Genomic DNA, 57,378 nt, shown 5'->3' on the forward strand with positions numbered 1-57,378 from the left:
CGCCATGGCCGTGCGGGATCACCGCCGGCTCGTGCGCGACCTGAACGAAGAAGAGGCGATCATCGTCGAAAGCGCCGTCGCGCGCTCGCGCCTCAAGGGTTCCCACAATCTCGATAATGCAATTCTCGCCGCTCAGATTGCTCTTGCCGTGGGCGCGACATTAGACGGCATCGTCGCTGGTATCGCAGCCTTCCGGCCCTTACCCCATCGGCTTGAAGAGCACCGGTTTGGCGGCATAACCGTCGTCAACGACTCGATCTCGACGACGCCGGAAGCCACCAAGGCCGCGCTGGCAGCCTATCCCGGGCGGCGCATCGCGCTCATCGCTGGCGGGCACGAGCGCGAACAGGATTACGGCGAACTCGCAACCCTTCTGCCTCAGCGCGGTGTGACGACGCTAGTCACCCTGCCGGTAACCGGCGCGCGCCTGGCCTCGGCTGCGCGCGACGCTGCACCGGGCATCGATGTGGCGGAAGTGCCCGACTTGGAATCGGCCATTGTGAGCCTCGCCAGTGACCGCTCGCGCTTTGACACCGTGATCCTTTCTCCCGGCGCTCCCTCTTACAACCAGTTCAAGAATTTCGAAGAGCGCGGCGCCCGATTCGTCGAATTGTGCCGCATCCATTTCGAGGACACGACACCATGAACGGGGCGGTGTATCTGGCGATCGCAATCGTCGGCGAAGTCATCGCTACCTCATTCCTCCGCGCGTCGGCCGGATTCACCCAGTTGGCGCCGTCGATCGTCGTGGTTATTGGCTACTGCATCACCTTCTATTTCTTCTCGCTGGCGCTGCAGACCATACCGGTTGGGATCGGCTATGCGATCTGGTCGGGCGTCGGGATCATTCTCGTCTCCATCATCGCGTTTTTCGCCTATGGCCAATCGCTCGATCTGCCCGCCCTGATCGGCATCGGCCTCATCCTTGCGGGCGTGCTGGTAATCAATCTGTTCAGCCATTCGAGCACGCACTAGACGCTAGAAGGCAGTTACCAGTGCGAGGGGCGGGACACCTGCCTCGATCAGGGCCGTGCGGATGCGATTGAGCAACTCGTTATCTGGCACCCGCCGTCGCAATTGCGTGATGATCCCGGCATTACGGAAAGCCGGAACGTCGAGCACGCGCGGCAATTCGCGAACCACCTGCGCCTCGTTTTCCATGCCCTCTGCTGCAATGATCGCAAGGATCGGGCCGAGTTCTCGGTCGGCGCGCGAATAGGTCTGGGCATAGAGCGCGGCCTTGGCAAAATCGCCTGTGCGCAGCGCCGCCAGCGTCGGAACGCCATAGTACCAATCCGGGATGATCGAATAGACATCGATCGCCCTTTGCGCCATCGGCACCGCCTGATCGAGATTGCCCATGAAGGCCAGATGCCGCGCATGGGCTGCTAGCGCGTCGATATTGGACGGGTTGATCTGCAGAGACGTTCCATAAGCAGTTTCGGCCAGTTCGTGCTCGCCGAGGGTTTCATGAAGCCGCGCCCGCTGCTCCCAGGCAAAGCTGCTTGTGGGATCGGTGCGGATCGCCTGGCTTAGAAGCGTCGCTGCATTGCCGTAGCGTTCAAGCTGCTCCGACGTTGAAATGCGCCCCACCGCTTGCGTCTCGGCTATGAGGCTCGCAACCGCCGCGAGCGCAATGGCTGTCTCCTGGTCGGCCTGAGGCAGCGCCGCGTAGCAATCCTTGGTCCGTTCTGCCGCGCCGATCGTCGAAGTCTCGCGATACATCGTAAAAAGCAGGCGACAGAGATAGAGATTTTCGCTGCCGGCAATACTGCCATTTGCCAGAAATCTTCGCGCCTTGATATGCAGCGGGCCACGCGGATTGCCGAGCACGTCCATGAGATCCGTCGAAAGCCGATCGATGCGGTTCGGATCTGCCAATTGATCCTGCCGCAGCGTCAACGACCGATTCCAGATCGCGCTATTGGACGAGAGATCGGTGAGGACCACGCTATATTGGACATTCTGAGGCTCTGCTGGATCGCGCCTGACGATGCCCGTCAGCACATAGCCATGACTGGCGGCCACTGTGTCTGGGATATCGCCCCGCCCTCCATAGCCAACGGTGAGAAAACTTAGCGGCCGCATGCGATCGACAAGCTCGAGCGCCAGCCCCGAAACGGCGGCGGCAATCGACGCGTCGCCCGTCAGGCTCTGGAATTCCATGATTGTCAGGTTAGGCTGGATGATCGCGTTGCTCGTAACGCCTACGGAAGCCGGCCGCGGCCCCCAGTTCGAAATTGAATAAGCAAGAATGCCGATGCCGATCGTGATGAACAGCAGCACGAACCACGAGACGGTAATCTGCCCTGGCGAGACCGATCCTGCTGCCGCAGGCGCTCCCGGAATCGCTCCCTCGCTTACGGCCTGTGTTTCGGCCTGAGCCTGCGCAACATCCAAGGCAATAAAGTTCGGCACATACCGGCCAACGGGCAGCTCGATTCGCACAGGGTCCGACCCGCCAGGCCCGCGATAATATTGATCGAGCAAACCACGCAGCCGGCGGGCCTGCACCCGAACGATCGGATCGCTTTGCGGATCGAAATCGGCTGGCCGGCCGAACACGTCCACGGCAATGGAATAAGCTTTGATCGATTGACTGTCGCCATCGAGCGTCTTGCGCACGATATAGTCGACGAAACGCATCAGCTGCGGCGATCTGGCCATTTCAGACCAAGTCGTTAGCCGGTCGAGTGCGGCTAGCACCGCATCCCTCTTTGGTGCGTCTCCTGACAATTTAACCCCCATCCAGAGGTTAAGTGATACCGCTTACATGTAAAACGCAAGCGCAGGTTACGTGAATTTTACGCGAGTTTGCCTAGCCGCGACCGCCCGATGCGGTCATTAGGCCGGTGTCGGTTCCGTGAACGCGACGCGTTGCCGGCGTCTAGGCCCTGCCGGCTCCTGTGTACATCCTTGAATATGAAGCACTCTTCAAGCCGCGGCGGCCTTGGAGAGTTTGCACGAGTGTCATTGCCCGATCGTTTTTGGGCAAGAGGTAAGCGTTGATAACCCCGTTGCACCCTGTCCCGTTTATCGGGCTCGTCGATGACGATCACCATTCCGCTTATCTGTTCGCAAGGACAATAGCGGCATTCGGCGTCGGCGATACACGACATCTGGGCGGCGAGATCGAGGCATGCGGAGAGCTGGCCCGTGTGCTCAATGACCCAAGGGCGAATTGGCCCGATCTACTGGTGGTCGATCTCAGGGCTCACAGTGGCGCGACGCTGGACTTCCTCCGTCGCCACGCGGCGACTTTATACGACAAGGGCGTAACGCCCGTCGTCATGGTGCCGCCCACGGATCGGGCGGAGCGAACCAGATATCTAGAAGACGGCGCCGCGGCCGTTTTCTTCCGCCAACCGGAACGCGACGCCTATCGGCGCGAACTGGCTGGCATCCTCGATTTCCGGGCGCGAAACGCGCGCCTGGACGCTGTTGGCATGTAGCTCCTGCGTCCACAGGTTACATGCCATGGCGGAAGGCGGCATTGCATGGCCCGGGTTCACTCGGGCTGCTGCATTCCCAAATGCTGCTTTCCGCCCTCTGGACAAGGCATCGATCTGCACCGTCGATGCCTGGTGCGCCGGCTCGGCTCCAAACGGCCGGCGCGGAGGCACGGCCGCGATACCTCCCGATCGCGGTCGTACGGGGGGAGAAGCATTTTACCGGGCAGCGCGACGTCCCTCAGCGCTCCGGTATCTTTCATGCTTCTCCCCGCGGCCTCGCGCCTTCGTCCATTGCGGTAAATTCGTCCCCACCAGCCCTGCGTCCGACGAGACGATGCGACACCGCCCGCAACGCTGCCAGCACCAGCACCGCTAGAATCGTCGTTCCGGCCGCCACCGTATAAAAGCCGAGCGCGCTCGCCACGCCCACCGCCCCCGCCAGCCACATGCCGGCGCCCGTCGTCAGCCCCTGAATCGTGCCGCCGCTGCGGAAAATGGCCCCCGCCCCCAGAAAGGCGATGCCTGCCGTAACCGCTTCCACCGCACGGATCGGATCGGATTGGCCATTGCCCACTTCGATCGTGTGAAAGATCTCGAAGGTCAGGATGGTGAAAAGCGCAGCCGCCACGGCGATGAGGATATGCGTGCGCAGCCCTGCTTCTGCCGTGCGGATCTGCCGCTCGAAACCGATAATGGCCCCGAGCACGGCAGCGATGGCCAGCCGGATGGCCATGATGTGCTCGGGAAGATAGGTCTCGGTCATGCCGAAACTATTGCCGGTATCCATTGCGTCCCCTGTCCGATTGCGACGTTTTGGTTACAATCGGAGAGGGACGGGTTGGTTCCGGGCTTTAGCCTTGATCGGCCACGCGAATTTGCAGTTTCACGTCGCTCGGCCGGGCTTCGACGGCCCGGTCGAAAGCGCGCTTGGCGTCCTCGAACGCGAAGGTCTCGGAGATCAGCGGCTTGAGATCGACCTTGCCCGAACCGATCAGCGCGATGGCCCGGTCGTATTGATGGGCATAGCGGAAGACGTTCTCGATCCGCAGCTCCTTGGTCGAGGCGGCCACGATATCGACCTTGATCGGCTCGACCGGCAGCCCCACCACGACGATGCATCCACCGGGGCGCGGCAAGTCCATGATCGTTTCCCAGGCCTTCGGGGCGCCCGAACACTCGAAAACGACATCGGCACCCCAGCCTTCCGTCACCTCGGCTACCTTCTCGGCCAGCGGCGTGTCACGGATATTAACCGGAATGATGCCTTGGTAGCGCGCTGCGATGTCGAGCTTGGGCTGGGCGAGGTCCGCCACGATAACACGCGCGCAGCCGCCTGCGAGCGCCGCCAGCGCCACCATCGTGCCGATGGGGCCGGCGCCAAGCACCACTGCCGTATCGCCCGGGGTAATGCGCGCTTTTGTCGCCGCCTGCATGCCGATGGCAAAGGGCTCCACCATGGCGCCTTCGGCAAAGCTCACATTGTCCGGCAGCTTGAACGTATAGTTGGCCGGATGCACGACTTCGGGCGTCAACACGCCATGGATGGGAGGTGTCGCCCAAAACCGTACGGCAGGATCGACATTGTACATGCCGAGGCGGCTGGCGCGCGAATTGGCGTCGGGAATGCCCGGCTCCATGCAGACGCGATCACCCACCTTGAGGTGGCTGACCCCCGCACCAACCTCGACCACCGTGCCTGAAGCCTCGTGACCCAAGACCATCGGCTCGTTGACGATGAACGGCCCGATCCGGCCGTGGGTGTAATAGTGGACATCCGACCCGCAGACGCCGACCGTGTGGATGGCAATGCGCACCATGCCTGGGCCCACCTCGAGCGGCATATCGATCTCACGCAGATTGAGTTCATGCTGCTTTTCCAGCACCAGCGCGCGAACCCTGGCCATGCTTACCTCCATCCCGGTTTTGCCGATCACTATCCTATCGGCGCACGGTCTTCCAGACATAGCAAAGCCCCGCATTGCACGTGGGCATTGCGGGGCTGGATGTAATCCTGGACGATAACACGCGGCGTCAGGTCGTCGGCGCCGGCATGGCCATGCTGTAGATGATGAAGATCACGACGAAGGCGACGACGACGCCGATGAGCGAGAACACCAGCACGCGCGAATTCATCTTGCGCGGACTAGCCTGGCGCGCTTCCGTTGTCGACTTCTTGGGATCGTAGGTTTGCATTCAGGGTGCCCTCTCGAAAAAGCTTCGATAAATCCAACGCCCGCCGCACAACGCGGTTCCGTCGCAGGGCTTGACGCAAGCGGCAACCCGGCCCAGCTTCGGCATGACCAGCCGAAAGACCGTATCGATGACCACCCCCGCCCTTCTTACCCGCATGATCATGGCCGGACAGGGTAAGGAGCCGGCGGACCTCGTCATTCGCAATATCGGCATGCTCGATGTCATCACCGGCGCAGTCACCGTTACCGATATCGCCATCGTCGGAGATCGCATCGTCGGCACGCATGCGAAATACGAAGGAAAGTCCGAGATCGATGGCAGCGGCCGCTTTGCCGTGCCTGGCTTCATAGATACGCATCTTCATATTGAATCGTCTTTGGTCACCCCGCTCGAATTCGATCGCTGCGTGCTGCCTCATGGCGTCACCACCGTGCTCTGCGATCCCCATGAAATCGCTAATGTGCTGGGCGCAGAAGGCATCCGCTATTTCCTAGAGAGCGCCGAGCGCACCATCATGGATGTGCGGGTCAACCTCTCCTCCTGCGTGCCGGCCACGCCCTTCGAGACGGCGGGTGCGCAACTCGAGATCGACGACCTCCTGCCCTTCCGCAGCCATCCCAAGGCGCTTGGCCTTGCCGAGATGATGAATTTTCCCGGCGTCCTCAACGCCGATCCAGGCATCCTCGCCAAGCTCGTCGCCTATCAAGATGGTCACATCGATGGCCACGCGCCGCTGCTCCTCGGCCAGGGTCTCAACGGCTATCTTGCGGCCGGCATCCGCACCGACCACGAGGCGACGACGGCAGGCGAAGCGCGCGAAAAGCTGGCCAAGGGCATGGCCATCCTCATCCGCGAAGGCTCGGTCTCCAAGGATCTCACGGCGCTGGCCGAAATTCTCGACGAAAACACCTCCGCTTTCGTCGCGCTCTGCACCGATGATCGTAATCCCCTCGACATCGCCGAGGAAGGCCACCTCGATAGCTCCATTCGCCGGCTGATTGCCATCGGCCGGCCGCTTCACCACGTCTATCGTGCGGCAAGCCATTCGGCCGCGCGGATCTTTGGGCTTCGGGATCGCGGGCTCTTGGGTCCCGGCTGGCGCGCCGATATCGCCATCGTCGATAGCCTTGAAGAGTGCCGCGTCTCCGACGTCATTGCTGCCGGCCGCCGCGTGAACACCGGACTCTTCGATACGCGCGGCACCGTGGAGCCGGTCGGTCTCAATTCCGTTAAAGCCAAGCCAGTCACCGCCGAAGCCTTCGTCACCGCGCCGAAGCCCGGGCAGAACCGTGTCCCGGTTATCGGCGTAAAGCCTGGTCTCATTCTGACCTTCCGTGAGGAAGCGACGCTCGCCACCACCGACAAGGGCCTGCAGCCCGATCTCGAAGCCGACGTCATCAAGGTCGCCGTCATCGAGCGCCATGGCAAGAACGGCAATATCGGCCGCTCCTTCGTCACCGGTTTTGGCCTCAGGCGCGGTGCCATCGCCTCTTCCGTCGGCCACGACAGCCACAATATCACGGTGGTCGGCGCAACCGACGAAGATATGGCCGTGGCGGTCAATCGGCTGATCGAACTAGGCGGCGGTTTCGTCACTGCCGATGGCGGTCGAGTGACCGCCGAGCTCGCCTTGCCCATCGCGGGGCTCATGAGTCTCAAGAGCTTCGAAGACGTGGCACACGACCTTCACGAACTTCGCGACGCAGCAAAAGACCTGGGTTGCGTCCTGCCGGAACCGTTCCTCCAGGTCGCCTTCCTCGCCTTGCCTGTCATCCCGCACCTCAAGATGACCGACCGCGGTCTCTTCGACGTCGATAAGTTCGATTTCGTGAGCTGAGCGATGAGCCTCTCTTCACTCTATCTCGCCTGGATCGAAGACCTGCCGCCCAGACTTAACGCCGTCAAGAAAACTCGCGGCCTTTCGCTGGAAATGGATGATGGGGTCATCCTCAAGACAGATCACTATGCTCCAAAAGCCGAAGGCCCACATCCCACCATACTGATGCGCTTGCCCTATGGTCGCCGCGGCTTTGGAGCCGTCTGCGAAGCCTATGCCGAGCGCGGCTTTCATGTCGTCATTCAGGCGTGCCGCGGCACGGAGCGATCAGGCGGAGAATTCGATCCCTTCTCCAACGAGCGCGCCGATGGCCTCGCAACGCTGAGATGGATCGAAAAACAGCCCTGGTTCGACGGTCGCATCGGCCTTACCGGGCCAAGCTATCTCGGCTATGCCCAATGGGCGATCTCGGATGCCCTGCCCCCGATATCGGCCATGGCCACCAAGGTCACGACCTCCAACTTTCGCCCGGTTGTCTTTCCCTCTGGCGCCTTTCATCTCAATCTCTGGCTATCCTGGGTCCAGGTCATCGAAGGCCTCCGAACCCGGCCCCTGGCCACCGCGGCCCGCATGTTCTCCGGAGATATCGAGCGCCGCACAGAACGCGCAGCCAGCGTCCTGCCGCTCGTCGAAGCCGACAAAATCGCAGTCGGCCACAAGATCCCGTTCTGGCGCTATTGGTTTGAACACGCGATCGGCAGCGACGAGTTCTGGACCGAGATCGACCATAGCCATCGTCTTTCGGAATCCACCCCGCCGGTACACTTTATCTCCGGCTGGTACGATTTCATGCTCGACCCGCTGCTCGAAGATTATCAGCGGCTCGTCGCGCTTGGTCATACGCCCTATCTCACCATTGGCACCTGGTTTCACATTGCCGAGGAGCTGCAGCGGGATAATCTTCTCGAGACCATCATCTGGATGCGCGCCAAACTGCTTGGCGATCCCTCCGGACTCCGCCGCAATCCCGTGCGTATCCACATTTCCGGCATAAACGAGTGGCACGAATTCGATCGCTATCCGCCAGGGTCTTCTGACCCGATCACGCTTTCTATCGGCCCTGAACGCCGACTTTCAGAGTCGCCGGACAGCGACGGCGGTGACCGATATCGCTATGACCCGAACGATCCGACGCCGAACCTTGGCGGCGCCATCTTCGCCTTCACCGGGGCTGGCGCGGTCGATAACGCATCGCTCGAAACCCGCAACGACGTCCTGACCTATACCGGTCCGGTCCTTCTTCAGAAGCTGACGATCATCGGGCAGTGCCAAGTTAGGTTGGCAGCGCGCTCAAGCCTGCCCAACGTCGATTTCTTTGTCCGCCTATGCGATGTCGGCCCGGACGGCGTGTCGCGCAACATCTGCGACGGGTTTTTGCACGTCACCCCAGAGACCGCACCCGACGGCGACGGCCGCTTGGCCCTGACCCTCAAGCTCCACGCGACCGCGCATAGCTTCCTGCCCGGCCATCGCCTTCGGCTTCTAATCGCCTCGGGCGCCCATCCGCGTTACGCGCGCAATCCGGGCTCGGGGGAGCCGATCAACACGGCAGCGACCCTGGTCCCAAATGACATTGAAATCTTCCATGCCGGCACCGCGATCACGCTGCCCACCTACAAGATCTGACCTTTACTTCGCGTCCCGCGCCTTCACCTTCCGGCGCGCAGCGTGGAGGATCGGCTCGGTATACCCGCTTGGCTGGTCGACCCCCTTGAGCGCCAGGTCGAGCGCGGCCTGGAACGCCACTGACTGGTAGTTCTCCGCCATCGGCCGATAGATCGGATCGCCCTCGTTCTGCTCGTCGACCACCTTGGCCATGCGCTCGAAGACCGAAGTTACCTCGTCGCGGCTGACCAGGCCATGACGCAGCCAGTTGGCCACTGCCTGCGAGGAAATGCGGCACGTGGCGCGATCTTCCATCAGGCCGACATTGTTGATGTCCGGCACCTTGGAGCAACCGACCCCTTGCTGCACCCAGCGCACCACATAACCCAAAATGCCCTGGGCGTTGTTTTCGAGCTCGCGGGTGATTTCATCGCGACTCAAGGAATAGGGCACCTGCACCGGCATCGAGAACAAGTCCGACAGCGGCGGAACGGCCTGGTTGTGGCGGCGCGCCTGCGCCGCGAACACATCGACTTGGTGATAATGCAATGCATGGAGGGTCGCCGCAGTTGGCGATGGCACCCAGGCTGTGTTGGCGCCGGCATTGGGATGGCCGATCTTGGCGTCCATCATCGCCGCCATGTCGTCCGGCCGGGCCCACATTCCCTTGCCGATCTGTGCCTTCCCGGAAAAGCCGCAGGCAAGTCCGATCAGGACATTGCGGTCCTCATAGGAGCTGATCCAGCGCTCGGACTTGATCTCGTCCTTGCGCAAGACGGCGCCCGCTTCCATCGAGGTATGGATTTCATCGCCGGTGCGATCGAGGAACCCGGTATTGATAAAGAATACGCGGCTGCGCGCTTCATGGATAGCGGCCTTGAGGTTGGCCGATGTCCGGCGCTCCTCGTCCATGATGCCGATCTTGATCGTATTCGGCTTGAGGCCAAGGAAACCTTCTACCGACGCAAAGATCGCACAGGCAAAAGCCACCTCTTCCGGGCCATGCATCTTGGGCTTGACCACATAGATCGAGCCGGTGCGCGAATTGTTGCCCTCGTCGTGCATGGCGCAAAGCGCCGTCACAGCAGCATCCATCAGCCCTTCGCCGATCGGCTTGCCATCGAGCAGCACCGCATCGGTCGTCATCAGATGGCCGACATTGCGCACCAGCAGGAGCGAGCGCCCCTTAAGCACCAGCGGCTGCCCATTGGTGTCCTTATAAGTCCGGTCCGCCTTGAGCTTGCGGGTAATCGTCTGCCCGCCCTTCTCGAACGTGTCTTCGAGCGTCCCGGTCATGAGGCCGAGCCAGTTGCGGTAAACCCCGACCTTATCTTCGGCATCGACCGCCGCGACCGAATCCTCGCAATCCTGGATCGTCGTCAGCGCCGCCTCGACGACGACGTCGGAAAGCCCCGCCTTGTGCGCCGACCCGATCTGGCTCTTTGGGTCGATGATCAGAACGACATGCAGCCCATTGTGCCGGAGGACGATCTCGCCGTTTTCCTCGGTTCCGGCAAAGCCGACGAAGCTCGATGGGTCGCGTAGGCCAGTGCGGCCGGCGGCAGTATCGACTTGCAGGTGCCGCACGCCGTCGATGTTAACGAGATGGTACCCGATAACGTCCGAATGGCTGCCGGTTGCCAACGGAAATGCCTCATCGAGGAACTGCGCTGCACGCGCCACGACCGCCGCACCGCGAGCGGCATTATAGCCCTTCCCCGGCGCCAGATCGCCCTCGCGCCCAATGATATCGGTGCCATAAAGCGCATCATAAAGGCTTCCCCAGCGCGCATTCGCGGCATTGAGCGCATAGCGCGCATTCGACACCGGAACGACGAGCTGCGGCCCGCAAAGGCTCGAGATTTCCGGGTCGAGATCCGTCGTCTCGATCGTAAAATCCTGAGGCTCTGGAACGAGATAGCCGATATCCTTGAGGAAGAACTCATACCCCTGCGGATTGTTGGCAACCGGCCCATACTTGTGGTGCCAGTCGTCGATCTTGCTCTGCAAATCGTCGCGCTTGGCCAGCAGCCGCGCATTGGTCGGCGCATGAGTCGCCACCAGCCCGGCAAAGCCGCTCCAGAACTGGTCCGCAGTGATCGAAAGCCCGGGAAGCGCCTCTTTCTCGACGAAATCCACCAGCAAATGATGCACGGACAATCCGGATTTCGTCAGGTAGTCGCTCATGCCTGGAACCTCTCGATAACAGTTTGGCGACAGCTTTAGGCCATCGCAGGCGGTGTCACAACCCGCCTAAAGTTGACTTCGCCCTTGCGCCAGCAACATAGACCTCGGCGATCGCACGATCATCGCCAAGCGTCTGCAGCACGAAGAGTTCTTCCACGATCGTTTCGACCGACCCCATCCGCATACGCATGGTCGGCGTTGCCCGCGCGTCAAGCACCACCAGATCCGCCGCGCGTCCAGGCGCCACACTGCCAATCGTTTCTGCGAGGCCTAGCGCCTCGGCATTGCCGCGTGTCGCGAGGTGAAACGAAGCGAGCGGGTTAAAACTCTGCTTGCGCAGCTGCAGCACCTTGAACGCTTCGTCCATGGTTTTCAGCATGGAAAAGCTTGTCCCCGCGCCGATATCCGTCGCAAGCCCGATCCGCACCCCATGCTTGAGAAGCCGCTCGCGATCGAAAAGTCCGGAGCCGAGAAAGAGGTTCGAGGTCGGACAAAACACCGCCACCGAGCCGGTCTCCGCGATCACTGCCGTCTCACGGTGATTGAGATGGATCGAGTGCCCTAGAAGCGTCCTCGATCCCAAAAGTCCGTACTGCTCATAAATCCCCGCATAATCCGGCGCCTCGGGATAAAGCTCCATGGAATATGAGATTTCGGCGTCATTCTCGCTGAGATGGGTCTGCACATAGCAGTCCCCATGCTCGGCAACGAGCGCCCGTGCCATCTCCATTTGCTCAGGCGTCGATGTGATGGCAAACCGCGGGGAAATAGCATAAAGCCCCCTGCCCCGCCCATGCCAGCGCGCGATCAGCGCCTTGGTGTCGTCGTAGCCAGATTGCGCAGTATCCAGCAGCTCCTCCGGCGCATTCCGGTCCATCATCACCTTGCCGCCGATCATCAACATATTGCGCCGCTGCGCCTCGGCAAAAAAGGCATCAACCGAGCGCGGATGGCTCGAGCAATAAGCGACCGCCGTCGTCGTACCATGCCGGATCAGCGCGTCATAAAAATCGACCGCGACCGCATCGGCATGGCCCTGCTGGGCAAATTTCTGTTCCTCGATGAAGGTATAGGTGTTGAGCCAATCGAGAAGCGAGCCGGCATAGGACGCCATCATGTGGCTCTGCACATAATGAAGGTGCATGTCGATGAAGCCGGCCATGATCAGGTGCGGCCGGTGATCGATGATCGCCGCATCGCCCGTTTCCGCCCCGGCAAAAGCGCCTACCGCGACGATAGTCCCATTCTCGACGCTGATGGCACCGTCTTCGAGATAAAGGTAGCTGTCCTTATCGTCGATGCCGTCGGGCGCGCGATGAAAGCTGAGCACGCGCCCACGTAGGATAGTCCGGCTCACGAGCCTGAACCCTCGCGGAACCACTGAACGAGAATTGCCCGTTCCTTGGCGGTCATTTCGGTGACATTGCCCGGCGGCATCGCGTGCGCGTAGCCTGCCTGCATGGCGATGTCCTTGGCGTGGTTGGCAATGGCGATGTCATTGTCCAGAATGACATTCTTCGGGGCCTCATAAACCCCTGGCCAGACTGGCTCTGCCGTATGGCACATCGAGCACCGCGTCTGGACGGTCTGGCTCGCCAGCTTGAAATGTTCCGTCGCCATGAAGCGCTCGCCTGTCGCGCTGGCAACTGCTGGCGTATCGATCCCAGGCAACTTTGGCGCCGTCGACAGCCAGGCAATGGTGATAAAGAGAATGACCGCCACGGCCCAGGTCCAGTGCGGATTGCCCTTTCGCGCGTGGCGCGTGTTGAAATAGTGCCGAATGACAACGCCGACGAGGAAGATCAGCGAAGCAATTATCCAGTTCCACTGCGTGGCAAAAGCCAAAGGATAGTGGGACGAGAGCATGAAGAAGATGACAGGCAGCGTCAGGTAGTTGTTGTGAAGGCTCCGCTGCTTGGCGATCTTGCCGTACTTTGCATCGGGCACCTTTCCCGCCTTGAGATCGGCCACCACGATCTTCTGGTTCGGGATGATGATCATGGCAACGTTCGCCGCCATGATGGTCGCTGTAAACGCGCCCATATGCAGCATCGCCGCTCGGCCGGTGAAGAGCTGCGTATAGCCCCAGCTTGCGGCAACGAGGATCGCGAACAGCACCAGCATCAACCCAGTGGTCGATTGCCCTATCGGTGATTTGCAGAGAGCATCATAAAGCACCCAGCCGAGCACGATCGAACCGATCGATAAGAGGATTGCCCCCCAGCTCGGGATATCGAGCACATTGCGATCAACGAGATAGATGTCGGCGCCGACGTAATAGATGAGCGCCAGCAGCATGGCACCGCTCATCCAGGTCCAGTAGCTTTCCCATTTGAACCAGGTCAGGTGTTCCGGCAAAAACTCCGGCGCCACCAGGTATTTATTGATGTGATAAAATCCGCCGCCATGCACCTGCCATTCCTCGCCATGGGCCAGCGGTGGCAGGCTCGGCGTCTTGCGCAGGCCGAGGTCGAGCGCGATGAAATAGAACGAAGACCCAATCCAGGCTATGGCGGTGACGACGTGCAACCACCGCACGGCAAACATCAGCCACTCATAGAAAATTGCAAGATCGCCCATCTATCCCAATCTCCACTCTGCCCCCGCCTCTTGCGGGAGAGGAACAGGACTTTCGCGTCCAGCGAAATCCAGCGTGAGGTGTGCTCTCCTCCGCAGAAGAGCTTGTCGCCGAAACGCGGACCCCTCATCCGCCCATCGGGCAACTTCTCCCGCGAGGGGAGAAGGCAACCACCGCATATTCGGCGGCCGACAAAGAAAAGGCGAGCGTCAGCCCGCCCTTTCCAGTTTGCCTATCAGCCCGGCTTACGCCGGCTGTTCGACGCCTTCGACGTACCAGTCCATGCTCAAGAGCTCAGCGTCGGTCATGGTGACGCCAGCGGCAACGCGCTCGGTGCCAGTGTTGTCCTTGATCGGGCCGGTGAAGATGTGGAAGGAGCCATCGATCTGGCCATTCTTTACTTCGTCAGCAGCAGCGCGGACGTCTTCCGGCACCTTGGCGCCGTACGGGCCCATCTGCACCACGTCTTCCTTAAGGCCTTCCCAGGTATTGCCAGGCGCCCAGGTGCCGGCCAGAACGGCTTCGGCAGAGGCGAGGTAGTGCGGGCCCCAGTGGTCGATGATGGCGGTGAGCTGGGTGTCCGGAGCAAAGGCGCTCATATCTGCGCCCTGGCCGAAGCCACCGACGATACCGCGTTCGGCGGCAACCTGCAGGGCAGCCGGGCCGTCGGTGTGCTGAGCGACGATGTCGATGCCCTGATCGATCATGGCGCGGGCAGCGTCAGCTTCCTTGGCCGGATCGTTCCAGGTCGAGATGTAAACCGGCTTGATCGTGAACTCAGGATTGACCTTACGCGCAGCAAGTACGAAAGAGTTGATGCCCATGACCACTTCCGGGATCGGGAACGAGCCGATGTAGCCCGCCTTGCCGGTCTTGGACATGTGACCGGCAATCGTGCCGCAGACCGCACGGCCTTCATAGAAGCGCGCATTGTAAAGCCCGATATTGGGGCCGCTCATGTAGCCAGTTGCGTGCTCGAAAGCGATATCCGGGAACTGCGGAGCGACCTTGACCACGGAGTCGCCGAAGCCGAAGCTCGTTGCGAAAATCAGGTTGCAGCCCTGCTGGGCCAGTTCGCGCAGGACGCGTTCGCAGTCCGGGCCTTCCGGCACGTTTTCGACATAAACCGTCTCGACCTTATCGCCGAGCTGTTCTTCGACATAAAGGCGGCCCTGGTTATGGGCATAGTTATAGCCATTGTCGTTGATCGAACCGACATAGATGAAGCCGATCTTGATCTTTTCGAGCTGCGCGAAGGCGCGCGAGCCCAAGAGCGGCATGGCCAAGGCGGCACCACCGACCTTGACGAATGTACGACGCGAAAGTGTCATCTGATGTTTCTCCTGACTGACGTTCCTTGATTGAGACGATCGTTCCGGTGTCATCTCAATTGGCGGGCAAAAACGGCTTGCCGAGGCATGCCGGTGCATTGGTTGAGGCGTCGCGGCGGATCGAGATGAGGACCAGCACGACGACGGTTGCAAGATAGGGCAGAGCTGCCCAAAGCTCGGATGGCACGGCGCTCAGCGGGCCGCCCCCGGCCTTGGCATAAAGCTCCATAGTCATCACCAGCCCGAACAGATAAGCGCCGCCGAGCAGCCGGAAAGGCTTCCACGAGGCAAACACCACCAGCGCCACAGCGATCCAGCCGCGCCCCGCCGTCATACGCTCGGCCCATTGCGGGGTCAGCAAAAGCGGAAAACAGGCCCCGGCAAGGCCGGCCATGGCGCCGCCGAACATCACGGCGAGATAGCGAACGCCGATCACCGAATAGCCGATCGAGTGCGCCGATTGGTCATTCTCGCCAACAGCGCGCAAGATCAGCCCAGCGCGTGTCTTGTGGAGGAAGTACCAGATGGCGACGACCATGACGAAGGAGAAGTAGACCGGAAAGGAATAGCCGAAAATGACACGCAGGACCGGATGGGTGGCGAGATCTGCGGGAAAGAGCGGCTGCATCAGCGTCACAGGACGCGCCGAATAGGACGAACCAGCAAGCGCCGAAAAACCCGTGCCGAAGATGGTCAGCGCCAGGCCTGTCGCCGTCTGGTTAGCAGAAAGCGAGAGGGTCAGAAACCCGAAGATCAGCGAGGCCGCCGTGCCGGCAGCAGCGCCGCAGAGCAGCGCCAGATAGGGATTGCCGGTGTGGAACTGGACAACGAAGCCGGCGATGGCGCCGATCAGCATCATGCCTTCGACACCGAGATTGAGCACCCCTGCCCGCTCGACGACAAGTTCCCCAAGCGCTGCGATGAGGATTGGCGTCGATGCACCGACCACCGTGATCAGAATGGCGAGCGTCAGCTCCATTATGCGGCCCCCACCGATGGCTGCGGCGAAACGCGGCGCAACCGGTATTTGATCAGGATGTCCCCGGCCAAAAGGAAGAACAGCATCATCGCCTGGAAAATGCCGGTCGCCGCATTAGGCAAGCCAATCGTCGTCTGCGCCACTTCCCCGCCCACAAAGGTGATAGCGAGGACGACGCCGGCAACGATCACGCCCAGCGGGTTAAGACGACCGAGGAAGGCGACGATAATCGCCGTGAACCCATAATTGGTCGGAAAGCCCGGCACCATCCGTTGGAATGGTCCGGCGACCTCGAGCACTCCCGCAAGCCCGGCAAGGCCCCCGCTGACCAGCATGGCCAGCCAGATGGTCTTGTTCTCCGAGAAGCCCCCATAGCGTGCAGCATGTGGCGCAGCACCGACGACGCGCATGCGATAGCCGAAGACCGATCGGGTCATGATGAACCAGGCGACAATCCCGACAATCACCGCAATCGGCACGCCGAGATGCACGATAGTGCCCGGTATGATCGTGGGCAGCCGGGCCGCCTCCGAAAACAGTCGCGTCTGCGGAAAGCCCATGCCCATCGGGTCCTTCCAGGGCGCGCGGATAAGGTAATAGATGAGCTGCACCGAGGCATAGGTCAGCATGAGGCTTGTCAGGATTTCATTGACGTTGAGCCGTGTGCGCAGGAATGCCGGAATGGCAGCATAAGCCATGCCTCCGAGGATGCCCGCCAGGACCATCAGTGGTAGGATCCACCACCCAGTCATGCCGTAGGTAAGAAGGGCAATACCTGTGCCCGCGAGGCCGCCGATCACATATTGCCCTTCGGCGCCGATGTTCCAGACATTGGCGCGATAGGCAATGGAAAGGCCCGTACCGATGATGATCAATGGCGCGGCCTTGATGCCGAGATCCTGCCACTTGTAGCTATTGGTCAGCGGAGTCAGGAAAATCTCGCGAACCGCCCCGAGGCCATCATACCCGATCAGGGAGAAGATCACGGTCCCGAGCACCATGGTCAGCAGCACCGCGGCAAACGGGGTAATGTAGCTCATCAACCGCGACGGTTCGCGGCGCTTCTCAAGCCGGAATTGCATCTGCGCCCTCCGTCGTCCCATGGACGCCGCCCATCAGGAGGCCAATCTCTTCAATGCTGAAATCCTTGACCGGCCGCGCCTCGCTGAGCCGTCCCATATTGATCACCGCAAGCGTATCGCAGAGCGCCCGCAGTTCATCGAGGTCTTGGCTGATGACAACGATTGCCGATCCGGCCGCCGCAAGATCGACCAGCGCCTGATGGATGGCCGCCGCTGCACCCGCATCGACACCCCAGGTCGGCTGACTGACGACCAGCACCGAAGGCTTTTGCAGAATTTCGCGGCCCATGATGTATTTCTGCAGATTGCCACCCGAGAGTGAGCCGGCAGTTGACGCCGGCCCCAGTGCCTTGACGGCGAAGTCCGCAATGACCTTACCAGTGTAAGTCTTTGCCGCGCCTGAATTGATGAGACCCATCACGACCATGCCGAGACGATCGCGCGCCGTCAGCACGGAATTGTCGGCAAGGGAAAAATCGCCGACGGCAGCGTGACCATTGCGCTCTTCGGGCACCGCGCAAAGCCCCTGCTTGCGTCGCTCGGTGGTGTTCATCAGCCCGATGCCGTAGCCATCGATAGTGATCGCTTCGCGATCATCGCCGATGATCTCGCCCGAGAGCGCATCGAGCAGCGCGTTTTGCCCATTGCCGGCCACGCCAGCAATGCCGAGAATTTCGCCTGAGCGAACAGTGAAACTGACATTGTCGACGGGCACATCGAAATGCCCGGTCTTGCCGGTGCGCAGCCGATTGACCACCAGTTTGGGCGGGCCAAGGACCCTGCCCTCACCCTTGACGATATCGCGCAGACCCGTGCCGATCATCTTCTCGGCCATCGATCGGCTGGTTTCCTGCTTCGGATCGCACGTATCGACAAGCTTGCCGCCGCGCAGGATCGTCGCGGTATCGCACAAGGCTTTGATTTCATGGAGCTTATGCGAAATGTAGAGGATCGAGCAGCCTTCGGCCGCCAGCTTCCGAAGCACAGTGAAGAGCTGCTCCACTTCCTGCGGCGTCAGCACCGAGGTGGGCTCGTCCATGATCAATAGCTGCGGATTGAGCAGCAATGCGCGCACGATCTCGATGCGCTGCCGTTCGCCGACCGAAAGCGTTGCCACCGTTCGATGCGGATCGAGCAGGAGGCCATAGGTCTGCATGACTTCGCGGATACGGCTTTCGAGCTCACGCGATGGAATTTTCGCGTCCATCCCGAGCGCGATGTTTTCGAGCACCGTCAGCGCTTCGAACAACGAAAAGTGCTGAAACACCATACCGATGCCAAGCTTGCGCGCGGCTTTGGGATTGGGCACCACGACCGGCTCGCCGTTCCAGCGGATTTCGCCGGCATCGGGCTGCATGATGCCGTAGATCATCTTGACGAGGGTGGACTTGCCGGCGCCGTTTTCCCCCAGAAGCGCGTGGATCTCACCCGGCTTTACTGAGAAGGATACGTGATCGTTGGCCAAAACGCCGGGAAACTGCTTGGTGATGCCGGTGAGTTCGAGCCGATTGGGCATGTTAGAGTCCACTCGCCACCCTTTCTCGCGAAGGGGCGGACGCGCACCCGTCAGTAGCTTCCCGTTGCCTAATCTGGACCATAATTTCGGCCGCCGCCAGAGCCGCGATCACCGATGGCCGTTTATCCCCAAGCCCTTGTGCACCAATGGGTAACACCAATCTCTCCAATGCCGTTCTTTGGCCGCCCTGCTCCAGATACCAGCTCGCAAACTTCGCCCGCTTCGTTTTCGAGCCAACCATACCAACATAGGGGCTGTCGAGCCTTGCGAGCGCCTCATTGGCAATAAGAAAATCAAGAGCGTGATCGTGGGTGAGGATCACGTAGGCGCTACCGCGCGGCGCGGCGCGCACGACAGCCTCGGGCATCGCCACGCGGCGATGGGCGATGCCTGAGGGCAAGAGATCGAGTTCGTCCTGGCGCGTATCGATGACTTGCACCCGCACGGGCAAGAGCGAGAGGATTTGAGCAAGGACGCGCCCGACATGCCCGGCCCCGAACACATAGACCCGCGGCGTCGCGGCATCCTCAGCCATCGTCCGCGCTATTACATCGCGCCGGACTTTTGCATCGGCATAGCGCAACGCGACATTGACTCGCCCGCCGCAACACTGCCCGATTTCCGGCCCCAGCGGCACTTCCATCGCTGCCTCGGCGCGCCCCTCGGCAATCAACCGCCGCGCATGGTCGATGACCATATATTCAAGCGCACCACCGCCGATCGTGCCGTAAATGGCGCCGAGGGCGACAAGCATGAAGGTGCCCTGCTCGCGCGGAGAGGAACCACGGACCGAAGTCAGTTCGCAGGCAATGATGTCGGGATTGGCAGCGAGAAAGGATTCGAGGGCGGTGGAGGTCATTGCTTCTGCACCCCCACCCAACCTCCCCCTACAAGGGGGAGGAGTAGAACGGTGTTTGAGGCATCATCCCGCCATATGCACAGTTGCGTCCCTCCCCCTTCCAGGGGGAGGCGAGGTGGGGGTCCGGCAAACACGCTGCCCAATCTCACCCCCGCGCCTCCCGCTTCATCCGCTCGACGCCCATCAGCACCCGCTCCGGCGTCACCGGCATATTGAGCTGCGGCGCGATCTTGTAGTCCGCCACGCTCGCCACTGCCATGCCCAGCGCTTCCGGCACGCTCATCGCCAACATGAACGGCGGCTCACCCACCGCCTTGGATCGGCCGATCGTGGGCTCCTTGTTCACCGACCACTCTGCCAGCTTCACGTTAAAAATCGGCGGCACATCGCTCGCGAGGGGTATCTTATAGGTAGACGGTGCGTGCGTCCGAAGCTGCCCCTTGGCGTCCCAAACGAGCTCTTCCGTCGTCAGCCACCCCATGCCCTGCACGAAAGCGCCTTCGACCTGGCCCAGATCGATCGCCGGGTTCAGCGACTTGCCGACATCATGCAAAATATCGACCCGGTCGACGGTATATTCTCCGGTCAACGTATCAATCGTAACTTCGCTCGCCGAAGCGCCGTAAGCAAAATAATAGAACGGATGCCCGCGGCCAGTCGCCCGGTCCCAGTGAATCTTGGGCGTCTTGTAAAAGCCCGCCGCCGAAAGCTGCACGCGGTTCATGTAAGCCGACATCGCCAGTTCGGCGAAGGGCACGAATTTTGGGCCAGCCTGAATACCGCCCTGCACCCATTCGCACTCGGCTTCGCTCATCTCATGGAGCTTGGCCGCATGCGCGACCAGCCGCTCCTTGATCTGCCGGCAAGCATCGTAGGCTGCCGCACCATTGAGATCGGAGCCGGACGAAGCCGCAGTCGCCGAGGTGTTAGGCACCTTCCCCGTGGAGGTCGCCATGATCTTGACCGTGTCGAGGTTTACCCCGAACGCATCGGCCACCACCTGCGCGACCTTTATATAGAGCCCCTGCCCCATCTCGGTGCCGCCATGCGACAGATGGATCGAACCATCCTTATAAACGTGCACCAGCGCACCAGCCTGATTGTACCATGTCGCGGTGAAGGAGATGCCGAACTTCACCGGCGTCAGCGAAATGCCCTTTTTCAGGATCGTGCTGGTCTTGTTGAACGCGAGGATGGCCTGCCGCCGCGCCTGATAATCCGATGAAGCCTCAAGCTCCTCGACCACGCGGTGGATGATGTTGTCCTCCACCACCTGATGATAGGGCGTCACATTATCAGTATCGGTGCCATAAAAGTTGGCCTTGCGGATCTCCAGCGGATCCTTGCCCAGCGAATAGGCAATGTCTTCGATCCACCTTTCCGCCCCCACCATGCCCTGCGGCCCGCCAAAGCCGCGGAAGGCGGTGTTGGAGACGGTATTGGTATAAAGCGGCTCCGACCGCGCCCTCACCGCCGGATACCAATAGGCATTGTCGCAATGAAACAGTGCCCGGTCCGTTACCGGCCCCGACAGGTCTGACGAATAGCCGGCCCGCGCACCATAAACCGCATCCACCGCATGGATCTTGCCCGTCTCGTCATAGCCAACGTCATAATCGACCACGAAATCATGTCGCTTGCCGGTCGCGCTCATGTCGTCGTCGCGATCGGGTCGCAATTTGCAGGCGCGGTTCCATTTCTTTGCCGCCAGCGCCGCAACCACCGCAAAGAGATTCCCCTGCGTTTCCTTGCCACCGAAACCGCCACCCATGCGGCGAACATTGACCGTCACCGCATTGTGCCGGATGCCCAGCGCCTGCGCCACGATCAGCTGGATTTCGCTCGGATGCTGGGTGGAAGAAAACAGCGTGACGTCCTCGTCCTCGCCTGGAATGGCGAGCGCAATCTGACCCTCGAGATAAAAGTGATCCTGTCCGCCAATGGTGATCGCGCCCTTGGCCCGGCGCGGCGCGCCGGCGAGGCCAGTTTTCACATCGCCCCGCTCAAGCTTGAGCGGCGGCGTCACGAGCTTCCCACCAGCTGCCTGGGCCGAGCGCACATCGGTAAAAAACGGCAGTTCGTTATAATCGATCTTGACGAGATGCGCCGCCCGCCGTGCCTGATCGCGCGTCTCGGCAACCACCGCGAACATCGGCTGCCCCCAGAAATGCACGACGCCATCGGCAAAGACCGGCTCGTCATGCATATGCGCCGAGCTTATATCCAGCACGCCCGGCACATCGTCATTTGTAAGGACGCCGATGACACCCGGCGCCTTCAACACCGCAGAGAAGTCCATGCCCGCGATCTCGGCATGCGCCACGGTCGATAGCCCAAGGTAGGCGTGCATGGTGCCGACAGGCTCGACGATGTCGTCGATATATTCAGCGGTGCCAGTGACGTGCTTCGGTCCGCTATCGTGGCGCGTTGCCTTATGCAGCACGGATAGATTGATCGGCGCCTGATGCTTGTTCATCACGCCACCTCCCGCTTGAGCCGCTCGCCCTGCCCGGACGTTTCGAGGAAAAACCGCTTGAGCAAGTTTTGCGCCGTCAGCAACCTATATTCCGCCGAAGCGCGCATATCGCTGATCGGCTGATAATCATCGGCGAAAGCCAAAACGGCTGCCTCAACCGTTTCCATCGTCCACGTCTTACCGACAAGCGCCGCCTCCACCGCCTTGGCCCGCTTCGGCGTCGCCGCCATGCCGCCAAAGGCAATCCGAGCCATGCCGACAGTGCCGGCATCGTTGACGAATATGCGGAACGCGCCACATAGCGCCGAGATATCCTCCTCGCGCCGCTTGGAGATTTTATAGGTCGCAAACTTTTCGCCCGCCGGCAGCAGCGGCAGCGTCACGCTCTCGACGAACTCGCCCGGCTGCCGATCCTGCTTGCCATAGGCAAGAAAATAATCCTCCAGCTTGATCTCGCGCCGATGCTCGCCGCGCCGCAGATGCAGCTTCGCCCCGAGCGCAATGAAGGGCGGCGGTGTGTCCCCGATGGGCGAGCCATTGGCAATATTGCCGCCGATGGTGCCCATGTTGCGGATCTGCTCACCTGCGAAACGGTTCCAGAGTTCGCCCAGCTGCGGAAAATTCGCCTGAATGACCGGCAGCGCTTCAGAATAGGTGACGCCTGCATAAAAACGCACTTCGCTGGCGTTCTCGGCGATACGCTTCAATTCTTGCAGATGGCCGATGAATATCACCGGCCCGATATTGCGCATGAATTTCGTCACCCACAGCCCGACATCGGTCGAGCCGGCGACGATCCGCGCATTGGAATTAGCCTCGTAGACTTCAGCGAAATCATCAAGGCCCGCCGGAATGATGATCTGTCTGTCGCCCTCGCCGATCACCACGCGGCGCCCATCGTTGAGCGCCTTGATCTTGCCCTTGACGGCAATCCGTTCAGCCCAGAGCACATCGCCCTGCGGCTGGCCATAAGTGCCCATCGCCTCGCCGGCACGGATGATCGGCGCATATCCCGTGCAGCGGCAGAGATTACCCTGCAGCGCCTTCTCGATCGCCGAGCGCGACGGGCTGGGGTCGCGCATCCAGAGCCCATAAAGGCTCATGACGAAACCCGGCGTGCAGAACCCGCATTGCGAGCCGTGATGATCGACCATCGCCTGCTGCACAGGATGCAGCGTACCATTCTCGCCGCGCAGATGCTCGATGGTCACGACATGCGTGCCATGGAGACTTCCGACGAACCGGATGCACGCCGTCACGGCATCATAAATAATCTCGTCGCCTATCAGCCGGCCAACCAGCACGGTGCAGGCCCCGCAATCGCCCTCGGCACAGCCTTCCTTGGAGCCGCGCAGACGTCTCTCCAGCCGCAGCCAATCGAGCAGCGTCAGGTCTGGCGCCACATCGGTGAGCGAGACCTCCTCGCCATTGAGGAGAAACCGGATTGCGTTTGCAACTTCCACCATCGCTCAGCTCCCCCGATAGGTCGAATAGGCGAAGGGGCTGACGAGCAGCGGCACGTGATAGTGCTTGTCCTCGGAAATCGTAAAGCGGATCGGCACCACATCGAGGAACGGCGTTTCGACCTCGACCCCGATCCGCTCGAAATACTGCCCAACATGAAAGCGGATTTCGAACTCGCCTTGCTGGAACTGGTCGTCGGCAAGCAGCGGCTGGTCCACCCGGCCATCGGCATTGGTGTAGCTGTCGCCCAGGTGATGGGTGTGGTCGCCATGCACGAAGTGCAGTTCGAGCCGCATGCCGCGCGCCGGCTTGCCCGCCATCGTGTCGAGAACGTGAGTGGTAAGGCGTCCGCCGGCCATATGCTGCTCCTAAGCACGCCGTCCGAACGTGGGGCCGTTCCAGACCGGCATGCGTTATTCGTTTCCCCTAAGAGCACCATAGAACCGCGATTCTGCTCTTGATACTCTCAAATTGGGAGCACTATGCTGCCGATATGGCAACAGACGCAAACGAAAAGCCGCTGCAAGATCGCCCTCGCGAACACGCCCTTTCCGCTGGGCTCCTTGCCCGCGTCTTTCATCAGCCATCCCTCCTCTATTTCAACGCCGTCGCTACCCATCTCTCCATCCGCGAAGCCGCCCGCCGTCTAAACGTGGCCTCCTCCGCCGTCACCCGTCAGGTCGCCCAGCTGGAGGACGCCCTCGGCATCACGCTCTTCCTCCGCGACAAGCGCCGCATGCGCCTCTCCCCTGCCGGTGAAATCCTCTTCCGTCATTCGCGCCGCCTCGCCGCCCCGATGGAAGCCGCCGTCTCCGAGATCGAACTGTTGCGCGGCGTCAGGGCCGGCGTGGTCCGCATTGGCACCGTCGAAAGCGTTGGCCTCTCGTTCCTGCCGCGCCTGATCTCGGACTTTGGTCAGCGCTACCCGCGCCTCACAATCGATATTTCAATAGTATCCTCCAGCGAAGTCATCGAACGGCTCGCCGAAGAGCGCATCGACATCGGCTTCGGCTTCCTCGCCAAACCCCATCGCCAGGTCGACATCGCCTTCCGCCGCGACGTCCATATCGGCGCCGTCATGGTCCCGGACCATCCCCTCGCCGGCGCGCCAAAGCTCACCATGGAGCAGTGCCTCGATCACGCGCTCGCCGTCGCCAAACCCGAAATCTCCATCCGCGAGGTCATCGAGCCCTTCCTCCGCCGCTCCGGCATGCTGCCGCCCATGGTCGAGGCCAATTCCATCCGCATGCTGGTCGAGCTCGCGCTTGGCGGCCATTACGTTTCGATCATGACGCCCATCGGCGCGCAAAATGAAATCGCCGACGGTCGCCTTGTGTTCAATGCATTGAGCGGCGGCCTCCCGACCAACCGTTTCGGCATCCTCGTCCGCTCCGGCACTGCGCTTCATCTGGCGCCCGCGATCTTCTTCGACCACGCCAAGAGCTATTTTGAGGGCGTGCAGCTTCCCGGCGCAATTTGAAGCAAACCCCATGAGCTCTTCTCATGGTGCTGGCGCAATCACCCATCCTGCGCTTAGCTTGGACGAAATCGACCACGACTGAACGAGACCGCCGATGAACCGCTACCCCCGCGATATGCAAGGCTATGGCCGCAACATCCCCAATGCCAATTGGCCGGGAGGCGCCCATGTCGCGGTACAATTCGTGCTCAATTACGAAGAGGGCGGCGAAAACAACATCCTCCACGGCGACGCCGCCTCCGAAGCCTTTCTGGTCGACGTGCTCGGCGCCGCCCCCTGGCCCGGCCAGCGCCATGCCAATGTGGAGTCCATGTACGAATATGGCGCCCGGGCCGGCTTCTGGCGGCTCCATCGCCTTTTCACCGAGGCAAACCTGCCCGTCACCATCTACGGCGTCGCCACCGCCCTGATGCGCGCTCCCGAACAACTCGCCGCCATGCAGGAGGCCGGCTGGGAGATCGCTTCGCACGGCTACAAATGGGTGCAGCATAAGGACATGTCGCTCGACGAAGAGCGCAGTCAGATTGCAGAAGCCGTGCGCCTTCATACCCTTGCCACCGGTTCCCGCCCCCTTGGCTGGTACACGGGCCGCTCCTCGCTCAACACGGTCGATCTCGTCGCCGACTACGGTGGCTTTGCTTACATTTCCGACACGTACGACGATGACTTACCCTATTGGAGATTCATCCACGGGCACCCTCAGCTCATCATCCCCTATTCCCTCTCGACCAATGACATGCGCTTCGTCACCGGCCCCGGCTTCGACAACGGCGAAGAATATTTCCAGTTCTTGAAGGACAGTTTCGACTGCCTCTACGCTGAAGGCCAGGCCGGCTCGCCCAAGATGATGTCGCTGGGGCTGCATTGCCGCCTCGTCGGCCAGCCCGGGCGCTTCCAAGGCCTGAAAAAGTTCGTGGACTACATCAAGACATTCGACAAAGTGTGGGTCCCGACTCGTCTAGAGATCGCCCGGCACTGGGCCAAGGAGCATCCCTACACCGCGCCCGAAGTCGTGCCGAGCGAGCTGCCCAAAGACGAGTTCGTCTCGCGTTACGGATCGATCTTCGAGCATTCGCACTGGATCGCCGAACTCGCCTGGGAAAGCGAGCTCGCCCCCGCCAATGACACCGCCATCGGCCTTCACTTCGCCCTGCGCACCCAGTTCCGCATGGCAACGCCCGAGGAACGCCTCGCCGTCCTCCGCGCCCATCCGGACCTCGCCGGAAAGCTTGCCGCCGCCAAGCGCCTGACTGCCGACTCCACCGCCGAGCAAGCCTCAGCCGGCCTCGACGCCCTGACCGATGCCGAGCGCGAAAAATTCACTGCGCTCAACAATTCTTATACTCAAAAGTTCGGATTCCCCTTCATCATCGCCGTGCGCGACCACGATAAGGCGGGCATTCTCGCAAATTTCGAGAAGCGTCTCGCCAATTCGGCCGAAGAAGAATTCGCCACCGCCTGCGCACAGGTCGAGCGCATCGCACTTCTCCGGCTCAAGGCCGTGCTGCCCTAGGGTCATGACGGGTGGGGCCGACCGCCCTACCCATTCCACCCATCCGGATCGGCCTTAAAGACTGGCTCGTCACGAAGCATGCCCATCAACAATGTCAGGGCCGCCAGCCACGGCAGATGATGCTGCAGCCAGTTATGCGATCCAACAAAATGCGATGCACCAAGGTTACTCATGTCTTCAACCATGGGATCAAAAGTTGAAAAATCGGTAACCCTAACCGAACCTTAGCGGCATCTTTCGATTCTGCAGCTTCGAGGTCGTGCTCATCCTTCCCGAAGTACGCTGGTTTTGCATCTGCTGAAGCCATGCCTCGAATGATCACTGGGACCTGCGATGTCTCCGCCAGACCTTGGCTGTCGGCTCCATTCGCTTCAAAACAGCACCTCTATGCAGCCCGCCGATCCGCCTCGCCGATCGTGACCATGTCGGCGTGTCCAAAGCCCTTGGAATAGTCGAGCACGGAAATGACTTCTGGCCGGAGTTCGAACACGGCGACGCCGGAAATATCCATGTCCTTCATCGAGGCCGTATATTCGGGGTATTTCTTGGGAAGCTCGGTGAACAGCACGTCGCGTATCCGCGCCTTGTCCGAGACCGATATCGCCCGCGCAGCCATCGATAGCCCTGTGATGGCTGTGGGGTCGGCTGTGTCGCTATCGACCGTGAGCGACACGCGGTTGTCGCGCGCCAGGTTCTTGGCCTTTTGTGTCTCCTTCCCGGTCATGAAATAGAGCGTCAAACCGTCGCTGACATAACCCACCGTGGTCGCTTGTGGCCAACCATCGGGCCTCAGCGTCGCAAGGGTCAGAATGCGGTGCTTGTCGAGCAGGTCGAGGATTTTGGTACGGAGTGCGGCGTCCATTGGTTGTCTCCATCTCTGTGAGCCCCTGATTGTGGCGCTCCGCACAGGGCGCGTATTGACGAAAAGCAACTATCCGTACGGAAGGGCGGCGATAATGCCCGAACCCGAACGCGGAAACCGAAGATGGCTGATCGTTTGTCCCTGCTCTCGAAGGATGATTTGGACCTGCTCGATCGCTATTGGCGCGCGACCAATTACCTGTCGGTCGGGCAGATCTACCTGCTCGACAATCCGCTTCTTGCAGAGCCGCTTCGTGCCGAACACATCAAGCCACGCCTGCTTGGCCATTGGGGCACGACGCCGGGCCTCAACTTCATCTATACGCACCTCAATCGCCTCATCCGCCTGCGAGACCTCGACGTGTTGTTCGTCTGCGGGCCCGGCCATGGCGGGCCGGCGCTGCTCGCCAATAGCTGGCTCGAGGGCAGCTACAGCGAGATCTATCCCGACGTCAGCCGGGACAAAGAAGGCATGCTCCGTCTTTTCCGCCGCTTCTCCTTTCCAGGAGGTGTGCCAAGCCATGCCTCGCCCGACACGCCCGGTTCGATCCACGAAGGTGGCGAACTCGGCTATTCGTTGTTGCATGCCTATGGTGCGGCCTTCGACAATCCGGGCCTGATCGTCGCATGCATTGTCGGCGATGGAGAAGCCGAGACCGGGGCCCTGGCGGCGTCGTGGCAATCGAACAAGTTTTTGAACCCCGCTCGCGATGGCGCGGTGCTGCCGATCCTGCATCTCAATGGCTACAAGATTGCCGGACCGACCGTTCTCTCCCGCCTCGAACACGGCGAACTCAATAACTACTTTCGCGGGCTTGGGCATGAGCCGCTCTGGGTGGAAGGCAGCGAGCCCATGATCATGCACCAGGCCATGGCCAAAGCCCTCGACGATGCGGCGGACATGATCGCTGCCATCCAGGCGAGCGCACGATCCGGGTCTTCTTCAGATCGAGCGCGTTGGCCTATGCTGATCCTGCGCAGCCCAAAGGGCTGGACCGGCCCTAAACAGGTCGATGGAAAACGGGTGGAGGACTTTTGGCGCGCTCATCAAGTGCCGGTCGCCGAAGTTCGCACCAATCCAGAGCACCTTGCCGTGCTCGAAACATGGTTGCGCAGCTACGCTATAGAGGAGCTCTTCGACGAGAATGGCACACCATTGCCTGACCTGATGAGCATTACGCCCACAGGCAACAGCCGCATGGGCGCTAATCCGCGATCAAACGGCGGCGCACTGCGCAGGGAACTCAGGCTCCCGCCCCCCGCAACATATGCGCTCGATGTTCCGGGCCCCGGCGCAGTGTCGGCAGAGGCGACAAGGATCATGGGGCGGTTCCTGCGCGATGTTTTCAGTCTCAATCAGGCGTCCGCCAATTTCCGATTATTCGGTCCTGACGAAACTGCCTCCAACCGGCTCGATGCGGTCTTCGAGGTGACCGACAGGGTCTGGATGGAGCCGGTATTCGCCTACGGCGAGCACATAAGCCCGTCTGGCCGCGTCATGGAAGTGCTGAGCGAGCAGATGTGCCAGGGTTGGCTCGAAGGCTATCTGCTGACCGGCCGGAATGGCTTCTTTTCGTGCTATGAGGCCTTCATCCACATCGTCGACTCCATGTTCAACCAGCACGCCAAGTGGCTCAAGTCCGCGCGCGCGCTGCCGTGGCGGAAACCCATTGCGTCATTCAATTACCTCCTGACCTCCCATGTCTGGCGCCAGGATCACAATGGCTTTTCGCGTCAGGATCCGGGGTTCATCGATCTCGTCGTCAACAAGAAGGCCGATATCGTCCGCGTCTATTTTCCGCCAGACGCGAATTGCCTCCTTTGGGTCACCGACCACTGCCTGCGCACATATGATCGGATCAACGTCATCATTGCGGGCAAGCAACCCGCACCTCAATGGCTCACGTTGGCGGAAGCAACGGCGCATTGTGAGGCCGGCATTGGCATCTGGGATTGGGCGGGCACCGAACCCGCAGAAAGTGAGCCGGACGTCGTTCTCGCCGCAGCCGGAGACGTGCCGACGCTCGAAATCCTTGCCGCGGCCGATCTCCTGCGGCACGAGCTGCCGTTCTTGAAAATCCGCGTCGTCAACGTCGTCGATCTGATGGCTTGCAGCCTGCAGAAGTGCATCCCCACGGTTTGAGCGACCGTGATTTCGATAGCCTCTTCACGCGCAATAAGCCCGTCATCTTTGCTTATCACGGGAGGATTTGAACCGACAACATGGGAAGAAACGGCAGGATGACCAACGCGCCCGCCATGGAGAACATGTTTCCGAAATTCGAGCTCGTGCCCATCATCACATATTTCATGATGTTGGCGAACGTGCGCCGGCCCTCGCGCACCCCCTCGGCCAGAGGTCGTGCTTGAGGAGGATCATCGATGCCGCTTCCTTGGCGACGTCCACCGCGCTTTCGACTGAAAGCGCGACATCAGCTACGCGAAGGGACGGTGCATCGTTGATACCGTCACCGAGATAGCCGACGACATGACCTCTTCGGCGCAAGGCCGAGATGATGCGCGCCTTCTGCGGCGGCGTGACGCGACAGAAAAGGGTTGTTCCCGAAAGACGTGCGGAGAGTGCCTCGTCGCTAAGGCGATTGAGTTCCGGACCATTGATGACGCCGTCGATCGGGATACCGAGCGCTGCGCACACATGTCGCGTCACCCGCTCGTTATCTCCAGTGACGATCTTCACCGTCACGCCAAGATGGGAAAGCGCTTCCAGCGCCGAGCGCGCACTGTCTTTTGGCGGATCGAGAAAGGCGGCGAAGCCGGCAAAGGACAGCTCGTTCTCGTCAGAGATGCCGGCATGCGTCCGATCCGCCTCGACTTCGCGCCATGCGACACCCAGCAGCCGGAAACCTTCATCGCCAAGCTGCTCGATAGTCGCGCGCGCCATGGCCTGGGCCTTGTCATCGAGCGTGAGGGCTGCATCATTGCCGGCAACACGATAGGTCGAGGAATGGCCGAGCACGTCCTCCGGAGCGCCTTTGACGATCAGGAAGCGCCGGCCGTCCCGCTCGGCGAGGATCGAAACCCGCCGCCGCTCAAAATCGAAAGGTACTTCATCGATTTTGCGCCAGCCATCCCAATCCGTCGGCGTGGTGTCGAGGATGGCCGCATCGAGCGGGCTCTTCAGCCCGGTTTCGAACGCCGCATTTACGTAGGCCCAGCGCAGCACCTCGCGATTCTCGTTTCCAGCAATGTCGAGCTCGCGGACAAGCTTGATGCGAGCCTCCGTGAGTGTGCCGGTCTTGTCGCTGCATAGGACATCCATGCCGCCGAGATCATGAATGGCGGAAAGGCGCTTTACGATGACCTCGGCACGCGACATGCGCATGGCGCCGCGCGCCAAGGTGACCGAAATCACCATAGGCATAAGCTCCGGCGTCAGCCCCACTGCCAGCGCGAGAGCAAATAGGAAAGATTCGATCACCGGCCGATCAAAGAGTAGGTTGATTAAGACAACGAACAGCACCAGTGCGAGCGTAAGCCGGACGATCAGCGTGCCGAACTTGCGTACCCCCAAGTTGAAAGCCGTGGGCGGCGCTTCCTTGCGCAGTTCACCCGCAATCGCACCAAGGCGCGTCGACTTTCCGGTCGCAATCACCAGTGCTTTTGCAGCATCGCTGATGACCGAACTCCCCATGAAAACGGCATTTTCCGGCGTAGCGCCCTCTGCCGCTCCTCGCGCCAGCTCGCTGGCCGATTTTTCGACCGGATAGGGCTCGCCCGTGAGCAAGGCTTCGTTGACGAAAAGGTCGCGCTCTTCGGTCAGGCGGCAATCGGCCGGTACGAGAGCGCCCGCCGAGAGCAGGACGATATCGCCGATCACCATATCTGCGGCGGGTATCTCCCGCTCATTTCCATCTCGCAAGACGCTGACGCGGAGCGCCACGCGCTGACGCAAGGCTTCTGCTGCTGTAGCCGCACGATGCTCTTGGACAAAGTCGATCAGGATCGACAATACAACGATGGTGGTGATGATAAAAAAGCTGGCGCCCTCGCGGGTCAGCGCCGCGATCGATGCCGCAAACAGGAGCCTGAGCACCAGCGGATTGGAAAATCGTTTAAGAAGATCGACGATCAGCAGCTGGCGCCGCGGCTCCTCGATGAGGTTGGGTCCATTTGCGGCAAGTCGTCGCGGGCTTCCCTCGAGCTCAGCCCATGGACCGATGCCCCCAGAGCGGTGAACAGCTCGGCTAAGGATTTGTTGGTCGGCTCGTCAATGCCACCGATCGTCAGCTGCGTCGCCGCGCTTGTCCCTGTGCGCATCCGAATTTCAGCCAGGCGTGCACCCCTACCTGTGATGGCCAGAATCCCAAGGCCTCATCGCGCATCGCCAGAGGCACCCGCTTACTAACCGCGCTGGCCCGGTGCATCCGCGCCCCAGACCAGCCCTTCAATCCGGTTGTCCACTCCGACGAATGGAATGCGCGCGGTGACTGGCTTCAGCCTGCCGTCACCTTGGACGCCTCATAGGTGGTGCCCTTCATCGTATGGGTGATGGTTACCTTTTCATTGGCCTTCAGCTTTGAAAAATCGCACTTGGGCGCGAACTGATATGTGTGGCCATCCGACAGTTCCACGGTGCACTTGGTGGCATCCATCGTCTTGATGGTGCCGGTGGCGGTCATATCCGCCGCTATTGCGCCCGACATCGCGATAGCCGTGGCCAGGGCGGCCGTGCCAAATAATTTAAGCATCTAGTTTCTCCTTTAGGACAACGAAGGCGCAAGAAGCCTTCGCCCGCGGGAGTATCGAGCCACGAGCGGCCATTGCTTTGACGATCGTCAAAAGCGCTCGGCAGCCTCGATTGGGAGAAAAAGTCAGGTTGTGAGATGACGCTCGTCTACCATGGATCGGCACCGACGCTCAGTCTACTTCGGATTGGCACGCGGCCGCCGTTAGCCTGCCGCTGCGCTGTCGTGAGCGGATAGTCATTGGCAAGGTGGAGAAGCGCGGCGAGGCCGGCAGCCTCGCCCAATCAGGAGCTGTGCCTTAAAACTCGCTCCAGTCCTGCTCGAGCGCGGCGTTGCCATGGCTAAGGTAGGACTTGGTGGCGGTCTGAACCTTCGACTGAACCGCGCGACTGCCCATCTTTGGCGCTGAAGAGGCGCGTTGACGCGTCTGCACCGTCAGCCGCTGGTCGCCGCTCTCGATCTTGAAGACGTCGACGATCCGGTCGAGTTCGGCAGCCTCGCCCTCGGTTTGCTCGATGGCCGCATTGGTCTCTTCGACCAGCGCCGCATTGTGCTGTGTCATCTCGTCCATCTGCCGGACGGCGACGGCAACTTCCGCAAGAGCGGCAGACTGCTCCTTGTTGACCTGGGCGATAGTGTCGATCAGCTCCGCGCTTTCCTGCGCCCCGACTAGAATATCGAGCAGCGTTTCCGAAGCCTTACCGACCAGCCGGGAGCCCGACTGAACTTCGAGCGCGCTGGCTTCGATCAACGCCTTGATCTCGTTGGAGGCCTGCGCCGCCGATTGCGCCAGACGCCGGACTTCCACCGCTACAACGGCAAAACCCTTGCCCGCATCTCCGGCCCGCGCAGCCTCGACCGAAGCGTTAAGCGCCAGAAGGTTGGTCTGGAAGGCGATGTCGTCGATGAGCCCGATGATGCTGGAAATCTTTGCCGAACTCGCCTCGATGGCTGTCATCGCTTCGTTGGCCTGTTGCATCACGGTCCCGCCTTGTGTCGCGCTGCCCGACACCGACTGTGCCTTCTGGCTTGCCGCAGCAGCGCGGCTGGCATTCTCCACCACGGCGGTCGAGAGCTGCTCGATCGAAGCCGAAGTCTGCTCGATGGTTGCCGCCTGCCGCGTCGTGCGATCGGCCAGGTCGTTGACGCCAGACAAAATCTCCCCTGTCGCCGACTTGAGCGAGCGCGACGTCGCCTTGAGCTGCGTGACGATATGGTTGAGCTTTTCGGCAACCGCATTGGTGTCGTGTTTGATCTGCTCGAACTCGGGCTCGAAATCAGCCGTGATCCGCGCGGTCAAATCGCCCCCGGATACGTCCTTGAGCACTTCTCCGGTGAGCGCCACGGCGCGATCGATCTTGGCTTTGGCAGCATCTTCGGCCGCGCGAGCTTCGCTGGTCAGCTTCTCGAAATAGGCGGAGACGCCGATGTCGATATCGAGCAGCATGGATTTAAGCATGTCGCCCAGTGCGCCCGCCATGCGGTCCGCATCGGCCATGAGCTGTTCGGGCGTCGGCGCAATCTTGCGACCGAACCGTCCTGTCTTCGGAGTGAGCGCTTCCGCCATCAGGTCATGGACTACGCCGCGCACCAGCGTTTCGAAAATAATGCCGTAGCCGCCGATATGCCAGCGCGGCTCCAGCCCGATCTGGGCGTGACGCAATCCTATCCTTGTGCTGGCCTCGAAATAGTCTTCGTCAAACCTGCCCGCGGCGATGGCTGTCCAATGTCCCTGCTGCGCCGATTGGGCCCGCTCCATCTGCCGCTTGCCGTCGAAGAATTTGGCAACGGCAGGCACTTGGGAGATGTTGGCGTAGAACTTTTCCAATGCTTCCGGCAAATGCGCGAGAATGTGGCTCTCGATGCCGGCAAGACGCTCGAGTGCTGTTTCATCGATGCCGATGAAATCCAAGCGGGACTGAAGGGATGATTTCTGGTTGTGCATGTGTGCTGCCAAGGACGCCGTTGCTCAAAAATATGAACCGGCCACGACTCCCAGACCTTGACCTAGATCATTGGCCGCCAGCATGAACCAATTATGGTAAAGCTTCGCTTAAGTGCCGAAAATATAAAAACAATATCTCATCCAGGCTTTTTCCTCGACGGGTCAGGGACTTGGACGTACTGCCACCCTGACCACGGCGTTGAGGAACGCCAAAACTAGCGTCGTCGTTATGAGGAAAATCCTCGAATGGGGTCGCAAATGGCCAAGTTCAATGACAATTGGGTGGTTCAGCCGCACGGAGACTGGCTATCGCTCGGCGAGGGTATTTTGACCATCGCTGGAGAGATAAAAATGCCGCTGGGCAACTTTCCGCGACGCATGACTGCCGTCGCATTATCCGGCGATCGCGTAGCGGTTTGGAGCCCTATGCCGCTCGATGAGCCTCACATGGCCGAGCTTGAGGCGATGGGAAAGATAGCCTTGCTGATCGTCCTGGGCGTCGGCCATCGGCTTGACATCAGATCCTGGAAAAAACGCTATCCTGAAGCCAAAGTGGTGTGCCCCAGCGGAGCCAGGGAGGCCGTTGAAGAGGCAGTTCCGGTGGACGGCGTCGACGACGTCCTCGCGGACGATGCCGTGCACCTCAATTGCGCGCCAGGCGTGGCCACAAAGAAGCCGTTCTCTGGGTCAAGCGGCAGGAGGGAACGACGCTGATCGTCAACGATATTCTTGCCAATGTCCGGCACCCTCATGGCATCGGCGCGCACATCATGGCCAGACTATTGGGGTTCGGGGTCGATCATCCCCGCATGCCCCGCATCGGCAAACGTCTTTTCGTCAAGGACCAGGCAGCCCTGGCTTCAGCCTTTCGAGAATGGGCGAAAGTCCCCGATCTACGCCATATCGTCGTCAGCCACGGCGACGTCATTACCGATCCCGTTCCCACGCTCGAACGCGCTGCGGCCGAACTGTCTTCGTAGGCGAGCTGCGCTTCTGCGCGAAACCGCGAAACAAGCGTTGGACAGCTAACATCGCGTGAGGCGAGCTCGAGCCGGCGCACACCCAGCGAATAACAGGCATGGCCTCGTCCACCAATCCGCTCTAGTGTTTTGTGGAATCGTCCCGCATCTGACCCGAGACTATGGCAACGACCTACGCCTCCCCCATCGCCGGCCTTCCAAACCAGATGGCCCTTCACACCGGCCGCGCCACTTTCACCGAGGCCTACGCCCTGATCCCGCATGGTGTCATGCGCGACATCGTCACGTCATACCTGCCGCATTGGCGCGAGACCCGCCTCTGGGTGATCGCTCGTCCGATGTCAGGCTTTGCGGAGACATTTTCGCAGTACATCGTGGAAGTCCTTCCCGGCGGTGGTAGCGAGCACCCGGAACAAAATCCCCAAGCCGAAGGCGTACTCTTCGTCGTCGCTGGCCAGATCGACGTCGCGATCGAAGGCGAGACGCATACGCTTAAGGAGGGCGGTTATGCCTTCCTGTCGCCCGGCTGCAATTGGACGCTCGCCAATCATGGCGCAGCACCCGCTCGCTTCCATTGGGTCCGCAAGCGCTATGAAGCAGTCGATGGCGTCGACATTCCCGCGCCCTTCGTCACCAATGAGCAGAATGAACCCATCCGCTGGATGCCGGACACCAAGGACACCTGGGGCACGACGCGCTTCGTCGAACCCTCCGACCTGCGCCACGACATGCACGTCAATATCGTCACCCTCGAGCCTGGCGCGGTGATCCCCTTCGAAGAAACTCACGTCATGGAGCACGGCCTCTACGTATTGCAGGGCAAGGCAGTTTACCGGCTCAACCGGGATTGGGTCGAGGTCGAACCCGGCGACTTCATGTGGCTCCGCGCCTTCTGTCCGCAAGCCTGCTACGCAGGGCCCGAGCGCTTTCGGTATCTCCTCTATAAGGACGTCAACCGCCACGCTAAGCTGCCGTTCTGAACCATGACCGACATCATCTACATCGAGCCACTCACCGCGGAAACCTTTGCCCCCTTTGGTCAGGTCATCCAGATCGAAGGCGCGCATCATTACCCGATCAATGCCGGCAAAACCGAGCGCTTCCATGATCTAGCCCGCGTCGAACTCGGCGGCGTCCATCCGCGTCCGCTGATCTCGATCTTCCGCGGCCAGCCCTACGCCCTCCCGCTCAAGCTCACCCTTGTCGAGCGCCATCCGCTCGGCAGCCAGGCTTTCTATCCGCTCGCCGAAGCCCACTGGCTCGTCGTCGTCGCCGAGGACGCCAGCGGCACGCCGTCCAATATCCGCGTCTTTCTCCCGGGTCCGGGCCAAGGCGTGAACATCGCCATGAACACTTGGCACGGCGTGCTGACGGTGCTGGATAGGGAAACGGATTTTCTGGTCGTCGATCGGGGCGGAGACGGCAATAATCTCGAGGAATTCGTGCTCGACCCGCCGCTGCTGATTACCCATCGCGAACGGGGTGCTTAACCGCTTCTGGCGCTTCAACTCGCATGCGTCGCGCCGTTGGGTTAGTCTTGGTCAGGCAACAGGAGAATGCCCATGCTGACCCGGCTCCTCGCTCTGATCGTGATGCTGTGCGTCATTAGCCCTGCTGTCGGCGATGACCGCCTGATTTCAGGAGACGTCACCTATCGCGAACGCATGGCGCTGCCGACTGGCTCGACGCTCCATATAGGCCTCGTCACGCTGCCCAATGGCGAGGCGGTTGTCGGTGCGGGCGCATCCATTCCTTCTGGCGGCCAGGTGCCGATCCAATTCTCTCTGGCAATCCGCAGCGATCTCGCTGCGTCCGATCGATCTTTAGGGATTGTCGCCGAGATCCGCAAAGGCACCCAGGTGCTCTTTCGTAATGCAGCCGCGGTCCCGGTCGATCTGACACTCGACCAACCGGTCCATGTCGTCGTCACGCGCCAAGATATCGACCTTGCCGAGCCTGAGCCCATCGTCGACGAAGCACTGGTCGGCGTCATCTGGCATGTGACGAGCATTGGCGGCAGCCCGGTGTCGGGTGCGCGCCCCGTCACACTCTCAATCGCGCCCGACCTGCGCGCCGGAGGCCATGCAGGATGCAATGACTATTTCACGCAAGCAACGATCGAGGGCGCAAAAGTCCAGTTCGGGGTGACTGCTGCGACGCGAAAGGCCTGCACGCCCGAACTCATGACACAGGAAGGTCAGTTTTTCGCCGCGCTCGGCGCCGTCAACGGCTATGAGCGCACTGACGACAGCCTCCGCCTTCTCGATGCCGCTGGAGTGCCGCTCATCGGCCTTGTGCGCACCGGAGAATGACATTGGAAACCGCGGACTTCGTCTCGCGCCTCCTCGACGTCATCGAGCACGACATCGTGCCAATGACGGCACATGGCGTCGCGGAGGGCAACAAACTCTTCGGAGCGGCGATCCTCAGAAAATCGGACCTTTCCGTCATTGTCGCCGAAACCAACAACGAGACCGAAAATCCGCTCTGGCACGGGGAAATGCACGCCATAAAGCGCTTCTTCGAATTGTCCGCGGATAAGCGCCCGCCAATCAAGGACTGTATCTTCCTGACGTCCCACGAGCCCTGTTCGCTCTGCCTCTCGGGCATCACGTGGTCAGGCTTTGATAATTTCTATTATCTCTTCAGCTACGAGGACAGCCGCGACAGCTTCGGCATACCCTATGACATCCAAATCTTGCAGGAAATCTATGCCGTCCCCGACCCGGATAGGGGCGCCGTTGCACCCGGCAGGCCGCTCTACAATCGGAGCAATGCCTTTTTCACGAGCCATGGCCTTACAGAACTGGTGGCGGGTCTTGATCGAAGCCACAAGGAGACCCTCCTTGCCCGGCTAGCCGATCTGCGCGCTGCCTACGCCGATCTCTCGGCAGTCTATCAACGTAACAAGGGCAGGAAGGGCATCCCGCTCGCCTGAACCTTGCGCAGCGAACGCAGCGGACGACGGGTGGTTGGGCTTTGCGAATTAGCCTGTTGCACCTTCGGCATAGGCTGAACCCAGCGCCAAAGGTCAAGATTGGGGCGTTCGCCGACTGGCGCTCCTGCCTTATTCATTGGAAATCACCGTAGCAGCAACGGTGTCCGCAGGCATTTCTGCGAAGGATGCCGCAAGCGTGATAAAGCTGAGTGCCGCAACGAACAGGGCCGAGAGCATGAGCTGGGACTGGGCGGGTTTGGACAGGATAGGACGCATTTTCTTCTTAGTTTCCCTCAGGTTGGAATTCCCGAGGCCGCGATCGGGATTGCTCTAGCAACGTTGGAGACAGCAATATCGCTCCATCACTGAATGGCTCACGAATGCGTGATTTCACCTGCGTTCATATTCTGGCCGCGTCCGTGGCTGCCATGTGGCGCGAACCTTTTGCGCGTGGTGGCGTTGACCCGATGACCTGATATCAACGCAACATAGGACCCGTCATGTCCCAGAGCCTCTTTTCGGGCAGCAACGAGCTTCCGCGGCTAGCCCTGTTTACTGACTTTGACGGCACGCTAGTCGATATCGCCGAGACACCGGACGCTGTCGAAATCCCCAGCGATCTGACCGAGCAAATCGACCGCGCAACGCGCGAGTTCGAACATGCCTTCGCGGTGATCACCGGTCGCGAGATCGCTGATGTCGATCGTTTCCTCTCGCCGCTCCAGCTTCCCATCGCTGGTGCCCACGGCGCCCAGCGCCGGCGTGCCGATGGCTCGATGGAACAACTCGACCGAGAACTCATCGCCGGCGCCGAAGAGATTGCCCGCGCCATCGAGCCCCTGACCATGGCGCATCCGGAACTGCTGATCGAGCCCAAACCCGGCGCCGTCGCACTCCACTATCGTCAGGCCCCCGACCTTGCGAGCATCTGTCAGCAGGCCCTCGAAGAAATTTTGGCCGATCATCCCGAATATTCGCTGATCGAAGGCAAGATGGTCTATGAGGCCCGCCCGATCGGCTTTGATAAGGGCGCTGCCTTGCGCGCCTTCATGCAGGAAGAGCCGTTCCTTGGTCGCACGCCGATCTTCATTGGCGATGATCGGACCGACGAGGACGCCTTCCGTGCCGCCCAGGAACTCGGCGGCGTCGGCATCAAGCTCGGGCCTGGCGACACGGCTGCCCGCATGCGTATCGCTGACGTCGCCTCCGTCCATGCCCTGATCAGGGGACTTGGCGACATGTCACACCGCGACGAGCCGCTGCTCGCCGACACCGCACACTGATCCGTTCGGCTGGCGGAGATTGAGTAAGACACGGTCCGGGCGTCTCGCGCCCGGCCCAAATTCATTTCTAGTAAGGGGGCCGACCATGAGCCGTATAGTCATCGTTTCAAACCGCACACCGGGCAAGGGACCTGCAGCCGGCGGCTTGGCCGTAGCGCTTCGGAAAGTGTTGGCCAACCATGAGGGCTTTTGGTTCGGCTGGTCAGGAAAACTCTCCGAGACGCCGGAAAGCAAGGCGCGTTTTGAAGATATCGACGGGCTCAAAGTAGCCCAGATCGATCTCACCCATGAAGATCACCACGCCTATTATGCTGGGTTTTCAAATTCCATCCTCTGGCCCAGTTTTCACCTGCGTCTCGATCTCGCGACCATCGAAAGCTACTGGTACGAAGGCTATCGGCGGGTAAACCAGCAGTGCGCCAAAGCACTCAAGCCACTCCTCAAGCCCGATGACGTCGTTTGGGTCCACGACTACCATCTCATCCCGCTCGCCAGCGAATTACGCAAACTCGGCGCCAAGAACCGCATCGGGTTTTACCTCCATATCCCTTTCCCCACCGCCGATGCACTTTATGCCATTCCTCACCACGCAGAGCTGATGCGCGACCTGTCGCGCTACGACCTCATCGGCATGCAGGCCAATCGCGATGTCGCTGCCTTCACCGATTTTGCCGAGCATCAGGCGCCTTCGACCTTTGGGGGCAGAAGCGCCGAGGCGATCGATTTTTCCAAAACCGAAATCGCCGCCTTCCCCATCGGCTCCGATCCGGAAGCCTTCGCTCGCCTCGCAACGAGCCCTGCGGGCAAGAAGATGATTCACCGCATGCATCGCGCCCTAGGCGAACAGAGCCTCATCCTGGGCGTTGACCGGCTTGATTACTCCAAAGGCCTGCCGCAACGTGTCGAAGCTTATGAAAAGCTCCTCGCCAACAACCAGCGCTTCCGCCGCAACGTCCATATGGTGCAGGTCGCGCCGCCCTCGCGCGATACGATCAAGGAATATCAGGAAACCAGTGACACGCTCGACGCGATGGCCGGTCGGGTCATGGGTCGTTTTGCCGAACCCGATTGGGCGCCCCTCACCTATGTCAAGCGCGCCTATGGTCAGCCCAGCCTGGCCGGTCTTTATCGCCTCGCCCGCGTCGGCCTCGTCACGCCGCTGCGCGACGGCATGAATCTCGTCGCCCACGAATATGTCGGCGCGCAGGACCCGGAAAATCCCGGCGTACTGATCCTCTCACGCTTCGCCGGCGCAGCCGAAATCTTTCCCGAAGCGCTTCTGGTCAATCCCTTCGACACGGACGAGACCGCGGAAGCGCTTCGCATGGCGCTCGATATGCCGATCGAAGAACGCAAGGATCGTTGGCGCGCGCTCTGGTCCGCAGCCATCAAGCACAATGTCGACGACTGGGCCTTATCCTTCCTCAAGCGCCTGTCCCCTGGCATCGAGGATCAGGCGCAGATCGACAAGGACACGATCTACATGGCCTCGGTGGCCTGATCGCCAACCCTGTCGCCATGTCTGCAAGAGACAGCATAGGAAAAACAAAAAGGGCGGCCGCTGGGCCGCCCCTTGTCATTAGCCTTCGCCGCGGCGGGTGCGCGCCGCCGATTTCTTCGCCGCGGTCGTCCAGCGCGGCTTGGCCTTGAGCCCATCTGCCCTCGGCGGCTTCACCGAACGGACCGGCGCCAGCGGGTTGCGCGGGTCACGGGCCGGACCAGCACTGGCGTCGCGCGCAGCGCCAGCCTCGCGGGGACCGCCACCCTTGCCACGCTCGCCCCCTGGACGCGGCGTGTTGAACTTGCGCTGGCTGTTCGATTTCGGGTTGCGCGCAGTGCGCTGGCCACCCGGCGCGCCCGCCAGGTGGCGCGGCTGACGCGGTGCCGAAGCCGTCGCTTCTTCGACCATATTGAGGTCACCCGAAAGCGGCAGTGTCCGACGGATCAGCTTTTCGACATCGCGAAGCTTGGAGCGCTCGGTTCCATCGCAGAGCGTGATGGCAATGCCGGTCGCGCCATTGCGGCCCGTGCGGCCGATGCGGTGCACATAGTTTTCCGGATCATCCGGCAGGTCATAGTTGACCACATGGGTGATGCCGGGCACGTCAATGCCGCGCGCGGCGATGTCAGTCGCAACGAGAATGCGAACATTGCCGCTGGAAAAGCCCTTGAGCGCCGCCTGGCGGGCATTCTGGCTCTTATTGCCGTGGATAGCAGCAGCCTCGTGCCCGTCGATGGCGAGGTTCTTGGCCACGCGATCGGCTCCATGCTTGGTGCGGGCAAAAACGATGACCCGCTCCATGCCTTCCTTCTCATCCTCGAGAAGGCCATTGAGCACGCCACGCTTGGCCTTCGAGCCCGAGAGAATGACGCGCTGATCGATCTTGACGACGGTCGAGCCCTGGGGCGCCGCTTCGACGCGCACGGGTTCCTTGAGAAGTCCCTTGGCAAGATCTTCGATTTCCGGAGCCATCGTGGCCGAAAAAAGCATGGTCTGGCGACGGAGACCTATAGCCTTGGCGATCGCTTTCACCGGCGCAATAAAGCCCATGTCGAGCATACGGTCTGCTTCGTCGAGCACTAGCCAGCGCGTCTCGTTGAGACGGATCTTGTTGTCGTCGAGCAGGTCCTTGAGGCGTCCCGGCGTTGCCACGACAACGTCGACGCCTTTGGCGATCTTCTGCACCTGATGGTAGCGCGACACGCCGCCGAGAACGAGCACGGTGTCGAGCTTCATTTTCGAGCCGGCAAACTTGCGGATGTTCTCGTCAATCTGCACGGCGAGTTCGCGCGTCGGCGCCAGGATCAGCGCACGCGTCGTCATCGGCCGCGGACGGCCGGTCAGTTCGGAAATACCGGCAAGGATCGGCAGGCCAAACGCCGCCGTCTTGCCCGAGCCGGTCTGGGCTATGCCCAGCATATCCCGGCCTTCGAGCAATTTCGGAATGGACTGGGTCTGGATAGTCGTTGGTGTCTCAAAGCCGGCAACCTTGAGGCTGTCGAGCAGAGTCTGTGGTAGGCCGAGACTGGAAAAATCGGTCAAATCTGGATCTTTCGTGATGCGCAAAGCTGCGCGGGCATCACGCACAGCGCGACGCCATCAAAGTAAATGCAATCGGGCGATAGGGATTATCGCGCGGGTGCTGGCTCAAACCCGGAGCAATGTTGCTATCCGGGGTGACTTCGCCGCTCACCGCTTGAGTAAGAAGAGAAGCCCGTTAGCGGCATTCAATGCCGCAACGCTGCGCTCCATATGGGGGAAATAGTCTCAAAAGGCAAGTGTGGTAGGCGCAAGGGTGCATTGTGGGCAAGCTCGACCCAGCATGGTTCTCTCATCACGAAGAACGAGCCGGCTACCGGTTTTGGCGAGACCGAGCCATACGCTCGATAAAACACCTCGCCCTTTCTGGGGGAGGATGGGAGGGCTGATGTGAGCCACGAATTCGCGGCTTTAAATCCCCCCATACCAATCATACCCATTGTCCGGCCAATACCCGCCCTTCCCCATGCCGAACGGCGTAAGGTCATCCACCAGTTCGATCGTGTGAAGGTACTTCGGCTGCTTATACCCGAGCGCCCGCTCGATCCTAAGCCGCACCGGCGCACCATTGCTGACTGGCAACACCTGGTCATTGAGACCATAGGCAAGGATCGTCTGAGGGTGATACGCGTCCACCAGATCCGAGCTTTCATAATAGAAAATCTCGCCCGAAAGCGTCTTCTGGATGTTGTCGAAGCAATGGTAGACGCAGTAGCGCGCCTCGGGCTTCACCCCGGCCATATCGAGCACCGGGCCAAGCGCTGTCCCCGTCCATTTGGCGATGCAGCTCCATCCTTCGACGCAATCGTGCCGCGTGATCTGGCTGCGCGCCGGCATGTTGCGCAATTGGTCGAGCGTGAACGATACCTCGCGCTCGACCATGCCCTTGATGGTCAGTTTGTAGTTCGCAAAGTTCCCCTGCCGCAGGAACATGTATTCGGGCGTCGTCGGCTCGGTCGAACCGTTCGGTTTCATGCCTTGGCGGATTTCGCTCGCCGAATATTCCCGCGCCAGCGTCTGCTCGCCGATCAGCGCCCGCTGCGCCTTATAGGTCAGAACATTGGCCTGCTCGAGCGCCTGCCGCGCCGGATTGCCCCGCTGTCCGAGAAAGTCGAACTGGTCACAGCCCGATAGCGCCAGGCTCGAACCAAGTGCAGCCGATCCCACCAGCAGGCGGCGGCGATTGAGAATGAGATTGCTCATGGCTTATCGCCCTCCTCGCGCAGCGTACCGGGGCTGGTGCGATACCACCCGGTGATCATCGAGCGTAGTTCGTTGAGTGGCCCGGCGAGCAGTACCATCACGATATGGATGATGAAGAACAGCACCAGGAGCACCATGACGCCGAAATGGATTGTCCGCGCCGTCTGCCGCCCGCCAAAGAGGTCGAGCAGCCATGGCCAGGCCGCGTCCATGCCCGGACTCATGGTCAGGCCCGTGAGAATGATCAGCGGGAACAGAATAAAGAAAATTCCGAAATAGCTAAGCTTCTGCAGCGGCGAATAGTGGCGCGTGTGATGAAACCTGAACCGCGCATGGTCGGCGACGTCTTTCGGCAGGCCGGTAATGTCCTGCCCCCTTGGCAAGATATCGCGCCGCAAATGACCGTTAATGAAACTTGCGAGAAACCAGACGAAAAGCGCGCCGACAAACACCCAGCCGAAAAAGAAATGAACCACGCGCCCCGTCGCTAGATCACGAAAGGACGGGATTGTCACAGCGCCCGGGAAACCGACAAAGGAAGGCTGCTCGGCCGAACCACTCATGCCCAGCACGCCGGTCGTGTCGAAAGTCTTCCCGAACACAGTCGTCTGCCCGCGCGGGCCATCGGGTGTATTAACCGCACCGATCCTGAGCACCGCATTATCGAACTCGAAGCCCGACTGCTGCCCGATATAAAGCGCAGGATGCGCGTTAAAGATCTGGAGGCCCGAGAGCAGCAGAAAGAAAAGACAGATCGCCCAGACCCAGTGGGTCACGCGCGTCCAGATCGATTGGCGATAAACCAGCGGCCCTTTTGATGGGCGCGCTGCTCCCGGCTCTGTCATCCTGTCCCCCGCTTGCGGTTGCTCCGCTTCAAGTAACGGTAGCGCATCGGCAATTTGCTCGCCATCACGTCAACGTTATGCGTTTGGCTCGTAAACGCCATTCGCCAAAAGAGAAGTCTGCGTTACGTGCCCCTCGCAATTTCTTTGCGCCACTGTAACCTCACCGGGCCATGTGGCGAATGGAGCCTTGAATGCAGGCGGACGAAACGGAGACACGGCTGCGCACGCTAATGCTGGCTTCGCTTGATGGCGATGCTGCAGCCTATCGTCAGCTGCTCTCGGAATTGACACGTTACCTGCGGCCCTATTTTGCGCGGCGGCTTAGTCCCGCTCACGCTTCGCACGCGGAGGACCTCGTGCAGGATACTCTGCTCGCCGTACATACGCGGCGCATGACCTATGATCGCGCCCGCCCCTTTACGGCCTGGCTTCATGCCGTCGCGCACCACAAGTTCGTCGACCACGTTCGTCGCCACGCCATCCGACCCACAGTCCCGCTCGAAGACGACGCTCCGGTCTTTGCGGCTGACGACAGCGCCAACGCTGCCGATCGCCTCGATGTCGACGCGGTCTTGAGCGACGTCTCCCCGCGCACGGCCGACCTCATTCGCCAGACCCGGCTCGAAGGCGCGAGCATCGCCGAGGCCGCCGCGCGCCATGGCATGACCGAAACAGCCGCGAAAGTGTCTATCCATCGCGGCCTCAAGGCGCTGATGGCCCGATTTGCCGGAGGCGAGAAATGACCGACGATCTCATCGCTCGCCTGGCCGCTGATCTAGAACCCACCCCCCGCCATGCCGTCGAGCGCCGCATTCTTCTCTCCCTGCTGATGGGCATGCTGGTGACCGTCCTCTGGGCTTATCTCGTCTTTGACCTGATGCTTGGCCGCACCTTTGGTGGTGCCGATAGCGTCGCGATGTTCTGGACCAAATTTGGCTATACCCTTGCTCTTGGCCTTCTTGGATTGGCCGCCGCTCCGGTTCTCGTTCGTCCCGATGGCAGGATCATCTGGCCGCTGGTGGGTGCCGGCCTTCTCGCCCTTATGGCGCTTGGCTCCGGCACCATGATGTGGATGCGCGCCGACTGGCCCATGGACATGCTCATGGGCCGCACGGCCATGGTCTGCCCATGGCTGATCGTGCTGGCTGCCCTTCCCGTGCTCATTGCGCTGCTCGCCGCCATGCGCCGCCTTGCGCCGCGCTCGCCTGCCATGGCCGGCCTCGCGGCTGGCCTTGTCGCCGGTGGCTTTGGCGCCTGGGTCTATGCCTTCTACTGCGGCGAAACCGGCATGATGTTCATCGCCGTCTGGTATTCGCTGGGGATTGGGCTTACGGCGCTGCTAGGGGCCGCCTTGGGCCGGACACTGTTGCGCTGGTAGCCAAAGCTACCGTCATTCCCGCGGAAGCGGGAACCTCTGCTCAGGGCAATATAGCTGAGGTCCCCGCATCCGCGGGATGACACGGGGAGACAACCAGGGGTCCGAGCCGATCTTGATCCAGAGTAAAGGCGTATAGGACGCCTATTCGTCACGCGCGGCCCAGTTCATGCCGCGCCGCATGATCGTTGCCATATTGGCGTTCTCGAATTCCTTGGCCTGGTGCCCGAGCGTCATGTGGAACACCTTGCCCTTGCCATGCCGGCGCTTCCAGACGACGGGCATCACCACACCATTGATCCATGCAGCATGCTCGCCGGTAAAGGTCGTCGTCGCCAAAACCTCGTTCGAGGGATCGACATGCATGTAATACTGCTCTGACTTGTAAGGGAAACTGGTCGGAATTCCCGCCATGATCGGGTCTTCCGGCTTGGTCACGTCAACGGTGTAGTCGATGATATTGCCTGGATGCGCAACCCATTGGCCACCAACCATGAACTGATAGTCCACCGCCTCGCGGAACGCATCGCTCATCCCGCCATGATGGCCGGCAAGGCCGACGCCGTTCTGCACTGCCTTGGTGAGGTTTTCCACCTCGTCCTTGGCAATCTTGCTCATCGTGAAGATGGGGATGATCAGCGACAGGTCGTGGATCGAGGGATCGGCGAAAGCGCTGGTTTCGGTTGCCGTCCGCACCGAGTAACCATCCTCGTGCAGCCAGCGACGATAGATCGTCGCGCATTCTTCCGGATCGTGGCCTTCCCAGCCGCCATAAACGATCAACGCACTGCGCATCGGGTATTCCCCCTCAAATCAACGGGGCGGAGAATACCCGACTGAGCTGGTATTGAAAGCCCATTCGGCGCCTCGATTTTAAGCGGTGTTTTGACCATGCCGGCCTGAGGAAATTGAGCCCGGCAACCACTTTCCACTGTCACAATTAGCTGGTTAACTCTTGTCCATGCTTCGCCGGTCCAGCGCGGAAACGCGCCGGAAACCAGCGATCGAAGCAGGCTTTGCTCACCGCAAGAAGGACAACAGGGATGAAGAAACTTTTGTTGAGCGCTAGTGCGCTCACGCTCTGCGCCGGTTTTTCGACTGCCGCCCATGCCGAATTCACGCTGAACATCCTGCACATCAACGACTTCCATTCGCGCTTCGACCCGATCACCGGATCGGATTCGAACTGCGACGCAGACACTGACGCTGCCGGCGAATGCTTTGGTGGCATCGCCCGCCTCAAGACCATCATCGACGACACCCGCGCCAAGTATCAGGATGGTAACTCGCTCCTGCTCTCGGCCGGCGATAATTTCCAGGGCTCGCTCTACTACACGACCTATAAGTCCAAGGTCGTCTCGGACTTCTTCAATCAAATGGGCTTTGACGTCGTTGCCACCGGCAACCACGAATTTGACGACGGCCCGGAAGAGTTCCTCAAATTCATCGAAGCGGCCAAATTTCCAATCATCGGCGGCAATTTCGACGTTACCAAGGATGAGGGCCTGCGCGGCAAGATCGAGGGCTCGATCGTCGTCGAAGTCGGCGGCGAAAAGATCGGCATCATCGGCGCTACCACCGAAGACACTCCCGAAATTGCCTCGCCCGGCGATGTCGAGTTCCATGACGTCATCCAGTACGTGCGCGGCGCCTCGGAAGCGCTCGACGCCGCTGGCGTCAACAAGATCATTCTCCTCAGCCACATCGGTTACACCGAAGATCTCAACGTTGCCGCTTCGCTGCCGCTCGTCGATGTGATCGTCGGCGGCCATAGCCACACGCTCCTTTCCAACACCGACGAAGGCGCGGCCGGCCCCTATCCGACCATGGTCAAGAACCCTGAGGGCGTCGAAGTGCCGGTGGTTCAGGCCAATCAATATGGCAAATATCTCGGCGACATCGCGATCACCTGGGACGATAACGGCGTCGTCACCAAGGCCGAAGGCGAACCCTACCTGATCGACGCTTCCGTCAACGCCGATGAAGACTTCAAGGGCCAGCTGGCCGAACTTGCCGCGCCGATCGAGGAGGCAACAAGCCAGGTCATCGGTTCCACTACCGAAAAGCTCGAAGGCGCCCGCGAAGTCTGCCGCGTGCAGGAATGCTCCATGGGCAATCTCCTTGCCGATGCCATCCTCGACCGCGTCGCCGATCAGGGTGCCACCATCGCCTTCCAGAATGGCGGCGGCATCCGCGCTTCCATCGATGCCGGTGACATCACCGTCGGCGACGTGCTGACGGTCCTGCCGTTCTCCAACACTCTCGCTACTGTGCAGGTCAGCGGTGCCGACGTCGTTGAGGCCCTCGAAAACGGCGTCAGCGATGTCGAGAACGGCGCCGGTCGTTTCGCCCAGGTTGCCGGGCTGAAATACACCTACACGCTTTCCAAGCCTGCCGGCGAGCGCGTGAGCGAAGTGATGGTCAAGGGCGAAGGCGACACCTGGGTGCCGATCGATGAAGACGCCACCTACACCGTCGTCACCAACAACTATGTCCGCAGCGGCGGCGACGGCTTTGAAAGTTTCGCCTCGGGCGAAAATCCCTATGACTTCGGCCCGCCGCTCGAACAGGTCGTGGCCGACTACCTTGCCAAGCTCGGCGGCGAATACACGCCCTATACCGATGGCCGCATCACGATAAAATAAGCGAACCAAAAAGCACGAAGGGCGCCCCACCGGGCGCCCTATTCTTTTGGCTCAGGTCCGTCGCGCCAATTGGCCCCAGGCGAGAAGCACGATGATCGCGCCAATGATGGCGCCAATGAAATTCGCTCCGTCCCCTGGCCCATACCAGCCAATCTGTTGCCCGAGCCATGTCGCAACCACGGAGCCTACGATACCCAGCACCGTGGTGAGGATAAATCCTCGCGGCTTGTTCGGCCCCGGCGTCAGCCATTTCGCGATCATCCCTGCAAAAAATCCGACAATGATTGCCCAGACGATGTCCATCGATGCCCCCGTGGAAATGCTCGACGACTAGATCGGTAGCTCACCCCGATCTTGCAAGTGTGATCGCCCCGGTTCTTTTGTGATCAACGTTCTTGCAACCTCGCGACTCCCGTTTCGTTCATCCCGCCGTCTCAAGTGGGGGGCATAGACCCACAGAGGTGTTTGAAAATGAAACGTACTTTTATTGCTACTGCCTTCGCTTCTCTTCTCGCCACCAGTGCCCTTCCCGCCCTCGCCGAGGGTGATCTGAGCCTCGGCGCCGATGCCGGCAGCACCGTTTCGGTGAGCGCCGGCAATTCCGGCCTCGATGCCGGTGCCAATCTCGGCACAGACATCACCGCCAATAGCGACAGCACCAGCGCTGTGATCGGCAGCAACACCTCGATCGGCGCAGGCCTGCAGTCCGGCTCCAGCGCCAATGCTGCAGTGACGAGCAACACGAGTGTTGTGGCCAATCCCTCGACCACTGGCAGCGCGTCGGCTGGCGCCAATGCCAATGGCAACGCGGTGGTCAATGCTGGCGATAACGTCGCCGTCACCTCGACCAACAACGCAGCCGCAGGGATCGACCTGCGCGACCTCGATAGCTCGCGCGTCAGCATCGTGCTGGTCTCGAGCGTGAATGCCGATGTCCTGGGCCAGACCATCTCGCTCGAAAACAATGCGAGTCTTGCCGCAGCGGTGGACGACAACGCAGCCATCCGCGCCAAGCTCGACGCCGCTGGCTACGCGGCTTCCGACGTCGTGGCCCTCAAGGGCAACATGGACGGCACCCTTCTCGTCTTTGTCGACGATCAGGCTTGATCGGAACGAAAAATGAAAAGGCCCGGCTCTGCCGGGCCTTTTCATGGTGGAGGCAAGAACTCCCATAACCGCCGCCTGGTCGGGCATTGCGCTCAAACGACGCCCATCCGCCAATCGCAAACAGCCGCAGGTTGACGCCATCTACTATGGCGTTGAAAAAACGCCGGGAAATTCCCGGCGCATAAGCCTCAGACCTTATGTTCACTGCGGTCGCGATCCGTGACGGTCGCCAGATCCAGTACCTTCTGGATATTTGTCGCGTGGCGGAAGCTCGGCTCAAGGTTCTGGCCCGAACGGACAGCCTCGACGAACCGCATATAGTTGGTCGGCACCGGATCGACGGCAACTTCCGTCCAGGTGCCTGTTTCGATGTCGTCGCCGAGGCAGGTCAGCAGCTTCGACCAATCGTGCCGATGCTGGATTTCCACCGAACCTTTTTCGCCATAGATGCGAAGGCGCAGTTCGTTGAAGTGCCCCGTCGCCCAGCGTGTCGCGTGGATCACGCCCAGCGCGCCGTTTTCAAGCTGCGCCGTCATGGCGAAGCTGTCATTGGCGTCGAGATCATACTCACCGATCTTGTTGTTCTCGGCCTTCGAGAACGTTTCGAGACGGCAGAACACCTTGGAAAAATCGCTGCCCGCGCCATAGGCTGCGAAATCGAGGATATGAACGCCGATATCGCCAAGCACGCCATTGGAGCCGTGCTTTTTCGACAGGCGCCAGAGCCACTGGCTTTCCGTGCGCCAATCGCCCCACGCCTTCGAGACCAGCCAGCTCTGCAGGTAGCTCGCCTCGAAATGCTTGACGGTGCCCACCTGCCCCGACTGCACGATCTCGCGCGCTTTTTGCAGCTGCGCCACATTGCGATAGGTCAGGTTGACCATGTTGATGAGGCCGAGCCGCTCTGCGGTTTCGGTCATTTCCATGGCCTTGGCATAATCGGTCGCGAGCGGCTTTTCGCAGAACACGTGCTTGCCTGCATTCAGCGCCGCCATGGTGGTCGGATGGTGAATGCTGTCCGGCGTCACATTGGCAATGGCATCGAATTCGCCCCAGGCAAGCGCCGCATCGAGCGAACCGAAGCCACGCTCGATCCCATGCGTTTGGTTGAACGCCTCGACGCGTGCCGGATCGACGTCCACGCCACCTGCCAGGGTCACGCCCTCAATCGCTGCAAAATGCTTGGCATGCTGGTTTGCCATGCCGCCGGTACCCAGAATGAGGATACGCATTCTTCTGATTTCCTTGGCCGCCACAACGACCGTCTGATTGTTTCACTAGTCGAAGCTGCAAAGAGCCTCGATACCTGTCCCGTCGACATCGCCCGGCTTGTCCGGGCGATCCAGTGACACGCTAGTACCGTCCGCAGGTTGCCCGGACAAGCCGGGCAACCGACAGACGAACACGTCTCTACTTCTTCACTTCGCCCGCATGGTCGGCCGCGCTCAGCTTGGCGCCACGTTCCTCGATCTTTTCGATCGCTTCGCCGACCGGGGTATTCGGCGCCTTCATCAGGTGCGCGTGACGATCCCCGCTATAGGCCCAGTTGACCGCATTGCGCAGCACCTGGCCGACATTGGCGTCGTGATAGGTCGGGTAGGTTTCGTGGCCCGGACGGAAATAGAAGATATTGCCGGCGCCACGGCGATAGGTGAGGCCCGAACGGAACACTTCGCCGCCCTGGAACCAGGAGACGAAAACCGTCTCGAGCGGCTCCGGCACGGTGAAGGGCTCGCCATACATTTCTTCATATTCGAGCTCGAAGTAGGCCGGCAGGCCCTTGGCGATCGGATGGCCCGGATTGACGACCCAAAGACGTTCGCGTTCACCCGCTTCGCGCCAGTGCAGATTCGCCGGCGATCCCATCAGGCCCTTGAACACCTTGGAGTGGTGGCCCGAATGGAGGACGATCAGGCCCATACCCTGCCAGACATGCTCCATCACGCGCTTGACGACAGCATCATCGACCTTGTCATGCGCCGCATGCCCCCACCAGAGCAGCACGTCGGTCTCGGCAAGCACCGAATCGGTCAGGCCGTGTTCCGGCTCCTGCAGCGTCGTGGTCTTCACGCTCAGGTTGCCGTCCTGCTTCAGCAGCGAGGCAATCTGGTTGTGCATGCCGTTTGGATAGTTTTCTGCGACGACCTTGTTCTTCTGCTCGTGGACATTTTCGCCCCAGACCAGGGTACGGATCGGCATGGCTATTCTCCTAATTTCCCGGCGCAGCGGGGAGGCGCTGGCCATTGGGTCGGTTTCTTGACGTCGTTCCCGCGAAAGCGGGAATCTCCTTTCTCGGGGAGATTCCCGCTTTCGCGGCAGCGACAGATTGGACGGGAAAGATGACGATGCTGGGACCGTCACCCTCGATTTTGGATCAGCGGATCGGTTTGCCGGCCTCGTCGAAACGATGGATATTTTCCGGCTGTGGCGACACGCGCAGCTTGGTGCCGCTCTGGTAGTCCGAAGCGCCATCGAGACGCACGACTACCGGCTCCTCTTCGCCCATTTCGAGATAGACGTAGGAATCGGCACCAAGATTTTCGGTGTGGATGACAGTGCCCTCCCAGATTCCATCGGGCGACACGGTCATGTGTTCGCCGCGAATGCCAAGCGTGGTGCAATTCTGCGCCGCCGCCTTTTCTCCGGTCAGGAAGTTCATCTTGGGCGACCCGATAAAGCCGGCAACAAAGAGACTGTCCGGCCGCTCGTAAAGTTCCATCGGGGTGCCGACCTGCTCGACGAGACCATCACGCAGCACACAGATTCGGTCGGCCAGCGTCATTGCCTCCACCTGATCGTGCGTCACGTAGATCATGGTGACGTCGTTCATTTCTTCATGAAGCTTGGCGATCTCGATCCGGGTCGCGACGCGCAACGCGGCGTCGAGGTTAGACAGCGGCTCGTCGAACAAGAACACCTTCGGGTCACGCGTGATCGCGCGGCCGATGGCCACGCGCTGGCGCTGCCCGCCCGAGAGCTGCTTGGGCAGGCGGTCGAGATACTGCCGGATTTGCAGCATGTCCGCCGCCCGCTCGACGCGCTTGCGGATTTCGTCCTTCGAGTGTCCCTTTTCGAGCTTCAGGCCGAAGGCCATGTTCTCGTAAACCGTCATATGCGGATAAAGCGCATAGGACTGGAACACCATGGCGATGCCGCGCTTGGAAGGGGTCAGCGAATTGACCACCTTTCCGTCGAACAGCATTTCGCCCGAAGTGATGTCTTCAAGCCCCGAGATCAGGCGCAACAGGGTGGATTTACCGCAGCCCGAGGGCCCGACAAACACCATGAACTCACCCTTCTTTACATCGAGATTGACGCCCTTGATGACGTTCACAGCGCCGAAGGACTTCTTGATATTGCGAAGTTCGATAGATGCCATTTTTGGAACCCCTTAGCCTTTGACGCCGCCGGCGGTCAGACCACTGACAATTTTACGCTGGAAGATGAGCACCAGTGCAACGAGCGGCACGGTGACGATGACCGAGGCAGCCATGATGATGCCCCAGGGGATTTCATACTGCGATCCGCCTGAAAGCAGCGCAATGGCCACCGGCACGGTACGGGTCTGGTTCGAAACGGTGAAGGTCAGCGCGAAAAGGAACTCGTTCCAGGCCGCGATGAAGGCCAGAAGCCCCGTCGTCACCAGTGCCGGCCACATCAGTGGCATGAACACCTGCGTGATGATCACCCAAGGCGTCGCGCCATCGACGATCGCTGCTTCCTCGATCTCGACCGGCAGGTCACGCATGAAGGTGGTCAGCACCCAGACGGTGAATGGCAGCGTGAAGATCGTATAGGCAAAAATCAGGGCCCAGGGCGTATTGTAGATGCCGAGGAACCGGATCACTTCAAAGAGACCCGCCAGCACGGCGATCTGCGGGAACATCGACACCGCCAGGATCGTCATCAGCAGCAGGCTCCGCCCCCGGAACCGCACGCGGCTCAGAGCAAAGGATGCGGTGATCGCAAGAAACAGCGCGAGGATCACCGTCACCGAGGCGACGAAGACCGAGTTGAGGAGGTTGCGCGGGAATTCACCCTGCGTAAACACCTGCCGGAAGTTGTCGAGGCTGAACGAAGTCGGCCAATAGGTGACGCGGAAGAGATCCGTGCCGGATTTGAGGCTCGTCAGGATCGCGTAGTAGAACGGGAAAACCGACACCACGACGATAAACACGACAAGCGCGTAAAACAGCACCGTCTTGGTGAGTTTCCAGAGGTCGAAGGTCGCACCCATCAGCGGTCTCCCCCATCAAAATTGACCCGGCCCAGCCAGATGTAGAGCACCGTGAAGATCGCGATCATCAGGAACAGCAGCGTCGATTGCGTCGAGCCCTCGGCGAAGTTGTTGAACTGGAAGAGGTTTTCCTGCGCTAGAACCGACATGGTCTTGGTTGCCGAAGAATTCGGCGTCAGCACATAGATGAGGTCGAAGATGCGCAGCGCATCGAGTACGCGGAAGATGATCGCCACCATCAGCGCCGGCCGCACCAGCGGCAGCGTGATCCGGAAAAACTGCTTGATCGGATGCACGCCATCGATCGCGGCCGCTTCATAGATATCGCGCGGGATCATCTGCAGGCCGGCGAGAATGAGCAGCGCCATGAACGGCGTCGTCTTCCAGATATCGACGATCAGGACGGCAGTCATCGCCGTATCGGCCGATGCCGTCCAAGCGACTGGCGCCGCAAGCAGCCCCAACTTCATGCCGAGATCGTTGATGATGCCGAACTGATCGTTGAGCATCCAGCTCCACATGCGCGCGGACACGATGGTTGGAATGGCCCACGGGATGAGGATAGCCGCACGGACGATGCCGCGACCCTTGAATTCGGCGTTGAGCACCAGCGCCACGATCATGCCGAGCACGGTTTCCCAGAGCACCGACCAGAAGGCGAAGCGCACGGTATTCCACACCGCGTTCCACCAGTCGGGGTCCGCAAGCACGCCGCGATACCGCACCGTGCCGCTTTCGAGCACGGTCCAGCGCAGGTAATTGCCGAAGCCGATCCACTCGGCTCCATAAAGATTGTTCAGCGTTGCGTCAGTGAAGGAGAAGTAGATCGAGCGCAGCAGCGGCCAACCGGCCACGATCGCCAGCGCGACCAACATGGGGATCAGAAACAGCCGTGCGGCACGCACGCGTTGCTGCATCAGTTCCGATTTCGCCTTCGGCACATTGGCCGTTGCAACAGGCGCCATCGCATCGGTCGCCATGATCGTGTCCTCCCAGGAATTAAATGAAGTGCAAGCGGGCGGCGGGAATAATCCCGGCCGCCCGCTCGTTAGGACCGCCGGGAGGACTTACCAGGCGTCGCCCTTGAGATCGTTGAGGTCGGCCTCGAGCACTTCGAGGTTTTCTGCGGCCGTACCATTGCCCGAAAGGGTATCGTGTACTGCGCTCCAGAAGAGCGAGGACACTTCGTTATAGTTGGTCTTGGTCGGAGCCGACGGACGCGGCACGGCCTGTTCGAAGATAGCCTTCCAGTTCGCCATGAAGGGCGAAGCGGCGAGCACATCCTTGTCTTCATAGAGCGCCGGGATCGTCGGCAGGTTCGACTGGTTGATCGCGCGTTCTTTCTGCACTTCTTCCGAAGCGAGGAATTTGACGAGCTCGATCGCAGCGTCCTGATCCGGCGAGTACTTCGAAACGGCCATGTTCCAGCCGCCCAGCGTAGCCGCAGAGCGTGCGCCTTCGCCGTCACCGGCGGGGAGCGGCGCCACGTCGAACTTGCCCTTGACGGCAGAGTCATCGCCGTTGCTCAGGGCATAGGCATAGGGCCAGTTGCGCATGAACACGGCATTGCCGAGCTGCCACACGCCGCGGCTTTCTTCTTCCATATAGGCAAGGACGCCATCGGGCGCGATCGTGCCAACCCAGCCGGCAGCGCGATCAATCGCGGCGGCAGCCTGTTCGTTGTTGATCGAAATGGTGCCGTCAGCTTCGATGATCTGGCCACCGCCGTTCGAGACGACCCATTCAAGTGCGTCGCAGGTCAGGCCTTCATAGGCATTGCCCTGGAACACGAAGCCCCAGAGTTCGGAAGCACCGGCGCCACGCTCGGCATCCATGATTTCCTTGGCTGTGGCTTCAAGTTCGGTCCAGGTGGTCGGAACCGACTTGCCGTACTTTTCGAGCAGGTCCTTGCGGTAGTAGAGCGCCGGGGCGTCGGTGAAGGCCGGCATGGCGACGAGCTTGCCGTCGACCGTCTGGGATTCGATGATCGAGGGGAAGTGGTTGCCCACGACATCCTTCATCGCTTCGGTCAGGTCGGTGAAGTGTTCGGCCAGCTGCGGCGCCCAGATCACGTCGGTCTGGTAAACGTCGATGTCGGCATTGCCGGCAGCGAGCCACAGGCGATACTGGCCGAACTGGTCGGTGGTGGACGAGGGCATCGGCACCACGGTGACCTTGTTGCCGGTCTGCTGTTCGAACTTGTCGAGCTGGCTGCGCAGGAACGCCAGGCCATTGCCGGTATCGCCCGAAACGATCGAGAGATCGGCCGCCTGGGCAGCGCCCACCAGCGTCACGCTCGCCATCATTGCAACGAGCAGCTTGTTCAACGTCATTGGAAGTCCTCCCAAAAGATTTAGCCTGGGGAGACATGCCGTCACGCCCGGCGATAGCGCCAGGCCAGCCCTCTTCTCCCCCAAGCGCTCCGCCACAGCCATTAACTTGACGTGTTTTCAAAGCGCTTTGGATTAAAAGGAACCAGAGCGCCGAAAAACTGTCAAGCAGCCAATGCGCCGTATTTTTACCTTTTTTAATGCAGCATGAGTTTTCATATTATTTTTCAATCACTTATCGATTTTTCCAATCTGCCAGTGGTTAATTTCGATAACCCTGCCCTGATGTACGCACCTCAAACAATTTGAAGTTTGGGAGCCTCTTGCATCAAAAATTGAAATCGCTTTGAATATGGCTCGGAGGAGTTGGGTCGAGGCTCTGGTGAAAGAGCACGGCCTGCCCCAAAGGCGAGGCATATCAACGGCTCTATTGCATGAAAGCCGCACGCCAGACCTGCCGGGCCAAGAGCCGCTATGAGATTGAAAGACCTCGCCGAACATCTCGGCCTGTCGCAAACAACGGTTAGCCGCGCGCTCAACGGCTATCCTGAAGTCAAGGAAGCAACGCGCCTGCGCGTTGCCGAGGCGGCGTCCGAAATGGGCTATCGCCCCAATGCGAGTGCGTTGCGTCTCGCGACGGGTCGCGCCGGTGCCGTCGGCATGGTCCTGCGCGGGGCCGATGAACTCGGCCCCCATATGTCCGAGTTTCTCTCCGGCCTCGGCGGCCGCATGGCAACGCAGGATATCGACATCGTCGTCACCACTGTCGCGAGCCAACAGGAAGAATTGGCCGCCTATCGCCGCCTCGCCGCCAGCCAGCGGGTCGATGCCATGATCCTCCATTCCCCAACGCTCAACGACGAACGCGCGGAACTGCTGATGGATCTCAACATCCCCTTCGTGCTTCATGGACGCACCAATTCGACGCGCGCGGTCGCCTGGCTCGACATCGACAATACCGGCGGCCTCGAGCGTGCGACGAGCCATCTGCTCGACCTTGGCCACCGCCGTATCGCGCTTCTCAATGGCGTCAAGGGCCGCACCTTCGCCGAACACCGTGAACTCGGCTATATGGCCGCCCTCTCCGCCCGCGGCGTTTCCTTTGATCCGGCGCTCGTGGGCAATTCGGCCTTTACCGACGAAGTCGCCTTCCGCATGGCCCAATCCATGCTCGAACTGCGGCCCCGCCCCACGGCCTTCCTCGCCGGCTCGATGATGACCGCCCTCGGCGTCTTCCGCGCCATCCGCCAAGCCGGACTAGAACTCGGCACCGACGTCTCCATGATCGCCCACGACGACGTCTTTCCCTATCTCAACGCCGACAACATGTA

At 60.8% G+C, this 57,378-nt stretch carries 51 protein-coding genes and 2 pseudogenes (2 of these 53 running past the window's edge); 21 read left to right on the forward strand and 32 right to left on the reverse strand.

Translation table 11 applies throughout. The features are described from left to right. Together murD and VW35_RS07145 are read left to right on the forward strand one after the other, a co-directional pair. On the forward strand, positions 1–646 hold the end of the coding sequence (murD, locus tag VW35_RS20500) for a UDP-N-acetylmuramoyl-L-alanine--D-glutamate ligase (RefSeq protein WP_052951560.1). It extends 656 nt beyond the left edge of the window; only the last 646 of its 1,302 coding nucleotides appear in the window; its start codon lies off the left edge, out of view; it ends in the stop codon at positions 644–646. Next, positions 643–975, forward strand: coding sequence for an SMR family transporter (locus VW35_RS07145; RefSeq protein ID WP_046142256.1), 333 nt, complete (start codon positions 643–645; stop codon positions 973–975). The genes murD and VW35_RS07145 overlap by 4 nt, the downstream gene beginning before the upstream one ends. Before the next feature lie 3 nt (positions 976–978). Here the strand turns inward: VW35_RS07145 and VW35_RS07150 are convergent, their stop codons facing one another. Further along, positions 979–2,667, reverse strand: coding sequence for a tetratricopeptide repeat protein (locus tag VW35_RS07150; protein WP_046142257.1), 1,689 nt, complete (start codon positions 2,665–2,667; stop codon positions 979–981). A gap of 338 nt (positions 2,668–3,005) precedes the next feature. On the opposite strand from VW35_RS07150, the gene VW35_RS07155 reads away from it, so the two are divergent. After that, entirely contained in the window at positions 3,006–3,452 is a 447-nt protein-coding gene (locus VW35_RS07155) for a hypothetical protein (RefSeq protein WP_046142258.1), read from the forward strand. Positions 3,453–3,708: 256 nt separating this feature from the next. On the opposite strand, the gene VW35_RS07160 is transcribed toward VW35_RS07155, so the two are convergent. From VW35_RS07160 to VW35_RS21520, 3 genes are all read right to left on the reverse strand, one after another. Further along, complete coding sequence (locus VW35_RS07160; protein ID WP_046142259.1) at positions 3,709–4,239, reverse strand: MgtC/SapB family protein; 531 nt, start codon at positions 4,237–4,239, stop codon at positions 3,709–3,711. A 64-nt stretch (positions 4,240–4,303) separates the two neighbouring features. After that, complete coding sequence (locus tag VW35_RS07165) at positions 4,304–5,356, reverse strand: NAD(P)-dependent alcohol dehydrogenase (protein WP_046142585.1); 1,053 nt, start codon at positions 5,354–5,356, stop codon at positions 4,304–4,306. 127 nt (positions 5,357–5,483) lie between these two features. Beyond that, the gene (locus VW35_RS21520) at positions 5,484–5,645 is read right to left on the reverse strand and encodes a hypothetical protein (protein WP_161796869.1); all 162 of its coding nucleotides are present in this window, start codon (positions 5,643–5,645) and stop codon (positions 5,484–5,486) included. Between the two features lie 127 nt (positions 5,646–5,772). On the opposite strand from VW35_RS21520, the gene ade reads away from it, so the two are divergent. Both ade and VW35_RS07175 read left to right on the forward strand, forming a co-directional pair. Next, positions 5,773–7,482, forward strand: coding sequence for an adenine deaminase (gene ade / locus VW35_RS07170; protein WP_046142586.1), 1,710 nt, complete (start codon positions 5,773–5,775; stop codon positions 7,480–7,482). 3 nt (positions 7,483–7,485) lie between these two features. Then, positions 7,486–9,108, forward strand: coding sequence for a CocE/NonD family hydrolase (locus VW35_RS07175; RefSeq protein ID WP_083982497.1), 1,623 nt, complete (start codon positions 7,486–7,488; stop codon positions 9,106–9,108). Between the two features lie 3 nt (positions 9,109–9,111). On the opposite strand, the gene VW35_RS07180 is transcribed toward VW35_RS07175, so the two are convergent. The 11 genes from VW35_RS07180 to uraH form a co-directional block, all read right to left on the reverse strand. Further along, the gene (locus VW35_RS07180) at positions 9,112–11,274 is read right to left on the reverse strand and encodes a malate synthase G (RefSeq protein WP_046142260.1); all 2,163 of its coding nucleotides are present in this window, start codon (positions 11,272–11,274) and stop codon (positions 9,112–9,114) included. Between the two features lie 55 nt (positions 11,275–11,329). Further along, positions 11,330–12,631, reverse strand: a complete 1,302-nt coding sequence (gene guaD / locus VW35_RS07185) for a guanine deaminase (RefSeq protein ID WP_046142261.1) — start codon at positions 12,629–12,631, stop codon at positions 11,330–11,332. Next, entirely contained in the window at positions 12,628–13,854 is a 1,227-nt protein-coding gene (locus VW35_RS07190) for a urate hydroxylase PuuD (protein ID WP_046142262.1), read from the reverse strand. The genes guaD and VW35_RS07190 overlap by 4 nt, the downstream gene beginning before the upstream one ends. Before the next feature lie 243 nt (positions 13,855–14,097). After that, a complete protein-coding gene (locus tag VW35_RS07195) occupies positions 14,098–15,183 on the reverse strand; it encodes a BMP family ABC transporter substrate-binding protein (RefSeq protein WP_046142263.1) in 1,086 nt (361 codons plus the stop codon). 55 nt (positions 15,184–15,238) lie between these two features. Beyond that, entirely contained in the window at positions 15,239–16,162 is a 924-nt protein-coding gene (locus VW35_RS07200) for an ABC transporter permease (protein WP_046142264.1), read from the reverse strand. Beyond that, positions 16,162–17,244, reverse strand: a complete 1,083-nt coding sequence (locus VW35_RS07205) for an ABC transporter permease (protein WP_046142265.1) — start codon at positions 17,242–17,244, stop codon at positions 16,162–16,164. Before VW35_RS07205 ends, VW35_RS07200 begins: the two co-directional genes overlap by 1 nt. Next, positions 17,228–18,760, reverse strand: a complete 1,533-nt coding sequence (locus VW35_RS07210; protein WP_046142266.1) for an ABC transporter ATP-binding protein — start codon at positions 18,758–18,760, stop codon at positions 17,228–17,230. The genes VW35_RS07205 and VW35_RS07210 overlap by 17 nt, the downstream gene beginning before the upstream one ends. Position 18,761: 1 nt before the next feature. Next, a complete protein-coding gene (xdhC, locus tag VW35_RS07215) occupies positions 18,762–19,619 on the reverse strand; it encodes a xanthine dehydrogenase accessory protein XdhC (RefSeq protein ID WP_046142267.1) in 858 nt (285 codons plus the stop codon). Between the two features lie 145 nt (positions 19,620–19,764). After that, positions 19,765–22,095: a xanthine dehydrogenase molybdopterin binding subunit gene (gene xdhB, locus VW35_RS07220; protein WP_046142268.1), complete on the reverse strand. Its 2,331-nt coding sequence runs from the start codon at positions 22,093–22,095 to the stop codon at positions 19,765–19,767. Continuing rightward, positions 22,095–23,561 carry a xanthine dehydrogenase small subunit gene (xdhA, locus tag VW35_RS07225; protein WP_046142269.1) on the reverse strand — a complete coding sequence of 489 codons (1,467 nt, stop codon included), beginning with the start codon at positions 23,559–23,561 and terminating at the stop codon, positions 22,095–22,097. The genes xdhB and xdhA overlap by 1 nt, the downstream gene beginning before the upstream one ends. A 3-nt stretch (positions 23,562–23,564) precedes the next feature. Further along, on the reverse strand, positions 23,565–23,918 hold the full coding sequence (gene uraH, locus VW35_RS07230; protein WP_046142270.1) for a hydroxyisourate hydrolase: 354 nt from the start codon (positions 23,916–23,918) through the stop codon (positions 23,565–23,567). A gap of 134 nt (positions 23,919–24,052) precedes the next feature. Here uraH and VW35_RS07235 point away from each other — a divergent pair, with 134 nt between their 5' ends. Next, on the forward strand, positions 24,053–25,039 hold the full coding sequence (locus tag VW35_RS07235) for a LysR family transcriptional regulator (protein ID WP_083982499.1): 987 nt from the start codon (positions 24,053–24,055) through the stop codon (positions 25,037–25,039). A gap of 94 nt (positions 25,040–25,133) precedes the next feature. Beyond that, positions 25,134–26,552, forward strand: coding sequence for an allantoinase PuuE (puuE, locus tag VW35_RS07240; protein ID WP_046142271.1), 1,419 nt, complete (start codon positions 25,134–25,136; stop codon positions 26,550–26,552). Positions 26,553–26,937: 385 nt separating this feature from the next. On the opposite strand, the gene VW35_RS07245 is transcribed toward puuE, so the two are convergent. Beyond that, on the reverse strand, positions 26,938–27,414 hold the full coding sequence (locus tag VW35_RS07245; protein WP_046142272.1) for a pyridoxamine 5'-phosphate oxidase family protein: 477 nt from the start codon (positions 27,412–27,414) through the stop codon (positions 26,938–26,940). Between the two features lie 123 nt (positions 27,415–27,537). On the opposite strand from VW35_RS07245, the pseudogene VW35_RS07250 reads away from it, so the two are divergent. Then, positions 27,538–29,618 (forward strand): annotated as a pseudogene (locus tag VW35_RS07250) (phosphoketolase family protein); the annotation flags it as partial. A gap of 103 nt (positions 29,619–29,721) precedes the next feature. On the opposite strand, the gene VW35_RS07255 reads toward VW35_RS07250, so the two are convergent. The 4 genes and pseudogenes from VW35_RS07255 to VW35_RS07270 all read right to left on the reverse strand — a co-directional run bounded on the left by VW35_RS07255 (position 29,722) and on the right by VW35_RS07270 (position 34,064). After that, positions 29,722–31,467, reverse strand: a complete 1,746-nt coding sequence (locus VW35_RS07255) for an HAD-IC family P-type ATPase (RefSeq protein ID WP_052951561.1) — start codon at positions 31,465–31,467, stop codon at positions 29,722–29,724. Positions 31,468–31,494: 27 nt separating this feature from the next. Then, positions 31,495–31,626, reverse strand: a pseudogene (locus VW35_RS22255) (hypothetical protein); the annotation flags it as partial. 241 nt (positions 31,627–31,867) lie between these two features. After that, positions 31,868–32,122: a DUF1344 domain-containing protein gene (locus VW35_RS07265; protein WP_046142274.1), complete on the reverse strand. Its 255-nt coding sequence runs from the start codon at positions 32,120–32,122 to the stop codon at positions 31,868–31,870. A gap of 295 nt (positions 32,123–32,417) precedes the next feature. Next, complete coding sequence (locus VW35_RS07270; RefSeq protein ID WP_052954054.1) at positions 32,418–34,064, reverse strand: globin-coupled sensor protein; 1,647 nt, start codon at positions 34,062–34,064, stop codon at positions 32,418–32,420. A gap of 258 nt (positions 34,065–34,322) precedes the next feature. Between VW35_RS07270 and VW35_RS07275 the strand changes: the two genes are divergently transcribed. The 6 genes from VW35_RS07275 to VW35_RS07295 all read left to right on the forward strand — a co-directional run bounded on the left by VW35_RS07275 (position 34,323) and on the right by VW35_RS07295 (position 37,982). After that, complete coding sequence (locus VW35_RS07275) at positions 34,323–34,778, forward strand: hypothetical protein (protein WP_152662512.1); 456 nt, start codon at positions 34,323–34,325, stop codon at positions 34,776–34,778. A gap of 56 nt (positions 34,779–34,834) precedes the next feature. Further along, entirely contained in the window at positions 34,835–35,044 is a 210-nt protein-coding gene (locus VW35_RS21270) for a hypothetical protein (protein ID WP_152662513.1), read from the forward strand. A gap of 161 nt (positions 35,045–35,205) precedes the next feature. Continuing rightward, entirely contained in the window at positions 35,206–36,024 is an 819-nt protein-coding gene (locus tag VW35_RS07280; protein WP_046142276.1) for a bifunctional allantoicase/(S)-ureidoglycine aminohydrolase, read from the forward strand. A gap of 3 nt (positions 36,025–36,027) precedes the next feature. Further along, on the forward strand, positions 36,028–36,534 hold the full coding sequence (locus VW35_RS07285) for an ureidoglycolate lyase (RefSeq protein ID WP_046142277.1): 507 nt from the start codon (positions 36,028–36,030) through the stop codon (positions 36,532–36,534). 72 nt (positions 36,535–36,606) lie between these two features. Then, positions 36,607–37,356, forward strand: coding sequence for an META domain-containing protein (locus VW35_RS20505; protein ID WP_161796870.1), 750 nt, complete (start codon positions 36,607–36,609; stop codon positions 37,354–37,356). Beyond that, on the forward strand, positions 37,353–37,982 hold the full coding sequence (locus tag VW35_RS07295; RefSeq protein ID WP_046142278.1) for a nucleoside deaminase: 630 nt from the start codon (positions 37,353–37,355) through the stop codon (positions 37,980–37,982). Before VW35_RS20505 ends, VW35_RS07295 begins: the two co-directional genes overlap by 4 nt. Before the next feature lie 129 nt (positions 37,983–38,111). Here the strand turns inward: VW35_RS07295 and VW35_RS21525 are convergent, their stop codons facing one another. Beyond that, positions 38,112–38,258, reverse strand: coding sequence for a hypothetical protein (locus VW35_RS21525; protein ID WP_161796871.1), 147 nt, complete (start codon positions 38,256–38,258; stop codon positions 38,112–38,114). Between the two features lie 224 nt (positions 38,259–38,482). On the opposite strand from VW35_RS21525, the gene otsB reads away from it, so the two are divergent. Then, complete coding sequence (gene otsB / locus VW35_RS07300) at positions 38,483–39,265, forward strand: trehalose-phosphatase (RefSeq protein ID WP_046142279.1); 783 nt, start codon at positions 38,483–38,485, stop codon at positions 39,263–39,265. 85 nt (positions 39,266–39,350) lie between these two features. Further along, the gene (locus VW35_RS07305; RefSeq protein ID WP_046870534.1) at positions 39,351–40,766 is read left to right on the forward strand and encodes an alpha,alpha-trehalose-phosphate synthase (UDP-forming); all 1,416 of its coding nucleotides are present in this window, start codon (positions 39,351–39,353) and stop codon (positions 40,764–40,766) included. A 78-nt stretch (positions 40,767–40,844) separates the two neighbouring features. Here VW35_RS07305 and VW35_RS07310 read toward each other — a convergent pair whose 3' ends face one another. From VW35_RS07310 to VW35_RS07320, 3 genes are all read right to left on the reverse strand, one after another. Beyond that, positions 40,845–42,308 (reverse strand): DEAD/DEAH box helicase, encoded by a 1,464-nt coding sequence (locus VW35_RS07310; protein ID WP_244465842.1) that lies wholly within the window; start codon positions 42,306–42,308, stop codon positions 40,845–40,847. 408 nt (positions 42,309–42,716) lie between these two features. Further along, a complete protein-coding gene (locus tag VW35_RS07315; RefSeq protein WP_046142280.1) occupies positions 42,717–43,508 on the reverse strand; it encodes a molybdopterin-dependent oxidoreductase in 792 nt (263 codons plus the stop codon). Next, positions 43,505–44,353, reverse strand: coding sequence for a cytochrome b/b6 domain-containing protein (locus tag VW35_RS07320; protein WP_046142281.1), 849 nt, complete (start codon positions 44,351–44,353; stop codon positions 43,505–43,507). The genes VW35_RS07315 and VW35_RS07320 overlap by 4 nt, the downstream gene beginning before the upstream one ends. 218 nt (positions 44,354–44,571) lie before the next feature. On the opposite strand from VW35_RS07320, the gene VW35_RS07325 reads away from it, so the two are divergent. Both VW35_RS07325 and VW35_RS07330 read left to right on the forward strand, forming a co-directional pair. Beyond that, complete coding sequence (locus VW35_RS07325; RefSeq protein WP_046142593.1) at positions 44,572–45,096, forward strand: sigma-70 family RNA polymerase sigma factor; 525 nt, start codon at positions 44,572–44,574, stop codon at positions 45,094–45,096. Next, on the forward strand, positions 45,093–45,731 hold the full coding sequence (locus VW35_RS07330; protein WP_046142282.1) for an NrsF family protein: 639 nt from the start codon (positions 45,093–45,095) through the stop codon (positions 45,729–45,731). The genes VW35_RS07325 and VW35_RS07330 overlap by 4 nt, the downstream gene beginning before the upstream one ends. A 141-nt stretch (positions 45,732–45,872) precedes the next feature. Here the strand turns inward: VW35_RS07330 and VW35_RS07335 are convergent, their stop codons facing one another. Continuing rightward, positions 45,873–46,523 (reverse strand): ThuA domain-containing protein, encoded by a 651-nt coding sequence (locus VW35_RS07335; RefSeq protein ID WP_046142283.1) that lies wholly within the window; start codon positions 46,521–46,523, stop codon positions 45,873–45,875. Between the two features lie 248 nt (positions 46,524–46,771). On the opposite strand from VW35_RS07335, the gene VW35_RS07340 reads away from it, so the two are divergent. Continuing rightward, complete coding sequence (locus VW35_RS07340) at positions 46,772–48,373, forward strand: bifunctional metallophosphatase/5'-nucleotidase (RefSeq protein ID WP_046142284.1); 1,602 nt, start codon at positions 46,772–46,774, stop codon at positions 48,371–48,373. Between the two features lie 51 nt (positions 48,374–48,424). Here the strand turns inward: VW35_RS07340 and VW35_RS07345 are convergent, their stop codons facing one another. Further along, positions 48,425–48,676, reverse strand: a complete 252-nt coding sequence (locus tag VW35_RS07345; RefSeq protein WP_046142285.1) for a GlsB/YeaQ/YmgE family stress response membrane protein — start codon at positions 48,674–48,676, stop codon at positions 48,425–48,427. A 168-nt stretch (positions 48,677–48,844) separates the two neighbouring features. On the opposite strand from VW35_RS07345, the gene VW35_RS07350 reads away from it, so the two are divergent. Next, positions 48,845–49,480 (forward strand): hypothetical protein, encoded by a 636-nt coding sequence (locus VW35_RS07350; protein WP_046142286.1) that lies wholly within the window; start codon positions 48,845–48,847, stop codon positions 49,478–49,480. Between the two features lie 188 nt (positions 49,481–49,668). Here the strand turns inward: VW35_RS07350 and VW35_RS07355 are convergent, their stop codons facing one another. From VW35_RS07355 to VW35_RS07380, 6 genes are all read right to left on the reverse strand, one after another. Further along, positions 49,669–50,712: a Gfo/Idh/MocA family protein gene (locus VW35_RS07355; protein ID WP_046142287.1), complete on the reverse strand. Its 1,044-nt coding sequence runs from the start codon at positions 50,710–50,712 to the stop codon at positions 49,669–49,671. A gap of 178 nt (positions 50,713–50,890) precedes the next feature. Further along, positions 50,891–51,679: a ThuA domain-containing protein gene (locus VW35_RS07360; RefSeq protein WP_046142288.1), complete on the reverse strand. Its 789-nt coding sequence runs from the start codon at positions 51,677–51,679 to the stop codon at positions 50,891–50,893. 175 nt (positions 51,680–51,854) lie between these two features. Then, positions 51,855–52,859: an ABC transporter ATP-binding protein gene (locus VW35_RS07365; RefSeq protein ID WP_046142289.1), complete on the reverse strand. Its 1,005-nt coding sequence runs from the start codon at positions 52,857–52,859 to the stop codon at positions 51,855–51,857. A 12-nt stretch (positions 52,860–52,871) separates the two neighbouring features. After that, the gene (locus VW35_RS07370) at positions 52,872–53,717 is read right to left on the reverse strand and encodes a carbohydrate ABC transporter permease (RefSeq protein WP_046142290.1); all 846 of its coding nucleotides are present in this window, start codon (positions 53,715–53,717) and stop codon (positions 52,872–52,874) included. Next, a complete protein-coding gene (locus VW35_RS07375; protein WP_083982566.1) occupies positions 53,717–54,682 on the reverse strand; it encodes a carbohydrate ABC transporter permease in 966 nt (321 codons plus the stop codon). Before VW35_RS07375 ends, VW35_RS07370 begins: the two co-directional genes overlap by 1 nt. Before the next feature lie 102 nt (positions 54,683–54,784). Then, a complete protein-coding gene (locus VW35_RS07380; protein ID WP_046142292.1) occupies positions 54,785–56,050 on the reverse strand; it encodes an ABC transporter substrate-binding protein in 1,266 nt (421 codons plus the stop codon). A 471-nt stretch (positions 56,051–56,521) separates the two neighbouring features. On the opposite strand from VW35_RS07380, the gene VW35_RS07385 reads away from it, so the two are divergent. After that, a protein-coding gene (locus VW35_RS07385) for a substrate-binding domain-containing protein (RefSeq protein ID WP_046142293.1) crosses the window boundary here: on the forward strand, positions 56,522–57,378 show its 5' portion. It continues 163 nt past the right edge of the window; 857 of the gene's 1,020 nt are visible here — the first part of the coding sequence; its start codon is at positions 56,522–56,524; the stop codon falls past the right edge of the window.

The sequence above is a fragment of the Devosia soli genome (genome assembly GCF_000970455.1).
GTDB lineage: Bacteria > Pseudomonadota > Alphaproteobacteria > Rhizobiales > Devosiaceae > Devosia > Devosia soli.

What these genes read in the sequence shown, in the direction of transcription:
- VW35_RS07145 (WP_046142256.1), top strand. Translation starts at nt 643, where the DNA reads ATGAACGGGGCGGTGTATCTGGCGATCGCAATCGTCGGCGAAGTCATC.
- VW35_RS07150 (WP_046142257.1), bottom strand. Translation starts at nt 2,667, where the DNA reads ATGGCCAGATCGCCGCAGCTGATGCGTTTCGTCGACTATATCGTGCGC.
- VW35_RS07160 (WP_046142259.1), bottom strand. Translation starts at nt 4,239, where the DNA reads ATGGATACCGGCAATAGTTTCGGCATGACCGAGACCTATCTTCCCGAG.
- VW35_RS07165 (WP_046142585.1), bottom strand. Translation starts at nt 5,356, where the DNA reads ATGGCCAGGGTTCGCGCGCTGGTGCTGGAAAAGCAGCATGAACTCAAT.
- VW35_RS21520 (WP_161796869.1), bottom strand. Translation starts at nt 5,645, where the DNA reads ATGCAAACCTACGATCCCAAGAAGTCGACAACGGAAGCGCGCCAGGCT.
- ade (WP_046142586.1), top strand. Translation starts at nt 5,773, where the DNA reads ATGACCACCCCCGCCCTTCTTACCCGCATGATCATGGCCGGACAGGGT.
- VW35_RS07175 (WP_083982497.1), top strand. Translation starts at nt 7,486, where the DNA reads ATGAGCCTCTCTTCACTCTATCTCGCCTGGATCGAAGACCTGCCGCCC.
- VW35_RS07180 (WP_046142260.1), bottom strand. Translation starts at nt 11,274, where the DNA reads ATGAGCGACTACCTGACGAAATCCGGATTGTCCGTGCATCATTTGCTG.
- VW35_RS07190 (WP_046142262.1), bottom strand. Translation starts at nt 13,854, where the DNA reads ATGGGCGATCTTGCAATTTTCTATGAGTGGCTGATGTTTGCCGTGCGG.
- VW35_RS07195 (WP_046142263.1), bottom strand. Translation starts at nt 15,183, where the DNA reads ATGACACTTTCGCGTCGTACATTCGTCAAGGTCGGTGGTGCCGCCTTG.
- VW35_RS07200 (WP_046142264.1), bottom strand. Translation starts at nt 16,162, where the DNA reads ATGGAGCTGACGCTCGCCATTCTGATCACGGTGGTCGGTGCATCGACG.
- VW35_RS07205 (WP_046142265.1), bottom strand. Translation starts at nt 17,244, where the DNA reads ATGCAATTCCGGCTTGAGAAGCGCCGCGAACCGTCGCGGTTGATGAGC.
- VW35_RS07210 (WP_046142266.1), bottom strand. Translation starts at nt 18,760, where the DNA reads ATGCCCAATCGGCTCGAACTCACCGGCATCACCAAGCAGTTTCCCGGC.
- xdhC (WP_046142267.1), bottom strand. Translation starts at nt 19,619, where the DNA reads ATGACCTCCACCGCCCTCGAATCCTTTCTCGCTGCCAATCCCGACATC.
- xdhB (WP_046142268.1), bottom strand. Translation starts at nt 22,095, where the DNA reads ATGAACAAGCATCAGGCGCCGATCAATCTATCCGTGCTGCATAAGGCA.
- xdhA (WP_046142269.1), bottom strand. Translation starts at nt 23,561, where the DNA reads ATGGTGGAAGTTGCAAACGCAATCCGGTTTCTCCTCAATGGCGAGGAG.
- uraH (WP_046142270.1), bottom strand. Translation starts at nt 23,918, where the DNA reads ATGGCCGGCGGACGCCTTACCACTCACGTTCTCGACACGATGGCGGGC.
- VW35_RS07235 (WP_083982499.1), top strand. Translation starts at nt 24,053, where the DNA reads ATGGCAACAGACGCAAACGAAAAGCCGCTGCAAGATCGCCCTCGCGAA.
- puuE (WP_046142271.1), top strand. Translation starts at nt 25,134, where the DNA reads ATGAACCGCTACCCCCGCGATATGCAAGGCTATGGCCGCAACATCCCC.
- VW35_RS07245 (WP_046142272.1), bottom strand. Translation starts at nt 27,414, where the DNA reads ATGGACGCCGCACTCCGTACCAAAATCCTCGACCTGCTCGACAAGCAC.
- VW35_RS07265 (WP_046142274.1), bottom strand. Translation starts at nt 32,122, where the DNA reads ATGCTTAAATTATTTGGCACGGCCGCCCTGGCCACGGCTATCGCGATG.
- VW35_RS07270 (WP_052954054.1), bottom strand. Translation starts at nt 34,064, where the DNA reads ATGCACAACCAGAAATCATCCCTTCAGTCCCGCTTGGATTTCATCGGC.
- VW35_RS07275 (WP_152662512.1), top strand. Translation starts at nt 34,323, where the DNA reads ATGGCCAAGTTCAATGACAATTGGGTGGTTCAGCCGCACGGAGACTGG.
- VW35_RS21270 (WP_152662513.1), top strand. Translation starts at nt 34,835, where the DNA reads ATGGCCAGACTATTGGGGTTCGGGGTCGATCATCCCCGCATGCCCCGC.
- VW35_RS07280 (WP_046142276.1), top strand. Translation starts at nt 35,206, where the DNA reads ATGGCAACGACCTACGCCTCCCCCATCGCCGGCCTTCCAAACCAGATG.
- VW35_RS07285 (WP_046142277.1), top strand. Translation starts at nt 36,028, where the DNA reads ATGACCGACATCATCTACATCGAGCCACTCACCGCGGAAACCTTTGCC.
- VW35_RS20505 (WP_161796870.1), top strand. Translation starts at nt 36,607, where the DNA reads ATGCTGACCCGGCTCCTCGCTCTGATCGTGATGCTGTGCGTCATTAGC.
- VW35_RS07295 (WP_046142278.1), top strand. Translation starts at nt 37,353, where the DNA reads ATGACATTGGAAACCGCGGACTTCGTCTCGCGCCTCCTCGACGTCATC.
- VW35_RS21525 (WP_161796871.1), bottom strand. Translation starts at nt 38,258, where the DNA reads ATGCGTCCTATCCTGTCCAAACCCGCCCAGTCCCAGCTCATGCTCTCG.
- otsB (WP_046142279.1), top strand. Translation starts at nt 38,483, where the DNA reads ATGTCCCAGAGCCTCTTTTCGGGCAGCAACGAGCTTCCGCGGCTAGCC.
- VW35_RS07305 (WP_046870534.1), top strand. Translation starts at nt 39,351, where the DNA reads ATGAGCCGTATAGTCATCGTTTCAAACCGCACACCGGGCAAGGGACCT.
- VW35_RS07315 (WP_046142280.1), bottom strand. Translation starts at nt 43,508, where the DNA reads ATGAGCAATCTCATTCTCAATCGCCGCCGCCTGCTGGTGGGATCGGCT.
- VW35_RS07320 (WP_046142281.1), bottom strand. Translation starts at nt 44,353, where the DNA reads ATGACAGAGCCGGGAGCAGCGCGCCCATCAAAAGGGCCGCTGGTTTAT.
- VW35_RS07330 (WP_046142282.1), top strand. Translation starts at nt 45,093, where the DNA reads ATGACCGACGATCTCATCGCTCGCCTGGCCGCTGATCTAGAACCCACC.
- VW35_RS07335 (WP_046142283.1), bottom strand. Translation starts at nt 46,523, where the DNA reads ATGCGCAGTGCGTTGATCGTTTATGGCGGCTGGGAAGGCCACGATCCG.
- VW35_RS07340 (WP_046142284.1), top strand. Translation starts at nt 46,772, where the DNA reads ATGAAGAAACTTTTGTTGAGCGCTAGTGCGCTCACGCTCTGCGCCGGT.
- VW35_RS07345 (WP_046142285.1), bottom strand. Translation starts at nt 48,676, where the DNA reads ATGGACATCGTCTGGGCAATCATTGTCGGATTTTTTGCAGGGATGATC.
- VW35_RS07350 (WP_046142286.1), top strand. Translation starts at nt 48,845, where the DNA reads ATGAAACGTACTTTTATTGCTACTGCCTTCGCTTCTCTTCTCGCCACC.
- VW35_RS07355 (WP_046142287.1), bottom strand. Translation starts at nt 50,712, where the DNA reads ATGCGTATCCTCATTCTGGGTACCGGCGGCATGGCAAACCAGCATGCC.
- VW35_RS07360 (WP_046142288.1), bottom strand. Translation starts at nt 51,679, where the DNA reads ATGCCGATCCGTACCCTGGTCTGGGGCGAAAATGTCCACGAGCAGAAG.
- VW35_RS07365 (WP_046142289.1), bottom strand. Translation starts at nt 52,859, where the DNA reads ATGGCATCTATCGAACTTCGCAATATCAAGAAGTCCTTCGGCGCTGTG.
- VW35_RS07370 (WP_046142290.1), bottom strand. Translation starts at nt 53,717, where the DNA reads ATGGGTGCGACCTTCGACCTCTGGAAACTCACCAAGACGGTGCTGTTT.
- VW35_RS07375 (WP_083982566.1), bottom strand. Translation starts at nt 54,682, where the DNA reads ATGGCGCCTGTTGCAACGGCCAATGTGCCGAAGGCGAAATCGGAACTG.
- VW35_RS07380 (WP_046142292.1), bottom strand. Translation starts at nt 56,050, where the DNA reads ATGACGTTGAACAAGCTGCTCGTTGCAATGATGGCGAGCGTGACGCTG.